57 protein-coding genes and 1 pseudogene (2 of these 58 only partly in view) are annotated in these 55,279 nt (G+C 62.9%); 25 read left to right on the top strand and 33 right to left on the bottom strand.

What is annotated here, in order from left to right; all coding sequences use genetic code 11:
- The 3 genes from cimA to cysS all read right to left on the bottom strand — a co-directional run.
- Positions 1-1,279 carry the 5' portion of a citramalate synthase gene (cimA, locus tag JQ624_RS19735; RefSeq protein WP_212420562.1) on the bottom strand. The gene continues 320 nt to the left of window position 1, outside the view, so 1,279 of the gene's 1,599 nt are visible here — the first part of the coding sequence; its start codon is at positions 1,277-1,279; the stop codon falls past the left edge of the window.
- The gene (locus JQ624_RS19730) at positions 1,276-1,788 is read right to left on the bottom strand and encodes a GNAT family N-acetyltransferase (protein WP_212420561.1); all 513 of its coding nucleotides are present in this window, start codon (positions 1,786-1,788) and stop codon (positions 1,276-1,278) included. Before JQ624_RS19730 ends, cimA begins: the two co-directional genes overlap by 4 nt.
- A 121-nt stretch (positions 1,789-1,909) precedes the next feature.
- The gene (cysS, locus tag JQ624_RS19725; protein ID WP_212420560.1) at positions 1,910-3,325 is read right to left on the bottom strand and encodes a cysteine--tRNA ligase; all 1,416 of its coding nucleotides are present in this window, start codon (positions 3,323-3,325) and stop codon (positions 1,910-1,912) included.
- 464 nt (positions 3,326-3,789) lie between these two features.
- On the opposite strand from cysS, the gene JQ624_RS19720 reads away from it, so the two are divergent.
- Positions 3,790-4,098, top strand: coding sequence for a hypothetical protein (locus JQ624_RS19720; RefSeq protein WP_212420559.1), 309 nt, complete (start codon positions 3,790-3,792; stop codon positions 4,096-4,098).
- A 299-nt stretch (positions 4,099-4,397) separates the two neighbouring features.
- On the top strand, positions 4,398-5,567 hold the full coding sequence (locus JQ624_RS19715; RefSeq protein WP_212420558.1) for a DUF2865 domain-containing protein: 1,170 nt from the start codon (positions 4,398-4,400) through the stop codon (positions 5,565-5,567).
- Positions 5,568-5,661: 94 nt separating this feature from the next.
- Here JQ624_RS19715 and JQ624_RS19710 read toward each other — a convergent pair whose 3' ends face one another.
- From JQ624_RS19710 to JQ624_RS19700, 3 genes are read right to left on the bottom strand one after another with little or no spacing between them, the layout of a single operon-like run.
- The gene (locus JQ624_RS19710; RefSeq protein ID WP_212420557.1) at positions 5,662-7,413 is read right to left on the bottom strand and encodes an NAD+ synthase; all 1,752 of its coding nucleotides are present in this window, start codon (positions 7,411-7,413) and stop codon (positions 5,662-5,664) included.
- Between the two features lie 45 nt (positions 7,414-7,458).
- Entirely contained in the window at positions 7,459-7,812 is a 354-nt protein-coding gene (locus JQ624_RS19705) for a diacylglycerol kinase (RefSeq protein ID WP_212420556.1), read from the bottom strand.
- A gap of 1 nt (position 7,813) precedes the next feature.
- Positions 7,814-9,202: a class II 3-deoxy-7-phosphoheptulonate synthase gene (locus JQ624_RS19700; RefSeq protein ID WP_212420555.1), complete on the bottom strand. Its 1,389-nt coding sequence runs from the start codon at positions 9,200-9,202 to the stop codon at positions 7,814-7,816.
- Positions 9,203-9,442: 240 nt separating this feature from the next.
- Here JQ624_RS19700 and JQ624_RS19695 point away from each other — a divergent pair, with 240 nt between their 5' ends.
- Entirely contained in the window at positions 9,443-10,348 is a 906-nt protein-coding gene (locus tag JQ624_RS19695) for an alpha/beta fold hydrolase (protein WP_212420554.1), read from the top strand.
- 47 nt (positions 10,349-10,395) lie between these two features.
- Here JQ624_RS19695 and JQ624_RS19690 read toward each other — a convergent pair whose 3' ends face one another.
- On the bottom strand, positions 10,396-10,653 hold the full coding sequence (locus tag JQ624_RS19690; protein WP_212420553.1) for a hypothetical protein: 258 nt from the start codon (positions 10,651-10,653) through the stop codon (positions 10,396-10,398).
- A 196-nt stretch (positions 10,654-10,849) separates the two neighbouring features.
- On the opposite strand from JQ624_RS19690, the gene JQ624_RS19685 reads away from it, so the two are divergent.
- Entirely contained in the window at positions 10,850-11,464 is a 615-nt protein-coding gene (locus tag JQ624_RS19685; protein WP_212420552.1) for a cysteine hydrolase family protein, read from the top strand.
- Positions 11,465-11,478: 14 nt separating this feature from the next.
- Here the strand turns inward: JQ624_RS19685 and JQ624_RS19680 are convergent, their stop codons facing one another.
- The 6 genes from JQ624_RS19680 to rpiA all read right to left on the bottom strand — a co-directional run bounded on the left by JQ624_RS19680 (position 11,479) and on the right by rpiA (position 15,931).
- Positions 11,479-12,330 (bottom strand): 3-hydroxybutyryl-CoA dehydrogenase, encoded by an 852-nt coding sequence (locus JQ624_RS19680; RefSeq protein WP_212420551.1) that lies wholly within the window; start codon positions 12,328-12,330, stop codon positions 11,479-11,481.
- A gap of 157 nt (positions 12,331-12,487) precedes the next feature.
- Positions 12,488-12,889 carry a PIN domain-containing protein gene (locus tag JQ624_RS19675; protein ID WP_212420550.1) on the bottom strand — a complete coding sequence of 134 codons (402 nt, stop codon included), beginning with the start codon at positions 12,887-12,889 and terminating at the stop codon, positions 12,488-12,490.
- On the bottom strand, positions 12,886-13,116 hold the full coding sequence (locus JQ624_RS19670) for an AbrB/MazE/SpoVT family DNA-binding domain-containing protein (protein ID WP_212420602.1): 231 nt from the start codon (positions 13,114-13,116) through the stop codon (positions 12,886-12,888). Before JQ624_RS19670 ends, JQ624_RS19675 begins: the two co-directional genes overlap by 4 nt.
- 133 nt (positions 13,117-13,249) lie before the next feature.
- Positions 13,250-14,635, bottom strand: a complete 1,386-nt coding sequence (gene gor / locus JQ624_RS19665; protein ID WP_212420549.1) for a glutathione-disulfide reductase — start codon at positions 14,633-14,635, stop codon at positions 13,250-13,252.
- Between the two features lie 33 nt (positions 14,636-14,668).
- On the bottom strand, positions 14,669-15,208 hold the full coding sequence (locus JQ624_RS19660) for a DUF2059 domain-containing protein (protein ID WP_212420548.1): 540 nt from the start codon (positions 15,206-15,208) through the stop codon (positions 14,669-14,671).
- A gap of 24 nt (positions 15,209-15,232) precedes the next feature.
- Positions 15,233-15,931 (bottom strand): ribose-5-phosphate isomerase RpiA, encoded by a 699-nt coding sequence (gene rpiA, locus JQ624_RS19655; protein WP_212420547.1) that lies wholly within the window; start codon positions 15,929-15,931, stop codon positions 15,233-15,235.
- A 251-nt stretch (positions 15,932-16,182) separates the two neighbouring features.
- Between rpiA and gph the strand changes: the two genes are divergently transcribed.
- From gph to nhaD, 8 genes are all read left to right on the top strand, one after another.
- Positions 16,183-16,869 carry a phosphoglycolate phosphatase gene (gene gph, locus JQ624_RS19650; protein ID WP_212420546.1) on the top strand — a complete coding sequence of 229 codons (687 nt, stop codon included), beginning with the start codon at positions 16,183-16,185 and terminating at the stop codon, positions 16,867-16,869.
- A 144-nt stretch (positions 16,870-17,013) separates the two neighbouring features.
- Positions 17,014-17,478, top strand: coding sequence for a hypothetical protein (locus JQ624_RS19645; protein WP_212420545.1), 465 nt, complete (start codon positions 17,014-17,016; stop codon positions 17,476-17,478).
- A 111-nt stretch (positions 17,479-17,589) separates the two neighbouring features.
- Positions 17,590-18,624 (top strand): GTP 3',8-cyclase MoaA, encoded by a 1,035-nt coding sequence (moaA, locus tag JQ624_RS19640; protein ID WP_212420544.1) that lies wholly within the window; start codon positions 17,590-17,592, stop codon positions 18,622-18,624.
- A gap of 354 nt (positions 18,625-18,978) precedes the next feature.
- The gene (locus JQ624_RS19635) at positions 18,979-19,518 is read left to right on the top strand and encodes a TRAP transporter small permease subunit (RefSeq protein ID WP_212420543.1); all 540 of its coding nucleotides are present in this window, start codon (positions 18,979-18,981) and stop codon (positions 19,516-19,518) included.
- On the top strand, positions 19,515-21,116 hold the full coding sequence (locus JQ624_RS19630) for a TRAP transporter large permease subunit (RefSeq protein WP_212420542.1): 1,602 nt from the start codon (positions 19,515-19,517) through the stop codon (positions 21,114-21,116). Before JQ624_RS19635 ends, JQ624_RS19630 begins: the two co-directional genes overlap by 4 nt.
- 207 nt (positions 21,117-21,323) lie before the next feature.
- Positions 21,324-21,905, top strand: a complete 582-nt coding sequence (locus JQ624_RS19625) for a TRAP transporter small permease subunit (protein ID WP_212420601.1) — start codon at positions 21,324-21,326, stop codon at positions 21,903-21,905.
- A gap of 28 nt (positions 21,906-21,933) precedes the next feature.
- A complete protein-coding gene (locus JQ624_RS19620) occupies positions 21,934-23,595 on the top strand; it encodes a TRAP transporter large permease subunit (protein WP_212420541.1) in 1,662 nt (553 codons plus the stop codon).
- Between the two features lie 116 nt (positions 23,596-23,711).
- Entirely contained in the window at positions 23,712-24,992 is a 1,281-nt protein-coding gene (gene nhaD, locus JQ624_RS19615; protein WP_212420540.1) for a sodium:proton antiporter NhaD, read from the top strand.
- 167 nt (positions 24,993-25,159) lie between these two features.
- Here the strand turns inward: nhaD and JQ624_RS19610 are convergent, their stop codons facing one another.
- The 4 genes from JQ624_RS19610 to JQ624_RS19595 all read right to left on the bottom strand — a co-directional run bounded on the left by JQ624_RS19610 (position 25,160) and on the right by JQ624_RS19595 (position 29,554).
- A complete protein-coding gene (locus tag JQ624_RS19610) occupies positions 25,160-26,248 on the bottom strand; it encodes a TRAP transporter substrate-binding protein (protein ID WP_212420539.1) in 1,089 nt (362 codons plus the stop codon).
- A gap of 272 nt (positions 26,249-26,520) precedes the next feature.
- Complete coding sequence (locus tag JQ624_RS19605; protein WP_212420538.1) at positions 26,521-27,609, bottom strand: TRAP transporter substrate-binding protein; 1,089 nt, start codon at positions 27,607-27,609, stop codon at positions 26,521-26,523.
- Positions 27,610-27,795: 186 nt separating this feature from the next.
- Positions 27,796-28,941 carry an Mrp/NBP35 family ATP-binding protein gene (locus tag JQ624_RS19600; RefSeq protein WP_212420537.1) on the bottom strand — a complete coding sequence of 382 codons (1,146 nt, stop codon included), beginning with the start codon at positions 28,939-28,941 and terminating at the stop codon, positions 27,796-27,798.
- Positions 28,942-29,116: 175 nt separating this feature from the next.
- Positions 29,117-29,554 carry a VOC family protein gene (locus tag JQ624_RS19595; protein WP_212420536.1) on the bottom strand — a complete coding sequence of 146 codons (438 nt, stop codon included), beginning with the start codon at positions 29,552-29,554 and terminating at the stop codon, positions 29,117-29,119.
- A gap of 162 nt (positions 29,555-29,716) precedes the next feature.
- On the opposite strand from JQ624_RS19595, the pseudogene JQ624_RS19590 reads away from it, so the two are divergent.
- The 4 genes and pseudogenes from JQ624_RS19590 to JQ624_RS19575 form a co-directional block, all read left to right on the top strand.
- Positions 29,717-30,598 (top strand): annotated as a pseudogene (locus JQ624_RS19590) (NAD(P)-dependent oxidoreductase); the annotation flags it as partial.
- Positions 30,599-30,800: 202 nt separating this feature from the next.
- The gene (locus JQ624_RS19585) at positions 30,801-32,405 is read left to right on the top strand and encodes a HAMP domain-containing sensor histidine kinase (protein WP_212420534.1); all 1,605 of its coding nucleotides are present in this window, start codon (positions 30,801-30,803) and stop codon (positions 32,403-32,405) included.
- 45 nt (positions 32,406-32,450) lie between these two features.
- The gene (locus JQ624_RS19580) at positions 32,451-32,654 is read left to right on the top strand and encodes a DUF1289 domain-containing protein (protein ID WP_212420533.1); all 204 of its coding nucleotides are present in this window, start codon (positions 32,451-32,453) and stop codon (positions 32,652-32,654) included.
- Positions 32,655-32,682: 28 nt separating this feature from the next.
- On the top strand, positions 32,683-33,234 hold the full coding sequence (locus JQ624_RS19575; RefSeq protein ID WP_212420532.1) for a TIGR02281 family clan AA aspartic protease: 552 nt from the start codon (positions 32,683-32,685) through the stop codon (positions 33,232-33,234).
- Between the two features lie 97 nt (positions 33,235-33,331).
- Here JQ624_RS19575 and JQ624_RS19570 read toward each other — a convergent pair whose 3' ends face one another.
- The gene (locus tag JQ624_RS19570; RefSeq protein WP_212420531.1) at positions 33,332-33,721 is read right to left on the bottom strand and encodes an MAPEG family protein; all 390 of its coding nucleotides are present in this window, start codon (positions 33,719-33,721) and stop codon (positions 33,332-33,334) included.
- A 287-nt stretch (positions 33,722-34,008) separates the two neighbouring features.
- On the opposite strand from JQ624_RS19570, the gene JQ624_RS19565 reads away from it, so the two are divergent.
- A complete protein-coding gene (locus tag JQ624_RS19565) occupies positions 34,009-34,203 on the top strand; it encodes a hypothetical protein (RefSeq protein ID WP_212420530.1) in 195 nt (64 codons plus the stop codon).
- A gap of 154 nt (positions 34,204-34,357) precedes the next feature.
- Here the strand turns inward: JQ624_RS19565 and JQ624_RS19560 are convergent, their stop codons facing one another.
- Complete coding sequence (locus tag JQ624_RS19560; protein WP_212420529.1) at positions 34,358-34,840, bottom strand: MarR family winged helix-turn-helix transcriptional regulator; 483 nt, start codon at positions 34,838-34,840, stop codon at positions 34,358-34,360.
- A 173-nt stretch (positions 34,841-35,013) separates the two neighbouring features.
- On the opposite strand from JQ624_RS19560, the gene JQ624_RS19555 reads away from it, so the two are divergent.
- From JQ624_RS19555 to JQ624_RS19535, 5 genes are all read left to right on the top strand, one after another.
- Entirely contained in the window at positions 35,014-35,532 is a 519-nt protein-coding gene (locus tag JQ624_RS19555; RefSeq protein WP_212420528.1) for a flavin reductase family protein, read from the top strand.
- A 55-nt stretch (positions 35,533-35,587) separates the two neighbouring features.
- Positions 35,588-36,820, top strand: a complete 1,233-nt coding sequence (locus JQ624_RS19550; protein ID WP_212420527.1) for an acyl-CoA dehydrogenase family protein — start codon at positions 35,588-35,590, stop codon at positions 36,818-36,820.
- A 27-nt stretch (positions 36,821-36,847) separates the two neighbouring features.
- Entirely contained in the window at positions 36,848-37,873 is a 1,026-nt protein-coding gene (locus JQ624_RS19545; RefSeq protein WP_212420526.1) for an amidohydrolase family protein, read from the top strand.
- 43 nt (positions 37,874-37,916) lie between these two features.
- Positions 37,917-39,293: an MFS transporter gene (locus JQ624_RS19540; RefSeq protein WP_212420525.1), complete on the top strand. Its 1,377-nt coding sequence runs from the start codon at positions 37,917-37,919 to the stop codon at positions 39,291-39,293.
- Between the two features lie 82 nt (positions 39,294-39,375).
- On the top strand, positions 39,376-40,452 hold the full coding sequence (locus tag JQ624_RS19535; RefSeq protein ID WP_212420524.1) for a maleylacetate reductase: 1,077 nt from the start codon (positions 39,376-39,378) through the stop codon (positions 40,450-40,452).
- 59 nt (positions 40,453-40,511) lie between these two features.
- Here the strand turns inward: JQ624_RS19535 and dusA are convergent, their stop codons facing one another.
- From dusA to phnG, 10 genes are all read right to left on the bottom strand, one after another.
- Entirely contained in the window at positions 40,512-41,501 is a 990-nt protein-coding gene (gene dusA, locus JQ624_RS19530) for a tRNA dihydrouridine(20/20a) synthase DusA (protein WP_212420523.1), read from the bottom strand.
- Positions 41,502-41,822: 321 nt separating this feature from the next.
- Complete coding sequence (locus JQ624_RS19525; RefSeq protein WP_212420522.1) at positions 41,823-42,434, bottom strand: pyridoxamine 5'-phosphate oxidase family protein; 612 nt, start codon at positions 42,432-42,434, stop codon at positions 41,823-41,825.
- Positions 42,435-42,447: 13 nt separating this feature from the next.
- On the bottom strand, positions 42,448-43,041 hold the full coding sequence (phnN, locus tag JQ624_RS19520; protein WP_212420521.1) for a phosphonate metabolism protein/1,5-bisphosphokinase (PRPP-forming) PhnN: 594 nt from the start codon (positions 43,039-43,041) through the stop codon (positions 42,448-42,450).
- Complete coding sequence (locus JQ624_RS19515; protein ID WP_212420520.1) at positions 43,038-44,189, bottom strand: alpha-D-ribose 1-methylphosphonate 5-triphosphate diphosphatase; 1,152 nt, start codon at positions 44,187-44,189, stop codon at positions 43,038-43,040. The genes phnN and JQ624_RS19515 overlap by 4 nt, the downstream gene beginning before the upstream one ends.
- A gap of 15 nt (positions 44,190-44,204) precedes the next feature.
- The gene (gene phnL / locus JQ624_RS19510; protein ID WP_212420519.1) at positions 44,205-44,903 is read right to left on the bottom strand and encodes a phosphonate C-P lyase system protein PhnL; all 699 of its coding nucleotides are present in this window, start codon (positions 44,901-44,903) and stop codon (positions 44,205-44,207) included.
- A gap of 8 nt (positions 44,904-44,911) precedes the next feature.
- Positions 44,912-45,712: a phosphonate C-P lyase system protein PhnK gene (phnK, locus tag JQ624_RS19505; protein ID WP_212420518.1), complete on the bottom strand. Its 801-nt coding sequence runs from the start codon at positions 45,710-45,712 to the stop codon at positions 44,912-44,914.
- The gene (locus tag JQ624_RS19500; protein ID WP_212420517.1) at positions 45,705-46,589 is read right to left on the bottom strand and encodes an alpha-D-ribose 1-methylphosphonate 5-phosphate C-P-lyase PhnJ; all 885 of its coding nucleotides are present in this window, start codon (positions 46,587-46,589) and stop codon (positions 45,705-45,707) included. The genes phnK and JQ624_RS19500 overlap by 8 nt, the downstream gene beginning before the upstream one ends.
- Positions 46,586-47,689: a carbon-phosphorus lyase complex subunit PhnI gene (locus tag JQ624_RS19495; protein ID WP_212420516.1), complete on the bottom strand. Its 1,104-nt coding sequence runs from the start codon at positions 47,687-47,689 to the stop codon at positions 46,586-46,588. The genes JQ624_RS19500 and JQ624_RS19495 overlap by 4 nt, the downstream gene beginning before the upstream one ends.
- A gap of 2 nt (positions 47,690-47,691) precedes the next feature.
- Positions 47,692-48,300 (bottom strand): phosphonate C-P lyase system protein PhnH, encoded by a 609-nt coding sequence (phnH, locus tag JQ624_RS19490; protein ID WP_212420515.1) that lies wholly within the window; start codon positions 48,298-48,300, stop codon positions 47,692-47,694.
- Positions 48,300-48,773, bottom strand: coding sequence for a phosphonate C-P lyase system protein PhnG (gene phnG / locus JQ624_RS19485; RefSeq protein ID WP_212420600.1), 474 nt, complete (start codon positions 48,771-48,773; stop codon positions 48,300-48,302). Before phnG ends, phnH begins: the two co-directional genes overlap by 1 nt.
- Positions 48,774-48,886: 113 nt before the next feature.
- On the opposite strand from phnG, the gene phnF reads away from it, so the two are divergent.
- Positions 48,887-49,615, top strand: coding sequence for a phosphonate metabolism transcriptional regulator PhnF (phnF, locus tag JQ624_RS19480; RefSeq protein ID WP_212420514.1), 729 nt, complete (start codon positions 48,887-48,889; stop codon positions 49,613-49,615).
- Between the two features lie 6 nt (positions 49,616-49,621).
- On the opposite strand, the gene phnE (JQ624_RS19475) is transcribed toward phnF, so the two are convergent.
- The 4 genes from phnE (JQ624_RS19475) to phnC form a co-directional block, all read right to left on the bottom strand.
- Complete coding sequence (phnE, locus tag JQ624_RS19475) at positions 49,622-50,470, bottom strand: phosphonate ABC transporter, permease protein PhnE (RefSeq protein ID WP_212420513.1); 849 nt, start codon at positions 50,468-50,470, stop codon at positions 49,622-49,624.
- Positions 50,467-51,351 (bottom strand): phosphonate ABC transporter, permease protein PhnE, encoded by an 885-nt coding sequence (gene phnE / locus JQ624_RS19470; RefSeq protein WP_212420512.1) that lies wholly within the window; start codon positions 51,349-51,351, stop codon positions 50,467-50,469. Before phnE (JQ624_RS19470) ends, phnE (JQ624_RS19475) begins: the two co-directional genes overlap by 4 nt.
- 80 nt (positions 51,352-51,431) lie before the next feature.
- On the bottom strand, positions 51,432-52,370 hold the full coding sequence (phnD, locus tag JQ624_RS19465; RefSeq protein WP_212420511.1) for a phosphonate ABC transporter substrate-binding protein: 939 nt from the start codon (positions 52,368-52,370) through the stop codon (positions 51,432-51,434).
- 78 nt (positions 52,371-52,448) lie between these two features.
- Positions 52,449-53,264: a phosphonate ABC transporter ATP-binding protein gene (gene phnC, locus JQ624_RS19460; RefSeq protein ID WP_212420510.1), complete on the bottom strand. Its 816-nt coding sequence runs from the start codon at positions 53,262-53,264 to the stop codon at positions 52,449-52,451.
- Positions 53,265-53,451: 187 nt separating this feature from the next.
- Between phnC and JQ624_RS19455 the strand changes: the two genes are divergently transcribed.
- Both JQ624_RS19455 and JQ624_RS19450 read left to right on the top strand, forming a co-directional pair.
- Positions 53,452-54,117 (top strand): chloramphenicol acetyltransferase, encoded by a 666-nt coding sequence (locus tag JQ624_RS19455; RefSeq protein WP_212420509.1) that lies wholly within the window; start codon positions 53,452-53,454, stop codon positions 54,115-54,117.
- Positions 54,114-55,279: the 5' portion of an alpha-D-ribose 1-methylphosphonate 5-triphosphate diphosphatase gene (locus tag JQ624_RS19450; RefSeq protein ID WP_212420508.1), read on the top strand. Its footprint extends 28 nt past the window's final position; 1,166 of the gene's 1,194 nt are visible here — the first part of the coding sequence; its start codon is at positions 54,114-54,116; its stop codon lies beyond the right edge, outside the window. Before JQ624_RS19455 ends, JQ624_RS19450 begins: the two co-directional genes overlap by 4 nt.

Below are 55,279 nucleotides of genomic sequence, written 5' to 3'. Positions count from 1 at the left end.
CCGCCAGCGCCACCGTGACACGCTGGCCGTTGGCGTTGTAGCGCTGCTCGACATTGACGTCGAACTGTTCGACCTTGAAATATTCCGGCACGCGGCCGAGCGTGCGCCGCGCCAGCAGGTCGAACGAGGCATTGGCCGATTCATAGGCATAACCCGCCGCTTCCCGCTCCTTCAGCTCCTCGACCAGACGCGCCAGCTTCGGGTCGCTCTTCTCATAGGTGATGCCGGCGCGGTCGAGTTCAGCCATCACATTGGAACGGCCGGCCTGATCGGACACCAGCACCTTCCGATGGTTGCCGACTGATTCGGGCAACACGTGCTCATAGGTCTGCGGGTCCTTCATGACCGCGGAGGCATGAATGCCGGTCTTGGTTACGAAGGCGCTCTCGCCGACGTAAGGCGCGTGGCGGTTCGGCGCGCGGTTGAGCATATCGTCGAGCGTGCGCGACACCTTCATCAACGTCGCCATCTTGTCCGCGGTGACGCCGATCTCGAAGGCGTCGGAGAATTCGTTCTTCAGGCGCAGCGTCGGGATCAGAGAACAGAGGTTGGCGTTGCCGCAGCGCTCGCCGAGCCCGTTCAGCGTGCCCTGGATCTGCCGCGCGCCGGCGCGCACGGCGGCCAGCGAATTGGCCACCGCCTGCTCGGTGTCGTTATGGGCGTGGATGCCGACATGGCTGCCCGGGATATGTTTTGTCACGGTGCCGACAATGGTCTCGATCTCGTGCGGCATGGTACCGCCATTGGTGTCGCACAGCACCACCCAGCGCGCGCCTGAATCATAGGCCGCCTTGGCGCAGGCCAGCGCGAAATCGGCATTCTCCTTGTAGCCGTCGAAGAAGTGCTCGCAATCGACCATAACCTCGCGCCCTGCCGCCTTTGCCGCGGTGACGCTGTCGCGGATCGAGGCGAGGTTTTCCTCGTTGGTGGTCTCCAGCGCCACCCGCACCTGATAGGCAGAGGATTTGGCGACGAAGCAGATCGCATCGGCCTTGGCCTCGATCAGTGCCGCAAGCCCCGGATCGTTCGAGGCCGAACGGCCCGGACGGCGCGTCATGCCGAACGCCGTGAATTTGGCGTGTTCGAGCTTCGGCTTTTCGGCGAAGAATTCGGTGTCGGTCGGATTGGCGCCGGGATAGCCGCCCTCGACATAGTCGATGCCGAGATCGTCCAGCATCTGCGCGATGATCTGCTTGTCATGTAGCGTGAAATCGACGCCGTTGGTCTGTGCGCCGTCGCGCAGCGTGGTATCGAAGAGATAAAGGCGTTCGCGGCTCATGACGGAACTCCCGGCGCGGCGCCATCGGCCAGCGTTTTCTGCATCGTGGTGTTGGCGAGCCATTCGCCGTTGAGGGTCACGGTATTTCGTTGCATGGCGATATAGCCGCGCTTCTTGAACAGCGGCTCCGCGGTGTCGCTGGCATCGACCGTCAGGGTTTTCGCCCCGCGCGCGCCCGCCAGTTTTTCCAGCGCGTCCACCAGCATCGAGGCGACGCCCTGCCCCGCCACGCTTGGATGAACGAACAGCATGTCGATGTGATCAGGCCCTTTCAGCGAGGCGAAACCGACCGGCGCATTCTGGATGGTCGCGATCAGCGTCAATTGCCCTGCCAGCTTCTTGCCGAACGCTTCTTCGTCCTCGGCCGCCGCCGCCCAGGCTTGCTGCTGCGCCTCGCTGTAGTCATCGCCGGTCAGTTCCTCGATGGCGGCAACGAAGATCGCCGCCAGCATCGGAACATCCGCCGGCAGATACGGCCGCAAGCCAGGTTTGGGCAACGCCTGTCCCATCGCAATCTTCACCACATGCCGTAAAGCTTCAGGGCCAGCGCTACCGCGCCGGCGATCAGCAGGATCTTCAGCGCGATATAATAGAGCCAGTGTTTCGGAAAAGGCGTATCGGGTTTCGTCATCACGCGATCTCCCATGTGGTCACGGGCTTTCCATCGGCATCCTTGCCGTCCTTGATGGCGACGCCCATCGCGGCGAGTTCGTCCCGGATGCGATCGGACTCCTTGAAATCCTTTCGCGCACGCGCCGCCGCACGATCCGCAATCAGCCGATCGACCTCTTGCGGATCGATGCCGCTCGCCTGCTGCTTGCGTCCCTTCCACGCCGCAGCACTCATCGAGAGGAAACCGAGCAGCCGAAGTGAAGCCGCAAACTCGCCGCGTTCGCGCTTCCCCCCGGACGCCGCCGCATGGCGCAGGCCGTGCAGGACAGCCATGGCCTGCGCGGTGTTGAGGTCGTCATACAGAGCCTCGACCATGGCCGGCGACGGCTGGCCGCCCTCGGCGTCGGCCGCAACCGCGTACCAATCGTCGAGCGTCTTGGCGCTCTCTTCCGCGCCCTTCGTGGTCCAGTCGAGCGGCGAACGGTAATGCGTCTTGAGCATGCTCAGGCGCAGCACCTCGCCCGGCCAATCGGCCAGCATCTCGCGAATCGTGAAGAAGTTGCCGAGCGACTTCGACATCTTCTCGCTTTCGAGCTGCAGGAAGCCGTTGTGCATCCAGACATTCGCCATGCGGTCGGAATGAAACGCACAGCAGGTCTGCGCAAGTTCGTTCTCATGGTGCGGAAACACCAGGTCGATGCCGCCGCCATGAATGTCGAACTTCTCGCCGAGATGCTTCCAAGCCATCGCCGAGCACTCGATGTGCCAGCCGGGACGGCCTTCCGCCTTGATGCCCGCCGGCGACGGCCATGACGGCTCGCCCGGCTTCGACGGCTTCCACAGCACGAAATCGGTGTTGTCGCGCTTGTAGGGCGCGACGTCGACGCGGGCGCCCGCGATCATCTCGTCGAGCGAGCGTTTCGACAGCGCGCCATAGCGCGGCATCGCGGAATTCGCCGCGTTCATCGCCTGCGGCGAGAACAGCACGTGGTCCTCGGCGACATAGGCAAAGCCGCCGGCAACCAGCTTCTCGATGATCGCCCGCATCTCCGGGATATGCTCCGTCGCGCGCGGCTGCACCGTCGGCGGCAAGCAGCCCAGCGCGGTGACGTCGTCCTGATACTGCTGATAGGTCTCTTCCGTGACCTTGCGGATCGCCTCGTTCAGCGGCACCCCGGGATAATCGCGCGCGGCGCGCACGTTGATCTTGTCGTCGACGTCGGTGACGTTGCGGACATAGGTCACATGGCCGGCGCCATAGCGATGGCGCAGGACGCGGAACAGCACGTCGAACACGATCGCCGCGCGACCGTTGCCGATGTGGGCGAAGTCGTAGACCGTCGGTCCGCAGGCATACATGCGGACGTTGTCGGCATTAAGCGGCACAAACGGCCGCTTCTCCTTCGTCAACGTATCGTAGAGGCGCAGTTCCATGGAATACCCATCCCAGTGCCGAGGGCGATTTGAAGTTCCTGCAGGGGTAGCAGCGAGACCGATCAGGAACTTCAAATCGCAGGCGGCACTAAACTTTTGGTTTCTTGCAGCGCACCGGCTCTCGCATTCGCAACCCCCATTCGCCGCAAGAACATGCGAATGCGAGAGCCGGTGCGCTGCCGGCCGGGCGTCCAGTGATCTCGTTTGGGAGAAAAGACGGCCTCAGCCAGCGAATCGCTAGCTAATAATCTCGCGGCAAATGCTGCAGATGGCGAGGAGACCGTTCATGGTTCCACCATTGCGGTATCGGAAGGACGCCGTCAAGGCCTTGCTTGTGCCCGATTTGGGGCCGATCAGGCGGCCGACCCCCACCATTCGCTGCCGCCCCGCGGGCTCATGGTTAATCATTATTAACACTTTGGGCCTATTCCTGAGGGCGGTTCCTCATCCCGCCGGTGTCCTCCATGCGACTTTCCTCCGCACTCATTGCCAGTGCCTTCCTGCTTGCCGCCTCGGCCGCTTCCGCCGACAGCCGCGTCTTCATCCTCGCCAACCAGGCTGATGGCTATGGCGTCGATGAGTGCCTCGCCAGGGGTGAGAAGTGCGGCGCTCATGCCGCCCGCTCCTATTGCCAGTCACGGGAATTTGCACAAGCCACCGCCTATCGCCGCGTCGATCCCGACGAAATCACCGGCGCGGTTCCGAGCGGCGGCGTCGACAAATGCTCTGGCCGCGGTTGCGGCGAATACGTCGCCATTACCTGCCAGCGCTAGCGCCTTTTTCGGTTCTGATTGAAAATCACAACCGGGCGCTAGCTTTTTGTTTTGACGCGTTTTCTTCACGCGAACCGGGATCCACCCCCGGATCAAGTCCGAGGGCATGCTTCGCTCGAAAACGCTACGGAGACGTTTATCCCGTAGAATCAAGGGCCGGCTTGCCACACCTGCGCCCCGGAAACGACGTGACGCTGCCCCGAGAAGCAGGTATTGGATGCGGCCTTGGTTGCAGAACGCCGCCTTGGCCGCGCCATCAGGCTGACAAGCCGCGCGGATCAGCTCTCTCATGGCCGGATATGCTGGAAATTCGCAACGCTGCCCTCTCCCTTCGGATTTTGACCTGCGCCGTCCTCGTCCTGCTCGGCATCGCCGCCCCGGGCGCGCCCGCCTTGGCGCAGACGAACGACGATGCCATGGCGCAGATGAACCAGGACGCCCCGCCACAGCAGGGCGCCCAGGCCAATCCGATCTGTATCCGGCTCGAAGGACAATTGGCGACCATCGACCGTGGCGCCGGCACCGGCGACCCTGCCAAGGATGAACAGATCCGCCGCTATCAGGAAGCCCAGGCCAAGCAACAGGCCGAACTCGATCGGGTCACGCTGCAGGCCAAGCGGATGGGCTGCGAAAGCTCGGGCTTCTTCTCGCTGTTCAACGGCCGCTCGGCGCAGTGCGGTCCCGTGAACAACCAGATTCAGCAGATGCGGGCCAATCTCGACCAGATCACCACCAGCCTGGAGCGCCTGCGCAGCGGCGGCATCGGTGGCGCCGACCGCGAAAACCAGCGCCGCTCGGTGCTGACGGCGCTCGCGCAGAACAATTGCGGCCCACAATATGCCGCCGCCGCGCGCGGTCCCGGCAATTTCATCGACAGTCTGTTCGGCAACAACCAGACGCTGCCGCCGCCCAGCGCCGACCTCGGCGCGCCGTCCGGCACCTTCCGCACCGTCTGCGTCCGCACCTGCGACGGCGGTTATTTCCCGGTGTCGTTCGCCACCTACCAGGCGCGATTTCAGGACGACGAGAAGACCTGCAAGGCACTTTGCCCGGCGACGGAAGCGACGCTGTTCACCTACCGCAATCCCGGCGAGGACATCAACCAGGCGGTCTCGATCAACGGCCAGCCTTATTCGTCGCTGCCGAACGCGTTCAAATTCCGCACCGAGTTCAACGCATCCTGCGCCTGCAAGGCCGCAGGCCAGACCTGGTCGGAAGCGCTGAAGTCGGTCGACGACAGGGCAGGCGTCGAACAAGGCGACATCATCGTCACCGAGGAGAGCGCGCGGCGGATGCAGCAGCGCGCGCAGCCGAAGGGTGCGCCGCCGCCGCCCAAGAAAGGCGCAGCGCCTGCCGGCACCGCCGCCGCGCCGGCTGCAACAGCCGCCCCGGCCGATACGACAGCTACTGCCGCCGACAAGGACAAGGTCCGCACCGTCGGCCCGACCTTCATCCCGCCGAAGCAGTAGACGCGCCCTAGATTCCTCTTTGACGCGTTTTCTTGACGCGAACCGGCACCCACCGCCGGATCAAGTCCGAGAGCAAGCTTCGCTCGAAAACGCTCTACCCCTCGAACGCGTCCGCCGAGGCGCGGCCGGCGCGGGCAACCAGCTTCTCGTCGGGCGCAGGCAGCGCCTTGCCATTGTCGCGGAAGCGATTGGTGATGGGATAGCGGCGGTCGCGGCCGAAGTTCTTTTCCGTCACCTTGACGCCCGGGGCCGCCTGCCGGCGCTTGTATTCGGCGATGTTGAGCAGCCGGTCGATCCGCGTCACCACGTCAGCCGGGAAGCCGGCCGCGATGATCGAGGCGAGCGGCTCCTCGCGCTCGACCAGCCGTTCGAGGATGCCGTCGAGCATGTCATAGGGCGGCAGCGAATCCTGGTCGGTCTGGTTCTCGCGCAACTCCGCCGTCGGCGGCCGGGTGATGATGTTGACCGGAATCACCTCGCCCGATGGCCCGAGCGCGCCGTCCGGCTTCCATTCGTTGCGCAGGCTCGACAGGCGGAACACTTCGGTCTTGTAGATGTCCTTGATCGGATTGAAGCCGCCGTTCATGTCGCCATAGATGGTGGCGTAACCGACCGACATTTCCGATTTGTTGCCGGTCGTGACCACCATCGCGCCGGTCTTGTTCGAAATCGCCATCAGCAGCGTACCGCGGGTGCGCGCCTGCAGATTTTCCTCGGTGATGTCGCGCGGCAGGCCGGCGAACGGGCCGGACAGGATTTTTTCAAAACCGTTGACGGCGTCCGCGATCGGCAACACTTCGTATCGGATGCCAAGCGCTTTCGCGAGTTTCGCCGCATCGTCGAGCGACACCTGCGCGGTGAAACGGAACGGCAGCATCACGCCGCGGACCTGGTCGGCCCCGAGCGCATCGACCGCGATCGCCGCACACAGCGCCGAATCGATGCCGCCGGAGACGCCGAGCAATACGCCGGGGAATCCGTTCTTGCGGACGTAATCGCGCAGGCCCAGCACGCAGGCCGCGTAGTCTCCCTTGTCGCCCTCGACCAGCGGCACCACCGGGCCCGAGCAACGCCAGCCGTCGGCGCCCTTGGTCCAGTGCAGCGTGACGATGCTCTCCTCGAACGCCGGCAGTTGCGCCGCGACCGACAGATCGGCGTTGAGCGCGAACGAGGCGCCGTCGAACACCAGTTCGTCCTGTCCGCCGATCTGGTTGAGATAGACCAGCGGCAAGCCGCTCTCGGTGACACGGGCCACCGCGATCGACAGCCGCAGATCGTTCTTGTCGCGCGCATAGGGCGAGCCGTTCGGCACGACCAGAATTTCCGCGCCGGTCTCGGCAAGGCATTCGACGATGTTTTCGTATTCCTCGGATTCTTCAAGCCAGATGTCCTCGCAGATGGGAACGCCGACCCGGACGCCCTTGACGGTCACCGGACCCGCGGCGGGGCCGCGCGCGAACAGGCGTTTTTCGTCGAACACGCCGTAATTCGGCAGGTTCGCCTTGAAGCGAAGGGCTGCGATGCGGCCCTGATCGAGCAATGCGCAGGCATTGTAGAGTTTGCCGTCCTCGACCCAGGGCGTGCCGATCAGCATGGCCGGGCCGCCGCCCGCGCTCTCGCGCGCCAGTTCCTCAATGGCGGCGCGGCAGGCGGCCTGGAAGGCGGGCTTCAGCACCAGATCTTCCGGCGGGTAGCCGCAGATGAACAATTCCGGCAGCACCACGAGATCGGCGCCGTCGGCCTTGGCCTTGTCGCGCGCGGCGCGCGCCTTGGCGGCATTACCCGTGACGTCGCCGACCGTCGGGTTTAGCTGCGCCAGCGTGATCTTGAAGGTTGGTTCGGTCATGGGAGCGATGGTGCCTTGCACAAGAGCAAACTGCAATTGCTCGCTTTAGAACGCGCCTATGCGTTCGGCGACGGCAAACAGCCAGAACGCCCCGGCCATCAGCAGCGCGACGCCGACCGCCGCCGACCCCATGTCCTTGACCCGCCCGATCTGCGGATCGTGGTCGGTGGTGAGCCGGTCGGCGAGTTTCTCGATCGCGGTATTGAGGATCTCGACCACCAGCACGAACGCCACCGCCGCGACCAGTTCCACCCGGCGCATCACGCTCGCGCCGACCAGCCAGGCCAGCGGCACCGACAGCGCCAGCGCAAACAGTTCCTCGCGGACGGCCTGCTCCGATCGGATCGCAAAGGCGAGGCCGTTACGGGTGTTGATGGTGGCCCGCCAGAGTCGCAGCAAATCAGAGTCCCGCTGCGGCCGGCATCAGCTTTTCCTTGCCCGCGCGTTCCTGCTTGAGCAGTTCGGCGATCAGGAAGGCCATATCGATCGATTGTTCGGCATTGAGGCGCGGATCGCAGACCGTGTGATAGCGATCGTTGAGGTCCTCGTCGGTGATGGCGCGGGCGCCGCCGATGCATTCGGTGACGTCCTGCCCGGTCATTTCCAGGTGAACGCCGCCGGCATGCGTCCCCTCCGCCGCGTGGATGGCGAAGAACGACTTCACCTCCGACAGCACCCGGTCGAACGGGCGGGTCTTGTAGCCCGAGGTCGAGGTGATGGTGTTGCCGTGCATGGGATCGCAGGACCAGACCACGACGCGCCCTTCCCGCTGCACCGCGCGGATCAGCGGCGCGAGATGGTCGCCGACCTTGTCGGAGCCGAAGCGGTTGATCAGCGTCAGCCGTCCGGGCTCGTTGTCGGGGTTGAGGATGTCGATCAGCTTCAACAGTTCGTCCGGCTTCAGCGACGGGCCGCATTTCAGGCCGATCGGGTTCTTGATGCCGCGGAAATATTCGACATGGCCGTGGTCGAGCTGGCGGGTGCGGTCGCCGATCCAGATCATGTGGCCGGAGGTCGCGTACCAGTCGCCGGTGGTGGAATCGACCCGTGTGAAGGCCTGCTCGTAACCCAAAAGCAGCGCCTCATGGCTGGTGTAGAAATCGGTGGCGCGCAGTTCGGGATGGCTTTCAAGATCCAGCCCGCAGGCGCGCATGAAATTCAGCGCGTCCGAGATACGGTCCGCCAGCTCCTTGTAGCGCCGCGACTGCGGGGAATCCTTGAGGAAGCCGAGCATCCACTGATGCACGCTGCCGAGATTGGCAAAGCCGCCGGTCGCGAAGGCGCGCAGCAGGTTCAGCGTTGCCGCCGACTGCCGGTACGCCATCAGCTGGCGCTGCGGATCGGGAATGCGCGCTTCCGGCGTAAACGCGATGTCGTTGATGATGTCGCCGCGGTAGCTTGGCAACTCGATGCCATTGATCTTTTCCGTGTTCGACGAACGCGGTTTTGCAAACTGTCCGGCGATGCGGCCGACCTTCACCACCGGCAGCGCGCCGGCATAGGTCAGGACCACGGCCATCTGCAGCAGCACGCGGAAAAAATCGCGGATGTTGTTGGCGCCATGCTCGGCAAAACTCTCGGCGCAATCGCCGCCCTGCAGCAGGAAGGCCTCGCCCGCGGCAACCCGGGCCAGCGCTTTTTTCAGGTTGCGGGCCTCACCGGCAAACACCAGCGGCGGAAACGTGGCGAGCTGCGCCTCGACATCGGCCAATGCCTTGGCATCGGGATAATCGGGCACTTGCAGCACCGGCCTGGTGCGCCAGCTATCGGGCGTCCACCGCTCGGACATGACGTTAACTCCTGAGCAAAAACCGCTACTTATCCGCCTTCGCTAAACCTTCGGCGGACGGGGAATTGAAAAACCCGGCGAAGCCTTCGGCGTTGCCGGGCAAGCGATTGTGAAGGCCGCCTTATACACAGGCCTTACGCTCACCGCCAGTTAGATTTCCGGTAGTCCTGACAAGCCCTTGCAGCAAAAGCCGATTTCGCTTTTGCTGTGGCCGCTCGCAAAAGCTGGCAGGAGAACACGGTGGCCGAGCCGAGGCTGGACGACGTATTTAGCGACGATATCACGGTGCCCGCGACGGATGGATATCCCCTTGCCGCGACGCTGTTTCTGCCCCGCGGGGCCAAGCGCCATGCTGTCCTGATCAATTCGGCGACCGCGGTCCCCCGCAGGCTCTACCGGGGCTTTGCCGGCTATCTCGCCAAGCGCGGCTGCGCGGTTTTGACCTACGACTACCGCGGCACCGGCGATAGCAGGCAGCAGGCGCTGACCGGCTACAACCAGCCGAAATCGCTGGTCGGCTTCCAGGCCTCGATGTCGGACTGGGCCGCGCAGGATATTACGGCCACGGTCGCCTGGATGCGCGAGCGCTACAAGGCGCTCCCCTTCGCCTATGTCGGACATTCGTTCGGCGGCCAAGCGCTCGGCCTGTTGCCGAACAATTCGGAGATTTCGCGCGCGCTGTTCATTGCAGCCCAAGCCGGCTACTGGAAACTGATGGCCTCGCCGGAGCGCTACCGCGTCTACGCCATGCTGAATTTTGTCGGCCTCCCGCTCACCCGCGCGCTCGGCTACATGCCGGGCAAGGCCGGCCTCGGCATGGACCTGCCGAAGGACGCCTTCCTGCAATGGGTCGGCTGGGTGATGAGCCCGCGCTACCTGTTCGACGACGCCAGGCTCGCAGCCTTGCAGAATTTTCCGAAATACCAGGGCGCGTTGCGCGCGCTCTGCATGTCCGACGATCCCTGGGCGACGCGGCCCGCGGTCGAATTGCTGTGCTCGGGATTTACCTCGATCAAGCCGGAAATCATCACGGTGACGCCGGCCGATACCGGCGCGAGCAGGATCGGGCACATGGGATTCTTCAGGCCCGAACATCGTGACACGCTATGGCGCGGGGCGGCCGAGTGGATCGAGGCGGGGGAATAAGTTCGTTCGTATTGCGAGCGAAGCTTGTATCCCGCGGATATTCGCCGTCACTTCTCACACCGGGGACATTGACCATCTGCGGCCTCGCCGAGCTGGCGCCCGATTTCTGCCCTGATGGCTTCCGATGCCCACGTCGTCCCATCGCTTCTGATCATTTTCCTGACCCGCTCGAACGCGTGACTTTCGGCGGCGTCATCGCCGACGCGGATAATGACATCCCAATGGAACGGGCATGCGGCTGTGGCACGCGTCGTCTCCAACGCGTGGCGGACGGCTGCGGTCAGATCGTCGGCATCGTTGTTCATCGGCACGAGAACCTCCAACCTGCGCCGAAGGACGGCGATCACGCGGCGAGACTAGGCCTTGGTGGCGCGCGAAGTAGCCTCACCTGACCAAATCTCGCCAACAACGCGGCAACGGCCGCGGCCGTTCCCCTCTCTGGCTTTGAAACCAGTCCCGGCTCGCCGAATTAGCCCTTCCGATGAGCCCAGGGACCGACGAATGGCCAGCATAACCGACGCAGCGCATCTGTGCATTGATATGCAGAACATCTTCGCCAAAGGCGGCGTATGGGAAACGCCATGGATGGAACGGGTATTGCCGGTTATCGCGGATATCTGCGCGCGGTACACGGAACGGACGGTGTTCACGCGCTTCATCACGCCGCAACAGCCGCAAGACCGGCGCGGCCAGTGGCAGGCCTATTTCACGAAATGGCAACGCGCGACGCGTGGCAATCTCGCACCCGGTGCGCTTGATATCGTGCCCCAGCTTGCGCGCTATTCGCCGCCGGCGCTGGTCGTCGACAAGCCCGCCTATTCGGCATTCTTCGGCTCACGGCTCGGTCATTTGCTGGTGGAGCGACACGTCGGGACGGTGGTGGTGTCGGGCGCGGAGACCGACGTCTGCGTGCTCTCCACCGTGCTCGGCGCGGTCGACCTTGGCTTCCGCGTCGTCATCGTGCAGGACGCGCTGTGCAGCTCTTCCGACGCCGGCCACGATGCGCTGATGACCATGTACCGGACGCGGTTTCACGGGCAGATCGATCTGGTCAGCGCCGAAGAACTGTTCGAGATGTGGCGTCCGGATCAGGCCACCGGACGCACGCAGCCGTAACTCTCCCGTGACGCTCACTTGCCGTAGCTGTAAAACCCCTGCCCGGTCTTGCGGCCGAGATGGCCGGCGGCGACCATTTCCTTCAGCAGCGGCGCGGGGCGATACTTCGGGTCGTTGAAGCCCTGGTAGAAGACTTCCATCACCGACAGCATGGTGTCCAGACCGATCATGTCGGCCAGCGCCAGCGGGCCGATCGGGTGGTTGCAGCCCAGCTTCATGCCGGCATCGAGGTCTTCCGCAGTGGCGATGCCTTCCTGAAGCGCAAAGATCGCCTCGTTGATCATCGGGCAGAGGATGCGATTGACCGCAAAGCCCGGGCTGTTCTTTGCGGTGATCGATACCTTGCCGATCCGTTTTGCAAAGGCTTCGGCCTTGGCGTGGGTGTCGTCCGAGGTCTGCAGGCCGCGGATCAATTCCAACAGCGCCATCAGCGGCACCGGATTGAAGAAGTGCAGACCGATGAAGCGGTCCGGACGGTCGGTCGCAGCGGCGAGCTTGGTGATCGAGATCGAGGAGGTGTTGGTGGCGAGCAGCGCCCGCGGCTGCAGTTTTGCGCAGAGATCCTTGAGGATCTTCACCTTCAGCTCTTCGTTTTCGGTCGCGGCCTCGATAACGAGATCGCAGGTGGAAAACTTCGCCGTGTCCGTGCTCGTCATGATCCGCGCCAGCGCGGCCTGCCGGTCGGCATCGGTCATCTTCTGCTTGTTGACCAGCCGCTCGAGGCTGCTGGAAACGACCGACATGCCGCGGGCGAGCGCGGCATCCGAGATGTCCGTCATCACAACGGGAAGACCGGCGGCGGCACACACCTGGGCGATGCCGTTGCCCATGGTGCCCGCGCCTACAATACCGATTGATTCGATCATTGCTTAGGTACCTTTATCCTGGAATGCTGAATTGCCTGACTAGCAGAATGCGGCGGCCGTCGGTAGCCCGCAGCAAGCAGCGTGCATGAGCGCGATGATGTGCACGACAGCGGGAATGCCGGGGAGGACAACCTGGATCCCGCTTCACCTCTCCGGGCTACGCACCTTCGACAAACGGGTTGCGGATCGCCAGATCGGCAATCGCGCGGCCGTGCTGCATGTCTTCGCTGTAGAGAATGTCACAGCCGGCCTCGGCGGCTGCGGCGACAATAAGTGCATCGTAGAAGGCTAGACCGTGTTCGCGCGCAAACCCGATTGCGGCAGCATGTGTGTCAGCGGTGAGCGGAACGATGTCGGGAAACCGGAAACGCAGAGAATGCACCGCCGCTTCGATGACGGGCCATTCCTGCTTTTGCTTTTTGCGCAATACGTTGGTGAACTCGTTCAGCACCTGCACGCTGATAACACCACCGCCCGCAATTGCGGTCAGCGCGCGCTCGCGGCGGGCGTCAGTAGAGAAGGCGTAGATCAAGATATTGCTATCGAAGAACGCGCTCACCGCTCGTTCGCCTCGTCGCGGTCGAACTTATAGCCTTCGGGCAATTGAAAACGGAACGCTTCTGCCTGCCTCAGAAATTCCGCGCGCTTGTCTATCTTCTCGACCACGACCTTACCCTTCGAGGCCGCGACAACGTCGAGTTCGTCGCCGGGACTGAGCTTCAACGCCTCGACCAGTTTCTTGGGCAAGCGGACCGCGAGGCTATTGCCCCACTTGGATACCAGCATCGCCGCCTCCATGATATCATCTGAACGCCGGATATCATAAGCCGGATATCATTCCTGTTCAAGCCTGTAGAATCGCTTGTTTCCCTTCGTCCAAGCAGACACTTGCACCCAAGGCCAGGCTTTGCGCTCGCTCCTACTCCGCCGCCTGCCGCACATACCTTGCCGTCGGCGTCCGCATCGTCACCAGCTCTTCCGCGGCCGTCGGATGCAGCGCAATCGTCGCGTCGAAATCGGCTTTGGTCGCCTTCATCTTCACGGCGATGGCAACCGCCTGGACGATTTCGGCGGCGGCATCGCCGACGATGTGACAGCCGAGCACGCGGTCGGTGGTGCCGTCGACCACGAGCTTCATCAGCACGCGGGTGTCGCGGCCGGACATCGTCGCCTTGATCGGGCGGAAATCGGCCTTGTAGATGTCGACGTGGTTGAATTGCGCGCGCGCCTGCGCTTCGGTCAGGCCCACGGTGCCGACTTCGGGCTGCGAGAACACCGCCGTCGGGATGGTGGCGTGATCGACCTCAACGGGGCGCTTGCCGAACACGGTGTCGGCGAAGGCATGGCCCTCGCGGATCGCGACCGGCGTCAGATTGGTGCGATGGGTGACATCGCCGATCGCATAGATGTTGTCGACCGAGGTCTTCGACCAGCCGTCGACGGCGATGCCGCCATTGGCCGGATTGATGGTGACGCCAGCTTTCTCAAGCCCGAGATTGGCGACGTTCGGGTGCCGCCCGATCGCGAACATCACCTTGTCGGAGGCGATGCTCGAACCGCTCGAAAGGTGAGTCGTGAATTCGTGGCCGTGCTTGTCCACTTTATCAATGGTGCAGCCGGTGATGATGGTGATGCCCTGCTTCTCCATCTCGGCGCGCACGTGCTTGCGGACGTCCTCGTCGAAACCGCGCAGGATGTTGTCGCCGCGATAGATCACGGTCACGTCCGAGCCGAAGCCGGCAAAGATGCCGGCAAATTCCAGCGCGATATAGCCGCCGCCCTGGATCACGATGCGCTTCGGCAGCTCGGTGAGATGAAACGCCTCGTTGGAGGAGATGACGTGCTCGATGCCGGGGATTTCCCGCCCATGGTTGGGCGCGCCGCCGGTCGCGATCAGGATGTATTTTGCGGTGACCTTTTCGCCGGTCATCAGCCGCAGCGTGTGGGCGTCTTCCAGCACCGCACGGGTCTTTGCGATGCGCGCGCCTGATTTCTCGACATTGGCGGCGTAGATGCCTTCGAGGCGGGCGATCTCCTTGTCCTTGTTGGCGACGAGCGTCGGCCAGTCAAAGGAGACGTCTGAGATGGTCCAGCCGAAACCGGCAGCGTCCTCGATCTCGTGGCGGACGTGCGAGCCGATCACGAACAGCTTTTTCGGCACGCAGCCGCGGATCACGCAGGTGCCGCCCATCCGGTATTCTTCGGCGACCATGACCTTGGCGCCGTGGAGGGCTGCGATGCGGGCGGCGCGAACGCCGCCCGAACCACCGCCGATGACGAACAGATCGACGTCGAACTCAGCCATATCAACCCCGCCCGAAGCCGCTTCTGGTTTGGATCAGATATCCTTGCCGCGCTTCTTCATCTCGGCGCGGAACTGGCCATTGATGGTTTCGGCAAAGACCTGCGCCCACTGGTTCATGTAGGACATGCTGAACTGGATGGCGCGTGGTTCGCTCGACAGCAGCTTCTGGCCAAGCGGCGACTTGTAGAAGGTGACGAGATCCTTCAACTCCTGCTCGGTGAACTCGTTGGCGTAGACCTGCGCCATGCCGTCGCCGATTTCCTTCTCGCGGCCGGCGAGATTCTTGGCCACGATCACGGCAACCTCGTTGAGATCCTTCTGATAGTTCAGATTGTTCTGCAACAGCACGTTCTTGGTCTGCTCGACGAGATTGGGAACGGCGTTGGCATACATCGCGCTGGCGTTCTTCATCGCCAGGATTTCCTTGGCGGCGGCGAGCGCCGCCGGCGAGCCGGGCTTGAGTGGCGTGGTCGCGGCGGGCGCATTTTTCTGCTGCGCGTCGGCCGGAACGGCGGTCAGGGCCAGTCCGACTGCGAGGCCGGCCGCCGACAAAATCCGTGAAAGGCTCTTCATTCCAATTCTCCTCGATTACCGGCGTTACCGCCGCTCAACTACGCGAATTCCCTGCGCACCTGCCAGGACGGCGGTGCTGGCCAGGCCAATGAACAACCCGTGTTCGACGACACCCGGGATCAGGCTCAACAGGCCCGCCAGACGCGGCGCATCCGTGATGCGTTCCAGATGGGCATCGACAATCCAGTGGCCGCCATCGGTGACAAAAACGTGGCCGTCCTTGCCCTTGCGGAGCCCCATTTGCCCGGAAACGCCGCTTTGGGCAAATGCCGTCGCCATGGCCCGCTGGGTTGCGGCCAGCCCGAACGGAATCACCTCTACAGGTAGGGGGAAACGGCCGAGAACATCGACCCATTTGGTTTCGTCGGCAATCACGATCATGCGATCGGACGCCGCCGCCACGATCTTCTCCCGCAACAGCGCGCCGCCGCCGCCCTTGATCAGGTTCAGCGCGGGATCGACCTCGTCGGCGCCGTCCACGGTGAGATCGAGCCGGTCGATCGCATCGAGCGTGGTCAGCGGAATTTTGCACGCTTCGGCCTGGGCGCGGGTCGCTTCCGAGGTGGGCACGCCCACCACTTTCATTCCGCCCGCAACCTTCTCGCCGAGCAGTTCGACAAAATGCTTGGCGGTCGAGCCGGTGCCGAGCCCGAGCCTCATGCCATCCTGCACGTGCGCCAGCGCCTGCGCCGCCGCCTGCCGCTTTAATTGGTCCATATCCACGTGCCGAATGCCTCTGAAATCCGCCGATCCGCGGGCGCATGTCTAGCGTCGTTTTGCCGGCAGGAACAGCGTCATGAGGCCCGCCGCGCGCCGGATCAAGGGGGTGGGACTTTGTCCATCGCGGCCAGAATGGCGGCAAATCACGGCTCGACCTCGGCCCGCATGCCGGGACAGGTGAACACATGGCGTTCATCCCGGCGATTTGAACTTCCCTACTTGCATGATGCTTTGCCTGCCGCTAGCGAATTCCCATGACCCTTCCCCGCACTGTTGTCTTCGACCTCGACGGCACCCTGGTCGACACCGCGCCCGACCTCATCGCCGCGCTCAATTTCGTACTCGACCGTGAAGGCCTGCCGCCGGTGCCTCTGAAATCGGCGCGCAACATGATCGGCGCCGGCGCCCGCAAGCTGATCGAACGTGGCCTCGAGGTCGAAGGCCGTGCGATGAGCGTCGAGGACACCAACCGCCTCCTGAAGGATTTCATCGACTATTACGCCGCCCACATCGCCGACGCCTCGCGGCCGTTCGAGGGGCTGGAAGCCGCGCTCGACGAGCTTGCGGCGCAGGGTTGCCGCTTTGCGGTGTGCACCAACAAGCTGGAATGGCTGTCGAAGCGACTGCTCGACCAATTGGGCCTGAGCGGGCGATTTGCCGCCATTTGCGGCGCCGATACGTTCGGCGTCTCAAAACCCGATCCAGTCATCTTGCAGCAGACGGTAGCGCGGGCGGGCGGCGATATGGCTGTGGCCATCATGGTGGGCGACGCCGGCCCCGACGTCGGCGTGGCGCGGCGGGCCGGCATTCCCGTGATCGGCGTCGAATTCGGTTACACCGATGTGCCGATCGCCGAACTGAAGCCCGACCGGCTGATCGGCCATATGCGCGACTTGCCAGCGGCGGTGGGAAGCCTCAGCAAGATCGCGTATCGGACCTAACCATCTGATTTATTGTCTGTATTAGGAACGCTGTGGTTCGGCATTAACCATTCTTTAACGATTCTTCTCGGCTTGGTTGCAGCTTTGTTCTTGCACTCTTATGGTTGGATTGTGGCGGATTGCCGCAAGTCAGAGTGATCGATCATGCGTCGTGTCATCGCGATTGCCGTCACCGGAGCGAGCCTCGCCGGCTGCTCGTCGTTTTCTCTCGATTCCTTCAAGCCGGCTCCGCCGCTGGTGAAGGTTGCGCTGGAATCGGTGCCGCCGGGCGCGGACGCCACGACCTCGCTCGGACCGGCCTGCAAAACCCCCTGCTCGATCGACGTGCCCGCACCCGATGCCGGCTTCTCCGTCACTTTCGCGAGCCCCAAGTTCCAGCCGGTCACGGTTCCGGTGCAGGTGATCCGCAATCCCGGCGATTTTGCCTCGCCGGCGACGACCATCATCGAGCCCAGCCCGGTGTTCGCGGAACTCAAGCCGACCGCGCCGCCGCCGAAGGCGCGCAAGCCGATGCGGCCGAAGCCGAAGAAGCCCAAAGCTGCCGCAGCGGCGCCGGCGCCCGGATCGGCCTTTCCGAACCCTGCCCCGGCGCAACCCGCCTCGCGCTGATCCCGGCGCACCCTGCTCCGGCAGGTTGCGGATTGTAGGCGCCCTGGAAGGTGCCTAGATTGTGCTAGCGACGTCGCGGGGCGCCCCGCGCCGAAACCAGCAAGGCAGGCTATGAGCGGTTCCTCGTTGACTTCATCCGATCAGCGGTTCCAGCCGATGGTCGATCCGTTCGGCCGGACCATCCGGTATCTGCGCGTGTCGGTGACCGATCGCTGCGACCTGCGCTGCTTCTACTGCATGTCCGAGGACATGACGTTCCTGCCGAAAGCCGATCTCCTGACGCTGGAAGAACTCGACCGGCTGTGCTCGGCCTTCATCGCCAAGGGCGTGCGCAAGATCCGCCTCACCGGCGGCGAGCCGCTGGTCCGGCGCAACGTGATGTCGCTGGTGCGCTCGCTGTCGCGGCATCTTTCAAGCGGCGCGCTCGATGAACTGACGCTGACCACCAACGCTTCGCAACTGGCGCGCTTCGCCGGCGAATTGCGCGACTGCGGCGTCCGCCGCGTCAACGTCTCGCTCGACACGCTCGATGCACAGAAGTTCCGCGCCATCACGCGCTGGGGCGATCTCGACAAGGTGTTGGCCGGCATCGAGGCTGCGCGCGACGCGGGCCTTGCGGTCAAGATCAACGCGGTGGCCCTGAAGAACATGAACGAGGAGGAAATCCCCGCGCTGATGGAATGGGCGCACGGCAAGGGCATGGCGCTGACGCTGATCGAAGTCATGCCGATGGGCGACATCGGCGAAGGCCGCATCGATCAGTACGTGCCGCTGTCGCTTCTGCGCGCCCGCCTCGCCAAGCACTACACGCTGACCGACCTGGACGACGATACCGGCGGCCCCGCCCGCTATGTCCGCGTGGCCGAGACCGGCGGCAAGCTCGGCTTCATCACGCCGATGACGCATAATTTCTGCGAGTCCTGTAACCGGGTACGGATCACCTGCACCGGCACGCTGCATACCTGCCTCGGCCACGAGGATGCCTCCGATTTGCGCAAACCGCTACGGGCTTCCCCCGACGACGACCTGCTGTCGGCCACCATCGATCGCGCCATCGGACTGAAGCCGAAGGGCCACGACTTCATCATCGACCGCCGGCATAACCGCCCCAGTGTCAGCCGCCACATGAGCGTTACCGGCGGTTGAAATTTTCGGTACCAAGTCAAGGCTTTCGCGCAACAAATTGACCCTGCGCGCCGATTTTCCATTCCCCAATTGACGCCGACCCGCCGCGCTGAAATGGTGCGGCTGCTTTCACGCCAGCACGGCCGCAACAGGCCGCTGCATCTTCAAGGTGCAGTCAAGACGGCGGTAGCGCGAGATTGGGGGAGGACTATCGTTGCAATCGCTCCAGCGAATGAGCTGTGGATCCGCGCGTTTTTCGCGCCGGAACGAAACCGCGCGATTGCCGCGTTGGCAGCTCTGGGCGCCTGGTGCGGGGCGGCAACGCAATATCAATGAATAATCCGGCGCGTCGATGACGTGTCCGAGGAGAGCGTAATGCGCCCATTGTTGGCACTGAGTAATTCAATCGATTGGCTCAACGAGAAACTAGGCGGCATCTGCAACTGGCTCGTGCTCGCAGCCTGCGTGGTGAGCGCCGCCAACGCGATGATCCGCTACGCCTTCGGCTACAGCTCCAACAGCTGGCTCGAATTGCAGTGGTACATGTTCGCCATCTTCGTGATGTTCGGCGCCTCCTATACCTTCAAGAAGAACGAGCATGTGCGCGTTGAAATTCTCTACCTGATGCTGTCCGAGCGCGGCCAGCTCTGGCTCGACATGATCGGAACGCTTTGCTTCCTGATCCCGTCCTGCCTGCTGCTCAGCTATCTGTCGTGGCCGTTCTTCATGCAGGCCTACGCCGTCGGCGAGGCTTCGAGCAATGCCGGCGGCCTGCTGCGCTGGCCGATCAAGCTCGTCGTTCCCGTGGGATTCGTTTGCCTGGCGCTGCAAGGCGTCTCCGAGGTGATCAAGCGCATCGCTGCACTGAAGGGTTATGTCGTGATCGATGCGAAGTACGAGAGGCCTACCCAATGATCACGCTGGAGATGATGCCGCCGCTGATGTTCGGCGGCTTGATTCTGGCCATGCTGATCGGCTTTCCGGTGGCCTTCACGCTGGCAGCACTCGGGCTGTCGTTCGGGTTCCTGTCGATCTATCTCGGCTTCTTCGACATGAACTTCCTGCAGGCAATTCCGGGCCGCATTTTCGGCGGTGTGCTTTCCAACGAATTGCTGCTGGCGATTCCGTTCTTTACCTTCATGGGCTCCGTGCTCGAGCGGTGCGGCCTTGCCGAGGACATGCTGGATTCGATGGGCCAGTTGTTCGGCCCGATCCGCGGCGGCCTCGGCTATTCCGTCATCATCGTCGGCTTCATCCTCGGCGCGATCACCGGCACGGTGGCAGCGCAAGTCATCGCCATGGCGCTGATCTCGATGCCGGTCATGCTGCGCTATGGCTACAACGTGCGCTACATCACCGGCGTGCTCGCTGCGTCCGGCACCATCACCCAGTTGGTGCCGCCCTCGCTGGTGCTGATCGTGATGGCCGACCAGCTCGGCAAGTCGGTCGGCGACATGTATCTCGGCGCCTGGGGGCCATCGGTGCTCCAGATCGCCCTGTTCGCCGGCTACACGTTCTTCCTCGGGCTCTTCCTGCCCCATCACGTGCCGGCGGTGCCCAAGGACGCGCGGACGCTGACCGGCTGGCCGCTCTGGCGCAAATGCCTGATGGGCATCATCCCGTCGGCCGTTCTGATCTTCGTGGTGCTGGGCACCATGATGCTCGGCCTTGCGACGCCGACCGAAGCCGGCGCGATGGGCGCCATCGGCGCCATCGTCCTCGCCGCGATTCACCACAAGGATCTGAGCAGCAAAGGACACAAGATGCTGCTCATCGGTGTCGTCGCCACCGGCATCGGCGCGATCATCGGGGTGCTGCTCGGCGAGGGCAAGCTGTTCAAGCTGACTTTCGCGGTGGTCTATCTCGCCGTCGTCTGGCTCTGCCTCGAAGCCGTCCGCATCCCGGACCTGCGCGACCTGATCAAGCAGGGCTATCAGTCGACGATGCGCCTCTCCACCATGGTGGTGTTCATCCTGATCGGCTCGACCTGTTTCTCGGTGGTGTTCCTCGGCGTCTCCGGCGGCGTCTGGCTTGAGGACCACCTGACCTCGCTTCCCGGCGGCGTCTGGGGTTTCCTGATCTTCATCAACCTTTTCATCTTCTTCCTGGCGTTCTTCCTCGACTTCTTCGAGATCGCCTTCATCATCCTGCCGATGGTGGCGCCGATCGCGCAGAAGGTGCTGGCGCCGGTGGTGGGGCCGGACGCCGCGCTGATCTGGTTCGGCGTCATGCTCTGCGTCAACATGCAGACGTCGTTCCTGCATCCGCCGTTCGGATTCGCGCTGTTCTATCTGCGTGGCGTCGCGCCGAAGGAGGTCAAGAGTTCCGACATCTATTGGGGGGCGCTACCCTGGATCGGCCTGCAGGCGATCATGGTCGCGATCGTGATCGCCTTCCCCGTCACGGTGACGGCTCTGCTCGACAAGCCGCTCGACGTCGATCTCAGCAAGGTCAAAATCGTGGTGCCGGAAATCGAGCTCCCACCGCTGGATTTCGGCCCGCAAAAGCAATAGCAAGCCCCGGGTCCGGGTTGGCCGGGGCCTGGGGGTGGACGACCCCGATCCACAGGGCTAATTCCCTTTCTATATCAACAAACTTCCAATTGACGACGGCGGCTACCGCTGGTTTGGTGCGGTGGCTTCATGCTAGCCGGGCTCGATAAGCCGCTGCGCCGTCAGGGTGCCGTCAAGACTGCAGATGCGAATTGGGGAGGGATACCGTTGCAAGCGCTCTTGAAACTGAGCCGTGGAATCGACGCGTTCACGAGGTGGACGGGCAAGCGCCTGGCCTGGCTGATTCTTGTTGCCGTCGTGATATCGGCCATCAATGCCGTTATGCGCAAAACGTTCGACATTTCTTCCAATTCATGGCTGGAGCTTCAATGGGTGCTTTTCAGCATCGTCTTTCTCCTTTGCTCGCCGTGGACCTTGCTGGATAACGAACACATCCGGATCGACATCGTCAGCAATGCGCTGCCAAAAACCGCACGTAACGTGATTGACGTCGTTGGACACGCATTCTTTCTGATGCCGCTGTGCATCGTCATGATCATCACCGGCGGTCCGTTCTTCATGCGGTCGCTCGAGGTTAACGAGCAATCGGGCAACGCAGGCGGGCTTCCGCAATGGCCCGCCAAATCGCTGGTTATCATCGGATTCGCGTTCTTGCTGGTTCAGGGCATTTCCGAACTGATCAAGCGCATCGCCGTGATGCGCGGCCTTATTCCGGATCCACACGCATCACAGGTACACGCGCTCGAGGCCGAGGTCGAACACCTGGTCGAGGCGATCGAAAAACGCTGATCGCAGGCGCGGTGGCAGAGGACAAGAGATGACAGCCTTTCTTATCGCCAACATGGCGCCGATTATGTTCGCGTCGCTGGTGGTCATGCTGCTGCTTGGCTATCCGGCGGCGTTTTCGCTCGGTGCGGTCGGCCTGCTTTACGCTGTCGCCGGCATCGAACTTGGCGAGTTCCGCCCGGACTTCCTGCAAGCGCTTCCCGAGCGCGTTTACGGCGTAATGAACAACGACACGCTGCTCGCGATCCCGTTCTTTACGTTCATGGGATTGGTTCTGGAGCGATCCGGCATGGCCGAGGACTTGCTCGATACCATCGGGCAGTTGTTCGGCACCATCCGCGGCGGCCTCGCCTACGCCGTCGTGTTCGTCGGCGCCCTGCTCGCGGCAACGACCGGCGTCGTTGCCGCTTCCGTCATCTCGATGGGCCTGATCTCGCTGCCGATCATGTTGCGCTATGGCTACGACCGCCGGATGGCGACGGGCATCATCGCGGCGTCAGGCACGCTGGCGCAAATCATTCCGCCCTCGCTGGTTCTGATCGTGATGGCCGACCAGCTCGGCAAGTCGGTCGGCGACATGTACGAAGGCGCCTTCATTCCTGGCATGGTGCTTGCGGGCCTGTATGCCGGATATGCCTTTCTCGTGACGATGATCTTCCCGAAGGCGGCGCCGGGGCTGCCACCAGACGCCATTGGCTTCCGCGAGAAGGATGGCAGCCGCGGCTTGCTTTCGCTCGGCGTGCTCACGCTGGCGAGCGTGGCTTTCGGCTGGTTCATGATGCGGCACTCTGATACCCACGGCGCCGATTTCGTCGTGCTGAGCATGTTCTACGGTATCCTGTTCGCATTCTTCGTCGCCGTCCTGAACTGGGTGATCGACAAACTTACAGGGTTCCGCTTCCTGTCCGCGATGGCGCAACAAACAACGTTTGTCATGGTGCCACCGCTGTTCCTGATCTTCCTTGTGCTCGGTACGATCTTCATCGGCATCGCGACCCCCACCGAGGGCGGCGCGATGGGCGCTGCCGGTGCGATCATACTCGGAGCGGCCAAGCGACGGCTGAGCTGGGACCTGATCCGGCAAGCCACGGAGTCGACCGCGAAGCTTTCCGCCTTCGTCGTCTTCATCCTGATCGGTGCGCGCGTGTTCTCGCTGACCTTCTACGGCGTGAACGGCCACGTATGGGTCGAGCACCTGCTGACGTCCCTCCCCGGCGGCCAGGTCGGCTTCCTCATTTTCGTCAACGCGCTTGTCTTCGTTCTCGCCTTCTTCCTCGACTTCTTCGAACTCGCCTTCATCATCATCCCGCTGCTCGGGCCGGTGGCGGAAAAGCTCGGCATCGACCTGATCTGGTTCGGCGTGATCCTCGGCGTCAACATGCAGACGTCATTCATGCATCCGCCGTTCGGGTTCGCCTTGTTCTATTTGCGCTCAGTCGCCCCGAAAGAATCCTACATCGATCGTGTCACCGGCAAGCGTATGGATCCGGTCACGACCGGCCAGATTTATTGGGGCGCCGTGCCGTTCGTGGTGATTCAGGTCATCATGGTGCTGCTGGTGATCGCGTTCCCGCAGATGGTGATGCACTATAAGGGCGCAGCATCGACAGTCGACCCGAGCACCATCAAGATCGAGGTACCGCAGATCGAGGAGATGCCGCCGCTGGACTTTGGGCCGCCACCCAAGAACTGATCCCGTCTCTCAACGTTGCAGAATTGCACGTGCTTTCGAGCGTTCAATATCTGTGAGCGCGGGAACGGCCGGCCTGGCTGATCAATCCACTTTATGCCCTATTGAGGAGACCGGACTTGATAGGCGCAATCGTCGTAATTTTCGTCATCGCATACGCCGCCATTGCGCTGGAGCATCCGATCAAGATCAACAAGTCGGCTTCGGCACTGGTCGGTGCCGGGTTGCTGTGGACGGTTTACGCCGTATGGAGCGGCGATCACGCCCTTGTCGAACGACAGCTGAACGAGTCGGTTTCGTCCACCGCTCAAATTGTATTCTTCCTGATCGGAGCCATGACGATCGTCGAGGTGATCGACGCGCATAACGGGTTTGAAGTCATCACCTCGCTCATCCGCACCAGGAAGCAAGTAACCTTGATGTGGCTCGTTGGCTTTGTGACCTTCTTCCTGAGCGCGGTGCTCGACAATTTGACGACAACGATCGTCATGATCTCGCTCATGAAGAAGCTGTTAGGCGACCAGAGAGATCGCCTGTTTTTCGCGGCAATGATCGTGATCGCGGCTAATGCCGGTGGCGCCTGGTCGGCAATAGGCGATGTAACGACGACGATGCTCTGGATCGGAGGTCAGATCACGCCCCTCGCGATCCTGAAGGCGCTATTCCTGCCATCGCTGATCAACCTTGTCGTCCCGCTGCTCGTCGTAAGCTTCCAGTTGAGGGGACAAGTGGTTGTTCCGCCGCCCCGGGTCGAACAAGATGGTTTCCAAACCAGCCTGTTCGAGCGCAATCTCACTTTCTTCCTCGGGCTGGGCATTCTCGTGATGGTACCGGCGTTCAAGACCATCACTCACCTACCGCCGTTCATGGGAATACTTTTTGGCCTCGGCATTCTCTGGACGGTTGGTGAATTGGTTCATCGGGATAAGGAAGACGACGAGAAGAAGCGGCTTACCCTGGTTCACGCGCTGACTCGGATCGACATGGGTTCGATCGTCTTCTTCATCGGAATCTTGTTGGCGGTTGCTACCCTGGAGCACGCCCACATTCTCGAAAAGCTCGCCAAATGGCTGGACTCGAGCGTCGGGCGCCAGGACATCATCGTGGTCATGCTGGGCCTGCTCAGCGCCATCGTAGACAATGTTCCGCTGGTGGCGGCATCCATGGGGATGTATAGCCTGACGCAATATCCGCCCGACAGTTTTCTTTGGGAATTCATTGCCTACTGCGCCGGTACAGGCGGATCGATCCTGATCATTGGTTCGGCCGCAGGCGTAGCCGCGATGGCGCTCGAAAAGATCCACTTCTTTTGGTATGTACGGCGCATCAGCGGCTTGGCGCTGCTGGGTTACTTCGGCGGGGTCGCCGCCTACATCGTGCAGTATCAGCTACTTCACTGAACGCATTGGTCAGGCGATCACCAACCCCTGAGAACTTCATCGTCGCAAAAAAGCCCCGGAGCTTGGCTCCGGGGTTTTTGTCTTGATGCGTTTTCTTCGCGAACCGCTCTCGCCCCACGGATCGAGTCCGAGGGCATGCTTGGCTCGAAAACGCCGTTACGACACGGTCAACCCTGCGGATTGCGCGCCATGAAGCTGTCGTAACCGAGCTCCGCCACCTGGAACCACTGGTACCCGTTTGACGTGAACGCGTTCATCGACTCCAGCACCTTCTTGAAGTTCGGATTGGTCGCCGAGGTTTCGGCGTACAATTCCTTGGTCGCCTTCAGGCAGGCCTGCATGATCGGCGGTGAAAAGGCATGGAGCTTGGTACCTCCGGCGAGCAATTTCTTCAGCGCCGGCGGATTGCCCTGATCGTATTTGGCCATCATCCAGCTGTTGGCGGCCTGCCCCGCCTGCTCGATGGCGCTTTGATAGGCCTTCGGCAGCGAATTCCACTTATCCAGATTGACGAGGCCGAGCAGCATCGGGCCACCCTCCCACCAGCCGGGATAGTAATAATGCGGCGCGACCTTGTTGAAGCCGAGCTTCTCGTCGTCATAGGGCCCGACCCATTCCGCCGCGTCGATCGTGCCCTTTTCGAGCGCGGGATAGATGTCGCCTCCGGCAAGCTGCTGCGGCACGACGCCCAGTTTCTGCATCACGCGGCCGGCAAAGCCGCCGATGCGCATCTTCAGCCCCTTCAGATCGTCGACGGTGTTGATCTCCTTGCGGAACCAGCCGCCCATCTGGCAGCCGGTATTGCCAGCCAGAAACGAGGTGACGTTGTAGCTCTTGTAGAACTGGTTGAGCAGGTCCCTGCCGCCGCCCAGCATGTACCAGGCCTGGTTGAGGCGCTGGTTGGGACCGAACGGCACGGCCGTTCCGAAGGCAAAGGTCGGATCCTTGCCGAAATAATAATAGGAGGCGGTATGGCCCATCTCGACGGTGCCGTTCTGCACGGCATCGAGCGCCTGCAGGCCGGGAACGATTTCGCCGCCGGCAAAGGCCTGAATCTGGAACTTGTTGTCGGTGGCTTCGGCAACGAGTTTGACCATCAGTTCGACGCCGCCCCACAAGGTGTCCAGTGATTTCGGCCAGCTCGCCGTCAAACGCCATTTGAGTTCCGGCATCGACTGCGCGATGGCGGGGGCCGCCAAGGTTGCGGCGCCCGCCGCGCCAATGCCGGTTACTTTAAGAAAATCTCTTCTTTTCATTGAATCCATCCCTGTTGGTTGCACGTGTCAGCCTTCTTGGCGAGGCTTGCCGCCAGCATGGAACATCCGGTTCCCGATTTCCATCCCCGACCGGCTGCAAAACGCAAAAAAGCCCGGCCTCTCAAGGAGACCGGGCCTCTTTCTGCACGTGTGGATAGAGCCTGGCCCTCAGGGGCCAGGCTCCATTTCCTTTTGACGCGTTTTCTTAACGTGAACCGGTAACCACCCACGGATCAAGTCCGAGGGCATGCTTCGCCCGAAAACGCTACGTATCAGCCGCGCGTGCGCGAGCGGATCATGAAGCTGTCATAGGTGTATTCGGCAACCTGCCACCACAGATACTGGTCGGAACGGTAAGCCTGCATCGCGTCGATCGACTTCTTGAAGTCGGCGTTCTTGCCGGAGATCTCGGCCCACAATTCGTTGGTGGCCTTCAGGCAGGCTTCCAGCACTTCATTGGTGAAGGGACGAAGCTGCGTGCCGCCGGCGACCAGACGCTTCAGCGCCGCCGGATTCTGCATGTCGTAACGCGCGTTCATCCAGCTGTTGGCGTTGGCGCACGCATTGGTCAGGATTGCCTGGTAGTTCTTCGGCAGTGCATTCCACTTCTCGAGATTGCAGAAGGAGTGAACCGTCGGGCCGCCTTCCCAGAAGCCTGGATAATAGTAGTACTTCGCGACCTTGGCGAAGCCGAGCTTTTCGTCGTCGTAGGGACCGACCCACTCAGCCGCGTCAATGGTGCCCTTTTCGAGCGCGGGATAGATGTCGCCGCCGCCGAGCTGCTGCGGCACCACGCCGACCTTCTGCAGCACTTGACCGGCGATGCCGCCGATGCGCATCTTGAGGCCCGACAGGTCGGCAACTGTCTTGATCTCCTTGCGGAACCAGCCGCCCATCTGGGTGCCGGTGTTGCCGGTGGGGAAGCCGATCACGCCGAACTTCTTGAAGAACTCGTTGCCGAGCGCTTCACCGCCGCCCTGATACCACCACGAGTTATTCTGGCGGGCGTTGAGGCCGAACGGGACCGAGGCGAAGATCGCAAAGGTCGGGTCCTTGCCGACATAGTAATAGGAGACGGTGTGGCACATCTCGACAGTGCCGTTGGAGGTGGCGTCGAGCGCCTGCAGAGCCGGTGCGAGTTCGCCGGCCGCGAACACCTGAATCTGGAACTTGTTGTCGGTCATTTCGGCGACGTATTTCGACACCTGTTCAGCGCCGCCATAGATGGTGTCGAGCGACTTCGGGAAGCTCGACGTCAGGCGCCATTTGATCTCAGGCGACGATTGCGCGATCGCCGGCGAGGCAACGGCTGTCGCGGCAGCACCGGCCGCTGAAACCTTCAAAAAATCACGACGCTTCATTCGAGTCTCCTTACGACGGGGCGTTTCCCATATTCCTCGAGCGTGATCTCCGGCGGGGCGAATTCCACGTCATCCGGGGCGCTCTGGCGGGGCGGCTTTAACACGGAAGTTCGCTATCGAAAACGCGACAAAGGCATGACTGCACTGAGTTAAACCAAAGTCTTAGGGGGCACAGATAAAGGGGCTTCAGGCGGCGGCGATGACGCCCTGAAGCTGGTCGCGGACCTTGGTCCCGATGGCCCGATAGATCGCGGCATGCGGACCGTCCGGGTCGCTCGCCACCACCGGGTTACCGTCATCGGAGGTGGTCCTGATCGACATGTGCAGCGGGATCTCGCCCAGGAACGGGACACCCAGCCGTTCCGCTTCATGCCGCGCGCCGCCATGACCGAAAATGTCCGAGCGCGTGCCGCATTCGGGGCACTGGAAGTAGCTCATGTTCTCGACGATGCCGAGCACCGGCACGTTGACCTTCTTGAACATCGCGAGCCCTCGCCGCGCGTCGATCAGCGACAGATCCTGCGGGGTCGAGATGATCACCGCTCCCTTCAGCGGCACATTCTGCGCCAGCGTCAATTGCGCATCGCCCGTGCCGGGCGGCATGTCGACGACCAGAATATCGAGCGTGCCCCACGCCACGTCGCGCAGCATCTGGGTGATGGCCGACATCACCATCGGCCCGCGCCAGATCATCGCGGTGTCTTCCTCCACCAGGAAGCCGATCGACATGATGGCAAGGCCGAAGCGCTGGATCGGAATCATCTTCCTGTTGTCATCGAGCTGCGGCTTCTCATGGATGCCGGTTAGCCGCGGCACCGACGGGCCGTAAATGTCGGCATCGAGCAGGCCGACGCGCAGGCCGAGATCGCGCAGGCCCAGCGCCAGGTTGAGCGCGGTGGTCGACTTGCCGACGCCGCCCTTGCCCGAGGCCACCGCGATGACAGCGGCAACGCCCGGGATCTCCGCCTGTTTCGACATCGGCGACGCTGCGCCTTGCGGCGGACGGTGCGCGGAAGCCGGTTGCACGCCGGGAGAATGTGAATGCGCGTGCCGATGCGGCGCAGGCACGGATGGCGGCGAGCCCGGCTTGCGCTCGGCCGTCAGCGCGATCATCGCCGCGGTGACGCCGGGAATCGCGCGCACGGCGGCCTCGGCCTGCGCGCGCACGCTTTCCCAGGCGCGGGCTTCCGCAGCGTCGACGTTGATGGAGAAAAACACCTTGCCGTCGGTGACCGAGATCGCCGACAGCACGTTGGCGTTGGTCAAGGCGACGCCGCGCGGCGACGCCACCTGCTTAAGGGAATCCAGAACCTGTTGCTGCGTAACGCTCACTCGCGCATCTCCTGAAGCCCTTTCGGTTCTGATTGAGAACCGGGCTCTACTCTCTTGTATTGACGCGCTTTCTTGACGCGACCCGATCCGCCTCGGACCAAATCCGAACAGCGGGCCTCGTTGCAAAACGCTATGCCAGTCCGATGCGACCCATAGAGCGGTTCAGCGCAAAAGGCTACCTCGCTCCCACATCATCGCGCCGCTCGGCGGGGGCTGAGGCCGTCTGCTCCTTGGCGGCTTCGTAGTTCAGCTCGATCATGACACCGTTGGGGTCATTGACGAAGATCTGCCAGAGGTCGCCGCCCGGCACCTGCCGGGAGTCGTAAGCCATGCCCTTCGCTTCCAGCCGCCGCTTCATGCCGTCAAAGCCGTAGCTGGCGAACGCGACATGGTGGACGACGCCGGAATCGGGCTTCTGCGGTTCCTCGGTCCTGGAGATATCGACGAGGTGCACCACCGCCTTGCCCTCGCTGTACATCCACGCCCCGGGGAAAGCAAAGTTCGGCCGGGCGCCCTTTTCCAGGCCCAGAATGTCCTCATAGAACCGGACCGTATCGGCAAGGTTGCGGGTCCGGATGTTGAAATGGTCGAGCACGCCCACGCTGACGCCCATGCGATGTCACTCCCTTTTTTGTGAGGTTCTTGAAGCCACTATCCTAGCACGAATCCGGCCCCGCCCGCCAAACGAAGGCGTTGCCCTCCCCTGCGCAGAGGTTATGGTGCGGCTCCCTCAAGAACACCGTCCGGCTAGCCCAATCGCCGGCAAAACTTCAAGGTAACACACATGGCTAAAGTCGCTTTTCTCGGTCTCGGCGTAATGGGCTTCCCCATGGCAGGACATCTGGTGAAAAAAGGCGGCCACGAGGTGACCGTGTACAACCGGACCGGGGCCAAGGCGAAGGAATGGGCGGATAAATTCGGCGGGCGCACCGCGCCGACGCCGAAGGAAGCGGCCGAAGGCCAGGACTTCGTGATGTGCTGCGTCGGCAACGACAATGATCTGCGTGCGGTCACGATCGGCGCCGATGGCGCCTTCGCCGGCATGAAAAAGGGCGCCATCTTCGTCGATCACACCACCGCCTCCGCCGAAGTTGCCCGCGAGCTCGACGCCGCCGCCACCAAGGCAGGCTTCAAGTTCATCGACGCGCCGGTGTCCGGTGGTCAGGCGGGTGCGGAAAACGGCGTGCTGACGGTGATGTGCGGGGGCAAGGAAGATGCCTATGCCGCGGCCGAGCCGATCATCGCCGGCGCCTACGCGCGGATGTGCAAGCTTCTCGGGCCCGCCGGCGCCGGCCAGCTCACCAAGATGGTCAACCAGATTTGCATCGCGGGCCTGGTCCAGGGCCTGTCCGAGGGCCTTCATTTCGCAAAGAAGTCGGGGCTCGACGTTCCGGCCGTGATCGAGACCATTTCCAAGGGCGCGGCGCAGTCCTGGCAGATGGAGAACCGCTACAAGACCATGAACGAGGGCAAGTTCGATTTCGGCTTTGCGGTCGAATGGATGCGCAAGGATCTCTCGATCTGCATCGCCGAAGCCCGCCGCAACGGCGCCAACCTGCCGGTGACCGCTTTGGTCGACCAGTTCTACGCCGAGGTCGAGAAGATGGGCGGCAAGCGCTGGGATACGTCGAGCCTGATGGCCCGGCTGGAGCGGTGAGTTAAAAAAACAGGTTAAGGCAAAGAGGATGGCCCCGCTTCTTATCCCGTCAGAAGCGGGGGTTCCGCCCGCCCGATAGGTTAATTTAACCCGTCGTTAACGGAAGTTTTTAGCTCTCTATAAGTCATCGCTTAATGATTTTGCGGCACAGATAGACAATGCAAGAGTCCGCGCGGTTCGCGGGCAGGATTTGTGTTGTTTGATGAGTAACCCCGCAGAAAAGCCTGAGGTTGTCCAGCTTCCGGCAGAAGCGCCGGTCACACAGCCGGTCAACACCCGGCGCGTGGCGGCGCAGCGGGTGCGCGAGGCGCGGGACCGCTTAACGTCATCAAGCGGTACCCGCCCGGCCTTCGATACCGAATTGCTCCGGCAATACGCCCAAACCCGGGTATCGGCCTCCTTCGTTGTCATGCTGCTGGTGGTTGCGACCGGCGTGCTGTTCGGCCTCTGGAAGTACGCCGTGCCGGCCGCAGTCTGGACCGTCGGCATGCTCTGCATCCATGCCGCCATCATTCGCAATTGCAGGCGCTTCCTCGGCGAGCAGCCCACACTCGCCGCCACGCGCAAATGGCAAACCCGGTTCGTGCTGCTCGACCTGCTCTACGGCCTGTGCTGGACGGCGATCCTGCTGCATCCGGCTGGCCTCGACGTCGTCTCGAACACGATGATGATGTTCCTGATGCTGCTGGTGATCGCGGTGTCGAGCATGCTGGCGGCGACGCTCCCCATTGCGGCGATGGCGGCGACCGCGCCGGTGACGGCGGCGATCGCGCTCAATTTCGTGCTGGGCGGAACCTTCGACAATTACGCACTCGCGCTGCTCGCGGTCGCCGCCGAAGCCTATTTCGCCCTGCTCGCCCATCAGCTCCATTCGACGACACTGGCGACCCTGGAAGCGCGCGCCGAAAAGGACGCGCTGATCGGCGAGCTCGAACAGGCCAAGGCGATCTCGGACGAAGCGCGGCACCGCGCCGAATCCGCCAACGTCGCCAAGTCGCGCTTTCTGGCGCAGATGAGCCATGAGCTGCGAACGCCGCTGAACGCGATCCTCGGCTTCTCCGAGGTGATGAAGAGCGAAATTTTTGGCGCGCATACGGTGCCGGTGTACAAGGAATATTCCGCCGACATCCATAGTTCGGGCGTTCACCTGCTCAATCTCATCAACGAGATTCTCGATTTGTCGCGGATCGAAGCCGGCCGCTACGAACTGAACGAGGAAGCGGTGTCGCTGGTGCATGTCGTGGCCGACTGCCACCATCTGTTGAAGCTGCGCGCGACCAGCCGCGGCATCACCATCCACGAGGTGTTCGAGCACGGCATGCCCAGGATCTGGGGCGACGAACGCGCCACGCGCCAGGTCGTGCTCAACCTGCTGTCCAACTCGATCAAGTTCACCCCGCAAGGCGGCGAGATCTGGCTCAAGGTGGGCTGGACCGCTTCCGGCGGGCAATATCTGAGCGTCAAGGACAACGGCTCCGGCATCGCCGAGGACGAGATTCCGATCGTGCTGGCTTCGTTCGGCCAGGGCTCCAACTCGATCAAATCGGCCGAACAGGGCGCGGGGCTGGGGCTTCCGATCGCAAAGAGCCTGATCGACATGCATGGCGGTACCTTCACGCTGAAATCGAAATTGCGCATCGGCACCGAAGTCATCGTCACCTTCCCGCCGGAGCGCGTGATGAGCGCGCTGGCGCCGATGGCCGAGGATGCCCCGCCCCTGCAGCCGGAACCCAACGCCGCAGCGTCCGCCGACGACAAGCGGCGGGCGCGTCACAAGCCGATCATGAGTGCAGGAACCGGGCTGTAACTGCAGCGCTTGCGCAAGGGACGCAAACCATTTCACTATCGATAAATGAGCAAAGAAACGCCGTGTATCGCAGTCTGTATGATGGACCCCAGAACCAAACTCTGCTTCGGCTGCGGACGAACGTTGCCGGAGATCGCGCGCTGGCACCGCATGGAGACAGCGGAGCGATTGGCCGTGATGGAAGGGCTTGCGGCGCGCATGGCGGAGGCCGGCCTCGTGCAGATGCCGCCGCGCGCCGAGCACGGCTGATCGCGGGACGAACCGGCGGAGGCGCGCAGTGATCCGCATCATGCTCGTTCTGGCGATGCTCGCCGCCACCGCCGGCGCCGTCGTCGCCTATGGCGATCCGGCCCAGATCGCGCGCGCCAGCAACTCGGTCACGAAAATGCTGCGGCAACGCAGCCAGGAGCCGGCGCCCGCCGTGCAGATCGCGCGCGGCAAAGCCGGCGAATTCGCGCTGCATGCCAAGATCAACGGCGTCAAGGCGCCGATGGTGATCGACACCGGCGCGACGTCGGTGGTACTGACCTGGGAGACGGCGAAGGCGATCGGCCTGCCGATCGAGATGCTCGAATACAATGTCGACGTCGAAACCGCCGGCGGCCACACCAAGGCGGCGCGGCTGACGCTCGATCGCCTCGCGGTAGGTCAGCTCGTCGAGAAATCGGTGCCGGCGCTGGTGGTGCCGCGCGGGCAGATGAAGACCAACCTGCTCGGCATGAGTTTTCTGGATCGGCTGGAAAGCTGGGGCGTGCAGGCCGACAAGGTGATGCTGCACGGCTATCCCGAGGTCGCAGGCCGGAGCAAGCGCCGTGCGGCGGCGAACTAAGGTGTCCGCTTAGCCTCCAAGAGCGGCGCAGAGGCAGACATGCCGATATCAACGCGATGCGCCGTCACTGGACGCGATACGTGCTTATCCCGCGTGTTCAAACAAACAAGTCGACCACGATCATGAAAATCCCCACCTGTGCGGCGAGCCAACAGACTGGCCGTACACCCACAGGGCCAAAGGCGTAGGCGGGAACGTAAACGAGCCGGGCGATGACGAACAACCAAGCCCCAATTGTCGACAGTGATCCAACGGCTTGAGCTGCATGCACCAGGAATAGTGCGGCGACGAACTGTGGAAATATCTCAAGCAGATTGCGGTGCGCCCGAACAAAGCGCCCGCTTACACCTGTAACCTCGCGCGCTTCATCGCGGGGCCCTGCGACCCAAACACCCCCGAGCTGACGGAGTGTCAGCACACTGGATAGGGTAAGCTGACCGACGGCCAGCAGCATGGCCGCAACTAACGCCCACAAATCGGCTGTCATGATTGCCTCGACTGGGATGATGCATGCGATCTGCATGTAAGAATCGTTCGCGTCGTTTTCACGGTACACCGATCACATTAGATAAACAGACATCCTCAGTCGCCGTCGGAACGTCTCAAAGGCGCCAAGGTCCCGGCCCGCGACGTCGCGAAACGGCGATTGTGCGACACATCGAAAGTGGCTCAGTTAAACCTCTTCCCCCTCCAAGGAGGGTGGCCGCCGCGCCGGTCCCTCCCCATTTTAGCTGCGTGGACGAACACGTCCTCGTGGGCCATCGGAGATCGGCAATGACCACAAGAACCTTTTGCAAGCTTGCCGCCGCCATCTTTGCCCTGATCGCACTTCTGCAGTTGATCCGGATTGTAATGGGGTGGTCCGTCACCTTGAATGGCGTTGATGTGCCGTTCTTGGCGAGCTGGATTGCCGTCACCGTGGCGGGCGCGTTGAGCTTCGTCGGCTTCCGCGCCGCCATGCGCAGCTGAAGACCTGGCGGCGCTCGCCCGGGCCGATCCGCCGCCGGGCAGCGGAGCAACTTCTTCCGGCGCGTATTCGCCCGACGCGCTTCCCGGCAAGCGGCCGCAAGCGGATTCGTCGAACGCGGGCCTTGCCTGGAAGGCCGCCATCTCCGCGGAGACGTCAGGCTTTTGACTTTGCCGCCTTGCGCGCCTTGTTCGCTTCCTCGATCTCGGGTTCGAGCGACTTCAGGCTCTCGTAGATCTCTGCCAGAATTGTCTTCAGGTCCGAAATATTCTTCGGCGGGAAATCGCGCACCGCAACCTCCTCGAAGCGGATGGCGATCGGGATCAGCTCTTCGACCAGTGACCGCCCCTTCGGCGTGAGATTGATCGCAACGGTGCGGCCGTTGTCCTTCAGCCGCGCGCGCGTGACGAGACCACGCCGTTTCATCTCCCCGACCAGCCGCGACAACGTCGATATCTCGATCGTCGTCATCGCAGCGAGATCCCCGAGCCGCTGATCGCCGGCCTCCCAAAGCGCGGCCATCACGCGATACATCGGCAGGGTCACGCCGTAGCCGGCAATGCGCCTGGAAAACAGCTCACCCATCTGCACGCCGACGCGGTTGAGCAAGTATGGAAAGGAATTTGTCAGTCTGTACAAAGTCTTGCGTCCTGCCTTGGTGCAACTTTTGCAGTCTCCCAATAGCCGGACATGAATCGTTTTTCAAGGCAATTGTTGCATTTGAAAATTTATCTTGACCTATATTTGCAAATGCAATTATTGTTCGCGAAAGTTAAGCCGCCGGACAAGAGCGGATTTCAGTGGAGGAAACCATGTCGCTGGATTCCGCATCCGACGAATTGCGTGAAACGTTCAAGCGCGCGTTGCGGCGATTTCCCGCGGCGGTGTCGGTCATCACCTCGGCTGACCAGGATCGCCGGCACGGGATGACAGCGACCGCCGTGACGTCGCTGTCGCTTGATCCCCCTTCCCTGATCGTTTGCATCAACCAGGCAACGCTGCTGCATGACATCATGCTGCTGGCGCGCCGGTTCTGCGTCAACGTACTGCGCCGCGATCAGGTCCCGCTTTCATCCGCCTTCAGCGGCGCGCTCCCGGCCGAAGAACGGTTCGGGCTCGGCGACTGGATGACTTCGGCCGAGGGCGTCACCTACCTCGCCGACGCGCAGATCAACATCTTCTGCAAGAAGGCAGCCGCCGTGCCCTACGGCACGCACACGATTTTCATCGGCGAGGCCGAGACCGTGAACGTGCGCGATCCGATCGAGCCGCTGATCTACCAGGATGCGACCTACTGTTTCTCGGTGCCGCACGACAGCCAGGCCGCATGAACCGCGCCAGCCACCCGACCGCTTTTCAAACCAATCGAAGACACGGAGCAAACCAATGGTATCAGTCGCCCAGTTGAAGGACGTGCCGGCACAGCCGTCGCTTCGCCCTGATATTGCCGAGTTGCGGAGCCGCGTGGCGCAGATCGCGCCGCAGATCAAGGCGCGCGCCCACACCACGGAAAAGGCCGGGCGCGTTCCGGAAGAGAACATCATTGCCCTGCGCAACATCGGCTATTTCGACATCGTCAAGCCGGCGATGTTCGGCGGCTACGAGCACGATTTCGATGTGCTGGTCGAACTGAACGTCGAGCTTGCGAAAAGCTGTGCCTCGACGGCATGGGTCGGCGGCCTGCTCGCGGCCCATCAATGGCTGATCGCGGGATTCTCCGAGGCCGCGCAGTGCGACGTCTGGGCCGGCAATCCCGACGCGGTGGCCTGCGGCTCCTACGCGCCGGCGGCCAAGGCGATCGAGGCCGAAGGCGGCTATCGCCTGACCGGGCGCTGGTCGTTCGCCAGCGGCTGCGACAACGCGCAATGGTCGCTGTGCGCGGCGCTGCTGCCGTCGAAGACCGAGAGCGGCCAGTTTGCGCCGGCCTTCCTGCTGGTCCCGGCGTCCGACTACGTCATCGACGACACCTGGAATGTCGTCGGCCTCAGCGGCACCGGCAGCAAGACGCTGGTGCTGTCGGATGTGTTCGTGCCCGCGCACCGCCTGCTGTCGTTCGCCGACACTACATCGGGAAAGACGCCGGGCGCCGCGCTTTATGCCAATAACCCCACCTTCTCGATCCCGATGCTGTCGAACATTCCCTCCTGCCTGGCATCGGCCGCGGTCGGCGCCGCTGCCGGCGCGCTGGAAGACTATCTTGCAGTCACCTCCAGGCGGATCACCCGCGGCGCGGTGGCGGGCCACAACAATCGCATGGCGGATTTCCCGACCATCCAGTTGCGGGTCGCGGAAGCGAGCGCCTCGGTCGATGCGGCGCGCGAAGTGCTGCTGCGCGATCTCAGGGACCGCGCGGGCACCGCACGCGATCACAGGCCGATTTCGATCGAGGACCGCATCGTCAGCCGCCGCGGCCAGGCGTTTTCGGTAGCCCTGGCCATTCGCGCCACCGAAGCGCTGAACGCCTCGACCGGCGGGCTCGGCCTCGATCTTTCCAATCCGGTGCAGCGTGCCTGGCGCGACGCCAATGCCGTCGGCCGCCACATCAGCATGAACTGGGATGCCGTCGGCACCATGTACGGCCAGCTCGCGCTCGGGCTGACCCCGCAAGGCCAATATTAATCAACATCAGACATCAGCGAGGACGACATGCAGGGCAAGATCGCGTTAGAGGAACATTTCGCCATCCCGGACACGCTGATGGACTCGGCGGGCTTCGTCCCCGACTCCTATTGGCCGGAGCTGAAGGAGCGCCTCCTGGATATCCAGGACAAGCGGCTGGCGCAGATGGACAAGCACGGCGTCGAGATGATGATCCTGTCGCTGAACGCGCCCGCCGTGCAGGCTATACCTGATGTCGGCCGCGCCAACGAGATTGCGGTCCGGGCCAATGATTTCCTCGCCGAGCAGGTCGCCAAGCGCCCGTCGCGCTTTCAGGCTTTTGCCGCGCTGCCGATGCAGGATCCGGATCTCGCGATCAAGGAACTCGAGCGCTGCATTAACACGCTCGGTTTCCGCGGCGCGCTGGTGAACGGCTTCTCGCAGATCGGCGACGGCAAGCGGCCGGTCTATTACGACCTGCCGCAATACTGGCCGTTCTGGGCGGCGGTCGAGAAGACCGGCCTGCCCTTCTACCTGCACCCGCGGAATCCGCTGCCGGAAGACTGCGCGATCTATGAAGGACATCCGTGGCTGATGGGCCCGACCTGGGCGTTCGGACAGGAGACCGCGGTGCACGCCCTGCGCCTGATGGGATCGGGCCTGTTCGATGCCTATCCAAAACTCAAGATCATCCTGGGCCATATGGGCGAAGGGCTACCCTACAGCATGTGGCGCGTGGATCATCGCAACGGCTGGGTCAAGGCGCCGCCGAAGCACAAGGCCAAGAAGAAGATCTGCGACTACTTCAATGCCAACTTCTTCCTGACCACGTCTGGCAATTTCCGCACCCAAACGCTGATCGACTCCATCCTCGAGATCGGAGCGGACCGCATTCTGTTCTCGGTCGACTGGCCGTTCGAAAACGTCGATCACGCCTCCGACTGGTTCAACAGCGCCAGCATCAGCGAGAACGATCGCCTGAAGATCGGCCGGCGCAATGCTGTCGACCTGTTCAAGCTCGATCTCGGCGAAACCACTGTCGCCGGGCACGGCATCCATCAAGCCGCGGAATAAGCGGTCTCACACGACATAATCACCATCTGGGAGGGATACGGCCATGACTGCGAAGGTAATCGATCTTCACGAGGAACTAGCCGAGGCAAAGGTCGGCAAATTTCACTGGCGCCTCGGCGCCATCATGGGACTGCTCACGCTGTTCGACGGCTATGACACGTTCAATCCGGCCTACGTCATCCACTATGTGGCAAAGCCATGGGGCCTGCAGGCCGGCCAGGCCGGACTATTGATCTCCAGCGGCCTCGTTGGCTTCCTGCTCGGCGCTGCGATCCATGGCATCATCGCCGACCGCCTCGGCCGCCGCGGCACCTTGCTCGGGGGCCTGTGGATCACCAGCATCTTCACGCTGCTGACCGCGACGTCCGCGGACTCGTTCCTGTCGTTCTGCATCCTGCGGCTTCTGACCGGCATCGGGCTGGGCGTATTGCTGCCTTTGGCGACGACCTACATCAACGAGCTGGCACCGCGGCGGGTGGCTAACACGTTTGCATTATGGGGCGTTGCCCTCGGTTGGGCGCTCGGCGGAACGCTCGCCGGCGTCGCCGGCGTGTTCGCTACGCCGGTATTCGGCTGGGCCTCGTTGTACTGGATCGGGTCGCTGTCGTTCCTGCTGCTTCCCTTCATGCACTTCATGTTGCCGGAGTCGCCGAAGTTCCTTGCCCTTCAAGGCCGCACCGGCGAAATCCGCGACATGCTCAGCAGGCTTCGGCCCGAGCGCGCAAGCGTCTATCAGTCGGCTGAAATTGCCGTCGGACACGCGGAGAAGCCGGTCAACTCGGTGGCGGTGCTGCTCCAGGCCAAATATCGCCGGACCACGTTCGCGATCTGGGCGTCGGCGTTCCTCAGCCTGTTCTGCATCTTCGGCCTGTCGGGGTGGATTCCGACCGTGATGATGCAGCGGGGAGAAACCTTTGCGGCCAGCTTCGGTTTCGGCGCGCTGATGCAGATCATGTCGTTCGGCGGCGCTCTCGTGCTCGGGCATCTGGTCGACAAGTCCGGCAGCAGCCGCGGCCTGATCGCAACCTGGTGGGCGATCGGCGGCGTCGCGGTGCTCTCCCTCGTGGCGCTGAACGATCACATCGTCAACATCACGTCGGTTGCGGCAGCCGGCTTCTTCATCATCGGCGCGCAGTTCGTGCTGAACAACTTCACCGCGGCGTCCTACGAGACCGGCGTGCGCGCCACCGCGGTTGGAATGGAACTCGGGGTCGCGCGGGTCGGCGCCATTCTCGGCCCGTTCGTCGCCGGCGCACTGCAGCAATATTACCAGAGCCCGACGCCAATGTTCCTGTCGATCGGCGCGGCAGCGATTGCAGCCGGTGCCATTATCCTGTGGGCCCGGCGGCCAGCGAACGCACCATCGAACAGCCTTGAAGAGACTGCCGGCTTGCGCAAGGTTGCACAGCCCGCCTCTTGAGCCGGGGGGTATCAACGCGGAAAGTCCGGCTCCGGCAGCGATCTGATCCCGGAGCCGGCCGTTTCGTCCGCAAGGAGCGGCCATGCAAGACTTCGTCTATCAGAGCGCGCCGATGCGGGTGGTGTTCGGCGCCGGCACGCTGCGCCAATTGCCCGACGAATTGTCCCGCCTCGGCGTCACCCGCGCCCTCGTGCTGGCGACCCCGCGACAGAAAGACCTGGTCGCGCGTATCCGGGAGATGATCGGTGAATGCTTCGCCGGTGTGTTCACTGGCGCCGTCATGCATACGCCGGTTGAGGTGACGGAACGGGCGATGGAAACCGTGCGCGAGGTGCGGGCCGATTGTCTCGTGGCGATCGGCGGCGGTTCGACCACCGGCCTCGGCAAGGCAATCGCCTTGCGCACCGACCTGCCGCAGATCGTGCTGCCGACCAGCTACGCGGGCTCGGAGATGACGCCGGTGGTCGGCCAGACCAGCGGCGGCATCAAGACCACGCAGTCGAGCCCGAAAATTCTGCCCGAGGTCGTGATCTACGACGTCGACCTCACGATGACGATGCCGCCGAAACTATCAGCGACGTCAGGCATCAACGCCATCGCGCATGCGGTCGAGGCGCTCTATGCGCGGGATCGCAACCCGGTGATATCGCTGATGGCGCAGGAGAGTATCCGCACGCTGGCGCAGGCGCTGCCGATAATTTGCGCCCAGCCGGGTGACAGGACCGCGCGTACCGACGCGCTCTATGGCGCCTGGCTCGCTGGCATCTGCCTCGGCTCCGTCGGCATGGCGCTGCATCACAAGCTCTGCCATACGCTGGGCGGGTCGTTCAATCTGCCTCACGCGGAGACCCACACCGTCATCCTCCCGCATGCCCTCGCCTACAATGCGCCTGCCGCGCCCGACGCGATGACGCGCATCGCCGCCGCGCTTGGCGTGCCCGACCCGGCGCTCGGCCTCCACGATCTGGCGCGAAAGCTTGCCGCGCCGGCATCGCTGCGCGAGATCGGCATGCCCGAGAGCGGCATCGACCAGGCCGCCGACCTCGCCGTGAAGAACCCGTACTGGAATCCGCGCGGAATCGAGCGCGAGGCGATCCGCGAATTGATCGCGCGGGCGTGGCGCGGAGACGCGCCGCAAACCACCCTCGCGACCGCCTGAAGAGAACACGACATGCGCAACTTTGGCGGGCCGCGCTGAAGAGCGCGCCGCTTAGCGCTTCACGCCGCAACCAACGCCGCCGCGCGATCCTCGACCAGCGCGATCGCATCGCGCAGCACGTCGACGCCGGCGTCCGGCTTGACGCCCTTCTCCGCCAGATGGCGACGGAAGGCGCGCGCGCCGGGCACGCCGTGGAACGCGCCGACGAAGTGCCGCGTCATCGAATGCAGCTTTGCTCCCTGCGCCAGCTGCTCTTCGATGTAGGGAAGCATCGCTGTGAAAACGTCCTTCATGGTGGCGTATGGCGCCGCCTCGCCGAACAATTCCGGATCGACTTCGAGCAAACGCCACGGCTCCTGATAGGCCGCCCGCCCCAGCATCACGCCGTCAACGTGGTCGAGGTGGCGCTTCGCCTCCGCAATACTGGCGATGCCGCCATTGATGATGATGGGGACATCCGGCAGCACGGCTTTCAGCCGGTAGACCCTGTCGTAATCGAGCGGCGGGATATCGCGGTTTTCCTTCGGCGACAAACCGTTGAGCCAGGCCTTGCGGGCATGCACGACCAGCGCGTCCGCGCCGGCGGCGACCACGCCGCGCGCCAGCACGTCGAGCGCAATTTCAGGGTCCTGGTCGTCGATGCCGATCCGGCATTTGAGCGTGACGGGAATTTTGACCGCGCGCTTCATGGCCGCAACGCCGTCGGCGACCAGCGCCGGCTCCGCCATCAGGCAGGCGCCGAAGCGGCCGTCCTTCACCCGGTCGGACGGACAGCCGACATTGAGATTGATTTCGTCGTAGCCGAAATCCTCGCCGATCTTCGCAGCGGTGGCGAGATCGCCGGGATCGGATCCGCCAAGCTGCAGCGCCACCGGATGCTCGCTTGGATCGAAGCCGAGCAGCCGCCTGCGGTCGCCATGAATGATGGCGCCGGTCGTCAGCATCTCCGTGTAGAGCCGCGCACGCCGCGTCATCAGACGGTGGAAGACGCGGCAATGCCGGTCGGTCCAATCCATCATGGGCGCAACGGAAAAGCGGTAGCCTAACATATTGTTTTCATTGAACTTCGCAGATTGAATCGGTCCAACCGATTTCTGGGCCCGACAAATAATCGAAGGGATAGACCTAAAGCATTTTCCTTTCTTTTCAACGGCTTGATCCGACCACTCGATTATTTTCGCTTATTTCAGCCTTTCCCGGTACTGCATGGCAGTGCCAAAATGCCCGCGCAGTACCGTGTCTCGGCGGAATGCTTTGGCTGCGCTCAACTACGCCAGCTCGCCGAATTTGAAATGGGAACGGTACTGCCGTGACGCAGACGCTGCGCTCACCCCTCCCATAGGGAGTAGTGAGCAAGCGGCATCGGATCGTCACCACATCGTTTGCCGCGCGCGCTCCGGCCATTCCCGATCGTATTTTTCGCCACCCACCGCGTTATCGCTCATGTCGGCGAGGATCTGGCCCGGAGTCGGCAAGGTCCTGGGGTCGACCCGCTTGTCGGGATTCCAGAGATCGGCGCGGACGATGGCACGCGCGCATTGGAAATAGATCTCTTCCACCGTCATGACGATGACCGTGCGCGGCGCCTTGCCATCCATCTTGAACGACGCCAATAGCTCGGGATCGGCCGAAACCTGCGCGCGGCCGTTGACGCGCAGCGTGCTGCCGGAACCCGGGATCAGAAACAGCAATGCCACCCGGGGATCGCGAACGATATTACGCAGGGAATCGCAGCGGTTGTTGCCGCGGCGGTCCGGCATCATCAGCGTCTTCTCATCATGGATGCGCACGAAGCCGGGCAGATCGCCGCGCGGCGAGCAGTCCAATCCCTCCGGCCCGCAGGTCGCCAGCGCCGCAAACGGTGATTTATCCATCAGCGCCCGATAGGGCGGTGTAACCCGATCAGCGACCTTGACAGTCGAGGCCTCATTGGGAAAACCGTAGATCGCCTCGAGCTGCTCGATCGTCGCGATAACAGACATTCGTTCCCCCCGCTTACTCGTCCCACTTCTCGCCCTTGATGGCCCGGACCAGCTGACGCGCGTGATACTCGGCGCTGCCGGTGTTGACGATCGTGAGGTCAGGCGCGGCTTCGTCCACCGCGCGACTAAGCCGGTACTCAATCCTGCCGTCGCTGCTGCGGCCCCGCATCGCCAGCCGTTCCGCCAGAACGTTCGGCGGCGCCGTGATCGAGACCACCACAACGTCGGCATACGCGCGACGCATCGTGGCGATCACGGTGCGCGAGACGTTGGCGATCACGGTGTGCCCGCGGCGGAGATCGTCGTCGATCGCACGCGACAGCGCATAGCAATGGCCGTGCGCTTGCCAGTGCATGGCGTATTCGTCACGCGCCAGCGCCGCCTCGAAGGTACCAGCGTTCACCTCCTCATTATCCTCGGATGCCGACGCTTGCCGTGTAATCACGCGGCGCGGAAAGACAATGTTGGGATCATCCGCGCAGGCAGATTTCGCAAGCCCAAGCAACGTATCCTTGCCGGCGCCACTTGGGCCGACCACCAGAATCAGTCGCCCCGGCCCGATCGCGGCCGCCGATGGGTCGGCGGCTATGGTCGGAGCTTCCGTCATGCCACACGCCGCCCTTCGCGCCAAACGCTGCGCACCACCGGAATGTCGCGCGCAACATGCACCCTGATCAAATCGGCGCGTTTGCCCACGGCGATTTCGCCACGGTCTGCAAGACCCACGGCTTCGGCCGGTGTCTTCGTGACGGTGCGAATGGCGGATGCCAGATCGATCGCAGGCGCATGCTGCGGCAATCGCAGCGCTGCCATCAGCAAGCTCGAGGGAATGTAATCGGACGACAGGATGTCCAACAGCCCCTCGCGGGCGAGGTCGACCGCGGCGATGTTGCCGGAATGCGAGCCGCCGCGCACCACGTTCGGCGCCCCCATCAGAATGCCGATGCCGGCCTGATGCAGCCCGCGCGCGGCTTCCATCGTGGTCGGGAATTCCGCCACCGAAACGCGATCCTGAATCGCATCGGCGACATTTTCTTCGGTCGTATCATCGTGACTGGCGAGCGGAATTTCGTATTGATGCGCAAGAGCCACGATTTCGCGCATGTTGCTCGCAGCATACGTCTTCTGATAGTGGAAGCGCTTCTCGAACAGCGCATCGAGCTCGGCGTCGGTCCTGCCGCCCCCCTTGCCTCGATAATAGTCGCGCAGCTTGACCTCGTCGCGGAACTGACGCTGGCCCGGCGTGTGGTCCATCAGCGACATCAGCCGCACGTCCGGCCGGTCGATCAACTCCTTGGCTTCCTCGACGACGCTCGGCATCGGGATTTCGCAGCGCAGGTGCAGGAAATGATCGGCACGAAGCAGGTTGGCATCGCGCGCGGATGTGATCGCCTCCGCCAGCACGCCTGCCCGGCCGTCAACCTCTTCGGCGCCATCCTCGCGCCAGACCCGCAGCGAATCCAGAACGGTGGTGATGCCCGAAGTGGCCAACTGCCCGTCGTAGGAAACCACCGCCGCGATCGGATCCCAGAATACTTTCGGGCGCGGCACATAGTGCATTTCAAGATGGTCGGTGTGCAGCTCGATCAAACCGGGCATGATCAGGTCGCCGCCGGCGTCCTCGCTGCCTGTCGGCGCGCTGCCCTCGCCAAACTCGGCGATCCGGCCGTCGACAAAGGCGACCCAGCCGCGCTCGATCACGCGATCGGCCAGCACGATGCGGGCGTTACCGAGGATGATTTCCTGCCTTGTCATCTCACATCTCTTCCTTCAAGCGGCGGCGGCAAATGACGTCACGTCGACGATGCGGTCGGCAATCAGGTGGCGTATTTCGTCATCATGCACGATCGCCACCATCGCGACGCCCTGACGCTTCTTCTCTTCAACCAGCTCAACGACAACCGCACGATTGGCTGCATCGAGCGAGGCTGTCGGTTCGTCCAGCAGCAGAATTGGCAGATCGGAAATGAACCCGCGGGCAATATTGACCCGCTGCTGTTCGCCGCCGGAGAACGTCGATGGCGGCAGTGCCCACAGCCGCTCGGGAATGTTGAGACGGCGCAGCAACGCGCCCGCCCTGTCGCGGGCTTCCGCGCGTGCGGATCCGTTCGCAATCAAGGGTTCCGCCACCACATCGATTGTGGCGACTCGCGGCACCGCACGCAGGAACTGGCTGACATATCCGATGGTCGAGCGGCGCACGCTGAGCACCTGCCGCGGCTCGGCCGTGGCAAGATCGATCACCACGCCCCGATGCCGGATGCCGATCCGCCCGCCATCGCAGCGGTAATTGCCGAAGATCATTTTCAGGATCGAGGATTTGCCGGCGCCCGACGGCCCCGACAGCACCACGCACTCGCCGGGTGCAACGTGAAACGAGACCCCGCGCACCACGGGCAGCTCGACGCCGCCTTGCAGATGCATGGTAAAAGTCTTTTCGGCGTTGCTGATGTCGATCATCGCAGTCATTGGTTGGCTCATGCCGGCAAAATCGAGGAAACGAGCAACTGGGTGTAGGGCTCACGGGGATCGTCGAGCACTTGGTCGGTCAGCCCGGTTTCGATGACACGGCCGCCCTTCATCACCATCACCCGGTGCGACAGCAGCCGGGCGACGGCGAGGTCGTGGGTGACGACGATGGCGGCAAGACCGAGCTCGCTGACGAGATTGCGCATCAGGTCGAGCAGCCGCGCCTGCACCGATACGTCGAGTCCGCCGGTCGGCTCGTCCATGAAGACCAACCGCGGCTCGGTGACGAGATTGCGCGCAATCTGTAGCCGCTGCCGCATCCCACCCGAGTAGGTCCGCGGCGCGTCGTCGATACGATCGGTGTCGATTTCGACACGCTCCAGCCAGGATGACGCCGTGTCACGGATGCGGCCGTAATGGTTCCAGCCCACCGCCATTAGCCGCTCGCCGACGTTGGCGCCGGCGGAGACCGCCATCCGCAGGCCCTGCGCGGGGTCCTGATGCACAAAACCCCAATCGGTCCGGAACAGAAAGCGCCGCTCGGCCTCACCGAGGGCTGCCAGATCGCGCAACACGCCATCGCGCATCCGGTACGAAACCCGGCCCGCGCTCGGCGCCAACTGCGCCGACAGCAATTGCAGCAGGGTCGACTTGCCCGATCCGGACTCGCCGACAACAGCCAGCACCTCGCCGGGATAGAGCGCAAAGGACACGTCGCGGCAGGCGGTCAGGCGGCCGTATGTCTTGCCGAGACTGTCTGCCACCAGAAGGGGTTGATCGTCATTGGCAGCGCTCACATGCTCAGCCATGCGCCCTCTCCTTGTGCGGAACTGCGCTCTCGCTGCCGCGATGACCGGCCGACTGACGACCTTCGCAGTAATCGGTATCCGAACACACGAACATCCGGCCGCCCTTGTCGTCGGTCACGATCTCATCGAGGTAGGAATCGCCGGCGCCGCACAGCGCGCAGGGCGCGTCGAACCGGTAGCGCGTAAAGGGGTGATCCTCGAAATCGAGCGAAACCACTGATGTATGCGGCGGAATCGCGTAAATGCGCTTCTCGCGGCCGGCACCGAACAATTGCAGCGCCGGACAATTGTCCATCTTCGGATTGTCGAATTTTGGCGTCGGTGACGGGTCCATTACATAACGCGCATTCACCTTGACCGGATAGGCGTAGGAGGTCGCGATATGGCCGAAGCGCGCGATGTCCTCGTACAGCTTGACGTGCATCAGGCCATATTCGCCGAGCGCGTGCATCCGCCGCGTCTCGGTCTCGCGTGGTTCGAGGAACCGCAGTGGTTCGGGGATCGGCACCTGGTAAACCAGAATTTGCCCGCCATGCAGCGGCGCTTCGGGAATCCGGTGCCTCGTCTGGATCACGGTTGCGTCGTTCGTAGCGGTCGTGGTCGCAACGCCAGCGGTCTTGCCGAAGAATTTTCGGATTGAGATCGCATTGGTGGTGTCGTCGGAGCCCTGGTCGATCACCTTCAGCACGTCCTGCGGCCCCAGGATCGCCGCGGTGACCTGCACGCCGCCGGTGCCCCAGCCATAGGGCATCGGCATTTCGCGGCTGGCGAACGGCACCTGATAGCCGGGGATCGCAATCGCCTTCAGGATCGCGCGGCGGATCATCCGTTTTGTTTGTTCGTCGAGATAGGCGAAATTGTAAGCCGGCGCGTTCATTCGGCGGCCTCCTGCATCAGCGGCACCTCTGCAGCCTCGGCGAATTCCTTGCGCAACTTGCGCAACAGGCCGAGTTCGGACTGAAAGTCCACGTAATGCGGCAGCTTGAGATGTTCGACGAAACCGGTCGCCTGCACATTGTCCGAATGCGACATCACGAACTCTTCGTCCTGGGCTGGTGCGACAACTTCTTCACCGAGTTCGCGAGCCCGCAAGCTCCTATCCACCAGCGCCATCGACATGGTCTTGCGCTCGCTCTGTCCGAATGCCAGCCCATAGCCGCGTGTGAAACACGGCGCTTCGGTGGCCGAGCCCTTGAACTGGTTGACCATCTGGCATTCGGTCAGCGTGATCGCACCGAGCGGCACGGCAAAGCCGGCATCCTCGGCCATGAATTCGACCTCGACCTCGCCGAAGCGAATTTCGCCCGTGAAGGGATGGTTGCGGCCGTAGCCACGCTGTGACGAATAGCCGAGCGCCAGCAGAAAGCCTTCGTCGGCGCGCGCCAGATTTTGCAGGCGCAAATCGCGATCAGCCGGGAAGCTGAGCGGCTCGCGCGTGAGGTCGCCAACGATCGAATCGGCCTCGGCCTCTGGCGACGGTTCGATCAGGCCGTCGCGGCCGAGAATGTCTGTAACGCGCGGCGTCGCCGCCATCGACGCCTCACCCGTCATCGGTTGTTCGGGAGCAAACCCTTCGGCTAGCTGCGGATCCAGCAGGCGATGGGTGTAATCGAAAGTGGGTCCCAGAATCTGTCCGCCCGGAATATCCTTGAACGTCGAGGAAATCCGGCGCCGCACCTGCATCGCGCCGGTATCGACCGACTCGGTTGCACCGAAACGCGGCAGAGTGGCGCGGAAGGCGCGGACCAGGAAGATCGCCTCGATCATGTCGCCACGCGCCTGCTTGATCGCGAGCGCCGCCAGCTCACGATCGTACAGCGAGCCCTCGGTCATGACGCGGTCGACGCCAAGCGAAAGCTGCTCGGATATCTGGGCGAGCGAGACCTCGGGAACGTCACGGTCGCCGCGCCGCTCATGCGCCAGCAGGCGATGGGCATTCTCGATGGCGCGTTCGCCTCCTTTGACGGCAACATACATGGTTAGCCTTCCCTTGCGGCCAGCCGCGCGGTGCGCGGTATTGCGACAATCGCATCGTCATCGACCAGCACGACATCGATGCCGCGCGGGAACAGGCTTACGTTGATCGCAAGCCGTTCGAACAAATCTTGCGGCTGGGTCGAGACCCGCAGGATCACCGCGCCGTCGATTCCCGGTCCGCGCAACTCGAGGGAGGGCCCCTGCGCCAGACTTTCGACCTGCAGGATCAGCGTCGTCGAACGATCGGGGTATTCATTGCTGCCGAACGCGAAGTATTCGAGCGCTGGAAGGTATTGGGGATCGCCTATCAAAGCAAAGCTGCTGATCGAGGAATCCGCAATGACAGGCGCGCTGGTGTGGAATTTGAGCCATTTGGCAACATCCGGCGTCGCCGACATCCGCTTGTCGAGCCAGACCGGCGTATCATGGTCGAACAGGGTCAGCGCGACGGCCGCGGTGCCACGCATCATCGTACCGGGCGTACCGGAGACCGCCGCAATGCGTTGAACGCTGCCGGGACGCGCCATCGCATCCATGACGGACCGGAAGGTCGATTGCGCCGACAATACCTTGTCGGCAAATCCTGCGGGCAGTTCGGCAACCGTCGTCATCAGCCCTCTCCGCGCACCAAAGTGTAGAATTCAACCCGCGTCGCCGCTGTCTCCGCGGCCTTGCGACTCCGCTTCGCTGATATCGCGGCGCGCAGCGGCGCGATCACCTTTGTCTCCACGAGGCCAGCGAATTCATCCGATTGCACCAGGGCGTCGCACAGTGCGACCATCCGTGCCTTCGCACCGTCGCGGCCGAGCGTGTAGCCGAAGCCGATCTCACCAGTCGAAAGCCGCACCGCTGCGCGTGAAACCGTGGCTTCGCCGAGGTTGAAGGCCGCGCCATCGCCACCGACACGACCGCGCACCATGACGAGCCCGTTCTCTGGCTCGCGTAGGTCTTCATGCACTGGCACCGCGATCGTCGTTAGGCGCCCGGCTATTTCGGCCGTTGTGGAATGAGCCAGCACCGCCATCACGGCCTTGCGCCGCGCCTGCCCGCTGTTTTCGTCTGCCAGACTTTCGTCACTCGCCATCATATCGGCCTTGCCGGAATCAAGTTGTCTATGATACTAGACAACTTGATAACGAAGCGCCATGACGATTTCGTGACAACGAGGTGATTTTTCCCGATGGCATATTTCACGCCATGAGCATCCAGGACACCGGCTCCGGCGTCGCGCTGTGGCGGCAGGTCGCCGATGGCATCGAGCGCGGCATTGCCGACGGCCGCTTTGTTGCCGGCGAAAAGCTGCCGGGCGAGATCGAGATCGCCGGAACCTATCGCGTCAACCGACACACCGTGCGCCGGGCACTCGCGACGCTGGCCGAGCGCGGCCTGGTGCGTGCCGAACGCGGCAGCGGCACCTATGTCGAAGCGCCGCGAATCGCCTATCCGCTGCGCTCCCGCACACGGTTTTCCGAGATTGTCGGCGCCGGCGGACGCGAGCCACGCGGCCAGTTACTCAGCGCGACTGATGAACCTGCGACCCGTGAACTGGCGCGGCAGCTTGGCCTCAAGACCGGCGCGCCGCTGATTCGGATCGAAGCGCTGCGGCTGGCCGACCGCACTCCGATCTGCGTCGGCACCACCTGGCTCGCGGCGGGGCGCTTTCCCGATGCCGGGCGCGTCTACGAGCGCGTGCGCTCGACGACCAAATTGCTGGCGCATTACGGCATCCGCGACTATCGCCGGGCCTCGACCCGGGTCGCTGCCGCCATCGTCGATGCTACCGATGCTGTTAGGCTCGATCTCGCGCTGGGACGCCCGGTTTTGGTGGTCGACAGCACCGATGTCGATGCCGACGGCAAGCCGCTCCTGACCACGCGCGCGCGCTTTGCCGCCGAGCGGGTCGAATTCGTGATCGAGAACAGCTAGCTGCGGTTAAATGACCGCGCGTTTTCCGATGATCGCAAACCGTAGTTTGCCGGAAATCCAGTCAATCGCGGCGACAGCCACCAGAATCATCAAAATCAGGAATGAAACTTTCTGCCACTCCAGTACCCGGATCTGCTCGGCCAGTTGCAAGCCGATGCCGCCCGCACCGACGATTCCGATGATGGTCGCAGAGCGGGTGTTCGATTCGATGAAATAAAGCACCTGCCCGGCGATCACGGGCAGCACCTGCGGTATCAGGCCAAAGCGTATTTCGTGCAATGTATTGCCGCCGGACGCCCGGATGCCCTCGACCTGCTTCCTGTCGGCTGCCTCGATCGCTTCGGAGAACAATTTGCCGAACGCGCCGAAATCCGACACCGCAATCGCCAGGACGCCGGCAAAGGGGCCGAGACCGACAACGTTGATCCAGACCAGCGCCCAGATCAGCGTATCGACGCCGCGGATCGAATCGAGAAACCGGCGAACCGGGAACCGGAAGATATTCGACGGCACGATATTCCTTGCCGCCAGCAGACTGACCGGCAGCGCGAATATGGCGGCAAGCGTGGTGCCCAGCAGCGCGATCGACAGGGTCTCCCCGAGCGCAACGAGATAGGCCGGGAGCGAAGAGCCCGGATCGGGGGGGATCATCATCATTGTGATCCAGCCGAGCTGATTCAACCCCGCCAGCATCCGCGCGGGAGAAAACTCCAGCTCGACAAGTCCGAGCACGAAAATCCCGAACGCTCCAAGCAGCATCGCCGGGATCGCGAGACGGGAGGATAGCGGCCGGTCAAACACGTCGGGATACCGGTCGCGCAAATTCACGGAGTCCGGTGCAGGCAGCCGTGTCATGACCGCGCATCCTTGCCGAACAGCCGCCCGCGCGCCCATCCGGTACCGATATCAATGAGGAACACGGTGACAATGATCATCAGCAGGATCGCGCTGACGTCGGAATAGAAGAATTTTCTGACGGCGACGACGAGTTCCTGGCCAATGCCGCCGGCGCCGACGAAACCCATGACCGAGGCACCGCGTACGTTGATCTCAAAGCGCAGCAGCGTGTAGCTGGCAAAGCCCCCCGCAACCTGGGGCACTACCGCGAAGCGTATGCACGATGTCCAGCTCGCGCCGGTCGATCGCACTCCTTCGACCGGCTTCATGTCGATGTTCTCGACGATTTCGGAATACAATTTACCGAGCGCGCCCACCGAATGGATCATGATGGCGAGAACGCCGGCCATCGGCCCAAGGCCGAACGCAATCACGAAGATCAGCGCGAACACGATGTCCGGAACGGTGCGGCAGAACTCCATCAGGCGGCGGACCGCAAACCGCAGCCATGGCGCCGGCGAAGTGTTTTCGGCAGCCAGAAAATTGAGCGCAAAGGCGAGGATCGCCCCAGCCAGGGTGCCGACATAGCTGATCAGGATGGTCTCGCCGAGCAGCGCCAGCCATTTTTTCCAACCCCAGAACCACTCGCCAGTATCGGACCAGACCCGTGCGCCGCTCTCCAGCGTGGCGATACGGTCGAAATAGCTGACGAAGTTTCCGATTTTGTTGACGAAGGTTCCGGGATTCACCTCCGCGCCGATGGCTGCGATGACGAGAACCGCGAAGAATACCGCCGTTGCCAGCGTCAGGCGCAATCGCTTGCGCGCAACCGCCTTCCGATAGGCATCATTCAGCACCGCCAGCTGTTGCTCCGGAAGCATGGAAACGGCGACGGTCATTCAATCTGCTGCTTTGGTAGGATATGGACGGAAAAGCGCCGGGCCGTGCGGGGCCCGGCTTTTCTTGTTTGCGGCTGGGTTCAGGACGCTTTCTTCTTGCGCAGATTGTCCACGAACTTGATCAGGTCGATGGTTGCGTCCCAATCCTTGGTGGTGGCGGCATGGAAGCCCTTCTTCTGGCCGTCAGACAGGCGGTCGAAGGCTGCCTTGTCCTTGGTCGGGGCCTCCGTGAACGCCTTGGCAATCGCGGCCTTCAATTCTTCCGGCAGCTCCGAATTATAAGCATAAGGCCCATTGATGATCGGCGCCGATTTGTGGACGATCCGGAAATCATCCTTTTTCATCGGTGTACCGTCGGCGTTCTTCAGCATGCCCTTGGTCAGCATCTGCGCGAGCGTGGAATCGTCGTCGCTGGTCCACTGGTTGGCGGCGACTTCTACCGTGCCCTGCGAGAGCGCCAGCATGGCGTTCTCATGGCTGCCGGTGAAAACAACCTTGCCGAAATAGGCGTCGGCATCGGAGATGCCCAATTTGTCGAGCTCGAAGCGGGGCACATTGTTGCCCGACGTCGAATTCGGATCGACCAGGCCGAGATTCTTGCCCTTCAGTTGATCAATGTTCTTGTACGGGCTCGACGCCTTGACGAAGAACACCGAATAATAGCCCGTGCTGCCATCGGCATTGATATCGTTGGCAAAGGCGTCGGTCTTGACGCCAGTCAGCCGCGCGCGTGCGAACGACGCCGAACCGTAGCTGGCGATCTGGATGTTGCCGGAGCGCTGTCCTTCGATGACAGCGGCGTAGTCGTTGGCGATGCGGAGTGTCACCTTCACCCCAAGTTCCTTAGAAAGATAGGCGGTGAACGGTGCCCAGCGCTCGGTGACACCGGAGGCGTTTTCGGCCGGCACCACCGCGAAGGTCAGTTCCGGATATTTGCTCTTCCAGTCCTGCGCCGAGGCGGCGGAGGTTGAAAACGCCAGCGCGGCGGCGCCGGCAAGAACGATGCGACGATTGATCATGGTGTGCCCTCTTGGTGTGGTTACGCTGTTTGGCCGATTGCAGGTTTGCAACCGGCTACCTTGAACTTTTGCAACGACTCAGGCCGCAGCTGCGGTGTCGAGCGCCGGAACGCCGGATACTGCGGGCGCTTGGGCCGGCGCGCCGCCCATGACTTCATTGGCCTCGAGATCGTAGAGCTCGCGCGCGATATGTTCGGTCAACGTTGCCGGAGCGCCGTCGAACACGATGCGGCCTGCCGACATGCCGATCAGGCGGTCGCAATAGGTCCGCGCCAGATCCAGCGAATGCAGGTTGCAGATCACGGTGATGCCGAAATGCTTGTTGATGCGCAGCAGCGCGTCCATCACGATCCGCGTGTTACGCGGGTCGAGCGAGGCAATCGGCTCGTCGGCGAGGATAATGTCCGGCTCTTGCACCAGCGCACGCGCGATTGCGACCCGCTGCTGCTGGCCACCGGAAAGCTGGTCGGCGCGCTGGGCGGCGAGCGAGGCCATATCGAACTGCTCAAGAGCCGACATCGCCAGCGCCTTGTCCCGTTCAGGCCAAATTTGCGTCAGCGAGCGCCAGGACGGGATATCGGCCAGACGCCCCATCAACACGTTGGTCAACACGTCGAGCCGGCCGACCAGGTTGAATTGCTGAAAGATCATCGCCGAACGCGCCCGCCACTGCCGCAAATCCCTGCCGCGCAGTGCGGTCACATCGACGCCCTCGAACAGGATGCGGCCTTTGGAAGGCTCGGCCAGGCGGTTGATCATCCGCAGCAGCGTCGACTTGCCGGCACCAGAGCGGCCGATCACGCCAACAAAACTACCGGGCGCGATTGAAAACGACGCATCATCCACCGCAGCCTTCGCGCCGAAACGGCACGTCAAACCTTCCACCACCAGCATGCAATGCTCCAGAGCCCAGTCGTGGATCATCGCTAGCGATTGGATTTTACAGTTGTGTGACAACCCCGCTGCGCTGCGGCGTTCGTCCACACCCACAGTGACCGTCATGCAGTCGTCATGACATTGTCATCAAGCCCGCCGATGACGGGAAACCTCGATACTACTTCTATCGTGCAGGGACGCTCGCATGGCCGTTAAAATGCTTTCCGTTGACCCGACCGTCGATCCCACCGCCACAATGCACGACACGAAACTCGGCGCTTATTGCGAAGTCGGCGCGCGCACGATCCTGCATGAAGTGACGATGGACGACTATTCCTATGTCGTGAACGACGCGCAGATCACCTATACGACGATCGGAAAATTCTGCTCGATCGCGGCGATGACCCGGATCAATCCGGGCAATCACCCCATGCAGCGGGCTTCCCAGGCCCACTTCACCTATCGCGCCAGCGCGTACTTTTCGGGAGAAGGCAACGATACCGACTTCTTCGAATGGCGGCGCGAACACCACGTCCATATCGGCCACGACGTCTGGATCGGGCACGGCGCCATCATATTGCCGGGCCGCAATATCGGCACCGGCGCGGTGATCGCTGCCGGCGCCATCGTGACCAAGGATGTCCCGGCCTACACCATCGTCGGGGGAAATCCGGCACGGATCATCAAGCGACGGTTTCCGGAAGATGTCGCCGGCAGGCTGGCGGAGCTTGCGTGGTGGGACTGGGACCATGAGACGCTTCGCCGCGCCCTGCCCGATTTCCGCAAGCTTGATGTCGAGGGCTTTCTCGAAAAGTACGAAGCCGCTTCCGCATCGGGCGGCCTCCGTTTCAACCAGAGTGCGGCATCGTGACCGAACTGTTCATTGAAGGTGGCCGGGCGCTGCTCGGCAACGAAATTCGTGAATCGTCGTTGCGGATCGTGGGCCGCGAGATCAGCGCCTTGGACGCGGACCACAGCCGTGGTTCACTGGGACTCGATGCGGACGGCCTGATGGTGCTGCCCGGCATCGTCGATCTGCATGGCGATGCGTTCGAACGGCAGATGATGCCGCGCCCCGGCATCGATTTTCCCGTCGATGTGGCGTTGATCGACAGCGACCGGCAGGCGATCGGCAACGGGATCACGACCGTCTACCACGCCACGACATGGTCGTGGGAGCCCGGCCTGCGCAGCGGCGACAATGCCAGGCGATTGCTGCAGGCAATCGAGTCGATGCGGCCGCAACTTGCAGCCGACACCCGCTTCCATTTGCGCCACGAGACCTACAATCTCGACGCCGAAGCCAGAATCATCAAGTGGCTTTCGGAGGGACGCATCGACCTGTTCGCGTTCAACGACCATATGGATTCGACGGTCGGCGACCTTGCCAAGCCGCAAAAGCGCAGCCGCATGGTGGAGCGAACCGGTCTTTCAAGCGAGGCGTTCGACAGGCTCGTCGCCCGCGTCGTTTCCCGCGCCCACGACGTCCCCGCTTCGATCGCCCGGCTGGCCCAGGCGGCGCGTGAGGCCAATGTGCGAATGCTGTCGCACGACGACGAAAGTCCCGACATGCGAAAGGCGTTTCGGGCGCAGGGCGTCGCCATCGCCGAATTCCCCGTCAACGAGAAAACGGCACGCGAAGCGGCCAAGGCCGGTGACTTCATCGTGTTCGGCGCGCCAAATGTCGTGCGCGGCGGCAGTCATACGGGCTGGACCAAAGCGTCCGACATGATCGCCAAGGGCTTATGCACAGTGCTGGCATCCGACTATTATTATCCGGCACCGCTGTTGGCCGCCTTCCGGCTTGCCGCCGACGGCATATTGCCGCTTGCCGATGCGTGGCAGCTGATATCGGCAGCACCCGCCCGCGCCGCCGGCCTCGCCGACCGCGGCGTTCTGGCTGCGGGTCAGCGCGCCGATGTCATCCTCGTCGATGACAAGGTGCCGCTGCGGCCGCGGATCGTCGCGGTCATCGCCGCGGGACGCCTGGTGCATCTGACCGAGGTAGGCCGTCTGCGCAGTTCATCGCCGAT

Origin of the sequence: Bradyrhizobium sp. AUGA SZCCT0283 (assembly GCF_018130385.1) — a bacterium.
In the GTDB taxonomy this organism is placed as follows: Bacteria; Pseudomonadota; Alphaproteobacteria; order Rhizobiales; family Xanthobacteraceae; genus Bradyrhizobium.
This window is presented reverse-complemented; position numbering and strand designations above follow the sequence as displayed.

What these genes read in the sequence shown, in the direction of transcription:
- JQ624_RS19635 (WP_212420543.1), top strand. Translation starts at nt 18,979, where the DNA reads ATGCGCCCATTGTTGGCACTGAGTAATTCAATCGATTGGCTCAACGAG.
- JQ624_RS19555 (WP_212420528.1), top strand. Translation starts at nt 35,014, where the DNA reads ATGTCGCTGGATTCCGCATCCGACGAATTGCGTGAAACGTTCAAGCGC.
- JQ624_RS19605 (WP_212420538.1), bottom strand. Translation starts at nt 27,609, where the DNA reads ATGAAGCGTCGTGATTTTTTGAAGGTTTCAGCGGCCGGTGCTGCCGCG.
- JQ624_RS19715 (WP_212420558.1), top strand. Translation starts at nt 4,398, where the DNA reads ATGCTGGAAATTCGCAACGCTGCCCTCTCCCTTCGGATTTTGACCTGC.
- JQ624_RS19495 (WP_212420516.1), bottom strand. Translation starts at nt 47,689, where the DNA reads ATGTATGTTGCCGTCAAAGGAGGCGAACGCGCCATCGAGAATGCCCAT.
- JQ624_RS19545 (WP_212420526.1), top strand. Translation starts at nt 36,848, where the DNA reads ATGCAGGGCAAGATCGCGTTAGAGGAACATTTCGCCATCCCGGACACG.
- phnK (WP_212420518.1), bottom strand. Translation starts at nt 45,712, where the DNA reads ATGGCTGAGCATGTGAGCGCTGCCAATGACGATCAACCCCTTCTGGTG.
- phnF (WP_212420514.1), top strand. Translation starts at nt 48,887, where the DNA reads ATGAGCATCCAGGACACCGGCTCCGGCGTCGCGCTGTGGCGGCAGGTC.
- JQ624_RS19685 (WP_212420552.1), top strand. Translation starts at nt 10,850, where the DNA reads ATGGCCAGCATAACCGACGCAGCGCATCTGTGCATTGATATGCAGAAC.
- JQ624_RS19630 (WP_212420542.1), top strand. Translation starts at nt 19,515, where the DNA reads ATGATCACGCTGGAGATGATGCCGCCGCTGATGTTCGGCGGCTTGATT.
- cysS (WP_212420560.1), bottom strand. Translation starts at nt 3,325, where the DNA reads ATGGAACTGCGCCTCTACGATACGTTGACGAAGGAGAAGCGGCCGTTT.
- phnG (WP_212420600.1), bottom strand. Translation starts at nt 48,773, where the DNA reads ATGGCGAGTGACGAAAGTCTGGCAGACGAAAACAGCGGGCAGGCGCGG.
- JQ624_RS19660 (WP_212420548.1), bottom strand. Translation starts at nt 15,208, where the DNA reads ATGAAGAGCCTTTCACGGATTTTGTCGGCGGCCGGCCTCGCAGTCGGA.
- phnE (WP_212420512.1), bottom strand. Translation starts at nt 51,351, where the DNA reads ATGACCGTCGCCGTTTCCATGCTTCCGGAGCAACAGCTGGCGGTGCTG.
- JQ624_RS19570 (WP_212420531.1), bottom strand. Translation starts at nt 33,721, where the DNA reads ATGACAGCCGATTTGTGGGCGTTAGTTGCGGCCATGCTGCTGGCCGTC.
- JQ624_RS19500 (WP_212420517.1), bottom strand. Translation starts at nt 46,589, where the DNA reads ATGAACGCGCCGGCTTACAATTTCGCCTATCTCGACGAACAAACAAAA.
- JQ624_RS19585 (WP_212420534.1), top strand. Translation starts at nt 30,801, where the DNA reads ATGAGTAACCCCGCAGAAAAGCCTGAGGTTGTCCAGCTTCCGGCAGAA.
- phnL (WP_212420519.1), bottom strand. Translation starts at nt 44,903, where the DNA reads ATGACTGCGATGATCGACATCAGCAACGCCGAAAAGACTTTTACCATG.
- JQ624_RS19710 (WP_212420557.1), bottom strand. Translation starts at nt 7,413, where the DNA reads ATGACCGAACCAACCTTCAAGATCACGCTGGCGCAGCTAAACCCGACG.
- JQ624_RS19455 (WP_212420509.1), top strand. Translation starts at nt 53,452, where the DNA reads ATGGCCGTTAAAATGCTTTCCGTTGACCCGACCGTCGATCCCACCGCC.
- JQ624_RS19580 (WP_212420533.1), top strand. Translation starts at nt 32,451, where the DNA reads ATGAGCAAAGAAACGCCGTGTATCGCAGTCTGTATGATGGACCCCAGA.
- gph (WP_212420546.1), top strand. Translation starts at nt 16,183, where the DNA reads ATGACCCTTCCCCGCACTGTTGTCTTCGACCTCGACGGCACCCTGGTC.
- JQ624_RS19525 (WP_212420522.1), bottom strand. Translation starts at nt 42,434, where the DNA reads ATGTCTGTTATCGCGACGATCGAGCAGCTCGAGGCGATCTACGGTTTT.
- JQ624_RS19535 (WP_212420524.1), top strand. Translation starts at nt 39,376, where the DNA reads ATGCAAGACTTCGTCTATCAGAGCGCGCCGATGCGGGTGGTGTTCGGC.
- JQ624_RS19550 (WP_212420527.1), top strand. Translation starts at nt 35,588, where the DNA reads ATGGTATCAGTCGCCCAGTTGAAGGACGTGCCGGCACAGCCGTCGCTT.
- phnE (WP_212420513.1), bottom strand. Translation starts at nt 50,470, where the DNA reads ATGACACGGCTGCCTGCACCGGACTCCGTGAATTTGCGCGACCGGTAT.
- JQ624_RS19720 (WP_212420559.1), top strand. Translation starts at nt 3,790, where the DNA reads ATGCGACTTTCCTCCGCACTCATTGCCAGTGCCTTCCTGCTTGCCGCC.
- JQ624_RS19620 (WP_212420541.1), top strand. Translation starts at nt 21,934, where the DNA reads ATGACAGCCTTTCTTATCGCCAACATGGCGCCGATTATGTTCGCGTCG.
- moaA (WP_212420544.1), top strand. Translation starts at nt 17,590, where the DNA reads ATGAGCGGTTCCTCGTTGACTTCATCCGATCAGCGGTTCCAGCCGATG.
- JQ624_RS19610 (WP_212420539.1), bottom strand. Translation starts at nt 26,248, where the DNA reads ATGAAAAGAAGAGATTTTCTTAAAGTAACCGGCATTGGCGCGGCGGGC.
- JQ624_RS19680 (WP_212420551.1), bottom strand. Translation starts at nt 12,330, where the DNA reads ATGATCGAATCAATCGGTATTGTAGGCGCGGGCACCATGGGCAACGGC.
- JQ624_RS19730 (WP_212420561.1), bottom strand. Translation starts at nt 1,788, where the DNA reads ATGGGACAGGCGTTGCCCAAACCTGGCTTGCGGCCGTATCTGCCGGCG.
- phnN (WP_212420521.1), bottom strand. Translation starts at nt 43,041, where the DNA reads ATGACGGAAGCTCCGACCATAGCCGCCGACCCATCGGCGGCCGCGATC.
- JQ624_RS19690 (WP_212420553.1), bottom strand. Translation starts at nt 10,653, where the DNA reads ATGAACAACGATGCCGACGATCTGACCGCAGCCGTCCGCCACGCGTTG.
- JQ624_RS19515 (WP_212420520.1), bottom strand. Translation starts at nt 44,189, where the DNA reads ATGACAAGGCAGGAAATCATCCTCGGTAACGCCCGCATCGTGCTGGCC.
- phnD (WP_212420511.1), bottom strand. Translation starts at nt 52,370, where the DNA reads ATGATCAATCGTCGCATCGTTCTTGCCGGCGCCGCCGCGCTGGCGTTT.
- JQ624_RS19670 (WP_212420602.1), bottom strand. Translation starts at nt 13,116, where the DNA reads ATGCTGGTATCCAAGTGGGGCAATAGCCTCGCGGTCCGCTTGCCCAAG.
- gor (WP_212420549.1), bottom strand. Translation starts at nt 14,635, where the DNA reads ATGGCTGAGTTCGACGTCGATCTGTTCGTCATCGGCGGTGGTTCGGGC.
- phnC (WP_212420510.1), bottom strand. Translation starts at nt 53,264, where the DNA reads ATGCTGGTGGTGGAAGGTTTGACGTGCCGTTTCGGCGCGAAGGCTGCG.
- phnH (WP_212420515.1), bottom strand. Translation starts at nt 48,300, where the DNA reads ATGACGACGGTTGCCGAACTGCCCGCAGGATTTGCCGACAAGGTATTG.
- dusA (WP_212420523.1), bottom strand. Translation starts at nt 41,501, where the DNA reads ATGTTAGGCTACCGCTTTTCCGTTGCGCCCATGATGGATTGGACCGAC.
- JQ624_RS19595 (WP_212420536.1), bottom strand. Translation starts at nt 29,554, where the DNA reads ATGGGCGTCAGCGTGGGCGTGCTCGACCATTTCAACATCCGGACCCGC.
- JQ624_RS19645 (WP_212420545.1), top strand. Translation starts at nt 17,014, where the DNA reads ATGCGTCGTGTCATCGCGATTGCCGTCACCGGAGCGAGCCTCGCCGGC.
- JQ624_RS19700 (WP_212420555.1), bottom strand. Translation starts at nt 9,202, where the DNA reads ATGTCCGAGCGGTGGACGCCCGATAGCTGGCGCACCAGGCCGGTGCTG.
- JQ624_RS19540 (WP_212420525.1), top strand. Translation starts at nt 37,917, where the DNA reads ATGACTGCGAAGGTAATCGATCTTCACGAGGAACTAGCCGAGGCAAAG.
- JQ624_RS19565 (WP_212420530.1), top strand. Translation starts at nt 34,009, where the DNA reads ATGACCACAAGAACCTTTTGCAAGCTTGCCGCCGCCATCTTTGCCCTG.